This window comes from Bdellovibrio sp. HAGR004 (assembly GCF_055397015.1).
Genome location: NZ_AP029176.1, coordinates 1,986,974 through 2,042,388, shown reverse-complemented (window position 1 = coordinate 2,042,388; position 55,415 = coordinate 1,986,974). Strand labels below are relative to the sequence as shown.

Sequence of the window (55,415 nt, the reverse complement as noted above, 5' to 3'; positions counted from 1 at the left end):
AGCAATTGCCCGGTCAAATTAGGTGGGATTTACTTCCCCCAAAGCCGGTCCACTTACGTGGGATTTGCCCCCCTTGAAACCGGTCAAACTACGTGGGATTGGACAGGGTCGGGTAGCTCACAAATGACAGATACTTATAGTTATAATAGTTACGGGGAGGTTGTGGGTTATATCGCCAAAAGAGGAGCTACCACTTTGTACGAATATTCTTTGGATCGAGATGGAGTGGGGCGTGTCGTTGGCAAGAATCAAGTTATGAATTCCATCTCTGAAGAGTTCGAGTACCTATATGATGATGCGGGTCGACTCGTCGAAACGGATAAGAACTCAGTCTTGTTATCGTCGTATATATATGATTTTAATAGTAATCGAGTGGGGGGCAATATAGGAGCACAGCCAACAACTGGTGTTTACGATGATCAGGATCGTCTTATTACCTACAATACTTGGTCGTTTGTATATAATGCAAACGGAGACTTGCTTTCAAAGACCAATAATACGACAAGCCAAACCACCACCTATGCCTACGATGCTTTCGGCAATCTTAGACAAGTGACGATCCCGCCATCTACTACTATCGCCTATGATATTGATGGGCTAAATCGCCGCATAGCAAAACGGGTGAATGGAGTTGTGCAAAAACGTTGGATTTATATGGATCAGTATAGGATCGCAGCGGAATTGAATTCCGCAGGGACCATCACGAAACGTTTTGTGTATGGCTCTAAAAGCAATGTTCCGGATTATATGATTGCCTCGGGCGTAAAATATAGAATTATCTCAGACCATTTGGGATCACCGAGATTGGTCGTGAAGCAATCTGACGGTTCTATTGCTCAAAGAATGAACCACGATGAATTTGGTCGCGTTACTGAAGACACTAATCCAGGATATCTGCCTTTTGGTTTTGCTGGAGGTCTGTATGATCCCGAAACAGGGCTCGTTCGGTTCGGAGTACGCGACTACGACCCCGAAGTGGGTAGATGGACTTCAAAAGACCCCATCTTATTTAACGGGGGACAGTCAAATTTGTATGGTTACACGTTCAATGACCCCGTAAATTTCATCGACCCTTCTGGAAAGTTTGGGATTGCAGGGGTCGCCTCGGGCTTTATTTCGGGTATGGTTGGGGGGTATATTTCTGGGGGAACAATCCCTGCTGCTTTAGCTGGAGGAGCTGCTGGTGCTGTTGTTGGGTTTTTAAATCCTTTTGCCTCATCCGCTGCCGGAGCCTTTGCAGGTGGTGTTGCATCAAGCCTTGTTGGTCAAGTATTTGGAAATGTTCTGACAGACCAGCCTTATATGAATTTGAATCTTGGAGCGGCTGTCTTTTCGGGTTTTGGTTCAGCAGTTGGCGTGCAGGCAGCTGGAGCAATGGCTTGCGGAAGGACGGGAGCAGCAGTTGTTGAAGGAGGAGCTTCGGGGTTTGCGGAAGTATTTGGAGGAACTTTGGACCAGACCCGCAATTACAGTCCTTTATTTTCTCCCATGATTAGATAAAAATGAATTTTGAGGTCGTTATGCTTGAAGTAATAGCAATTAATATCGGGGCAATGGTCACCATGTTTTGTGGTTATAAATTCGCGGTGAACCATTTGCGTAAGGAATACACAGGACTATTCGATTTACTGATTAGGTTGATACTGATAATCGGAGTTCTCTCTTCGTCGCTTTTCATGCCGATACTGATACAAAAAAGCAGATTGCCTGAAATCCATATCGGAATTTTCATGATTGGGCCATATCTCGGAATTGTTCTTGCGATTCTGACTTATTGGCTAGAAAAGAAGGGCAAGTTGGTTTGGCCTAAAGATATAAAAATGAATTCAAAATAATACTGTGCCATGGCTTGTGGGCAGAATCACAAATCCCGTGCCCAAATCAACCCAGAACCTTAAAAAAGTTCTGGGTTTTTATTTTCTAAAAAACCTATGCAGAAATCACGAGTCTCAAAATTAGGCACGACCGTTTTTCAATCACTCCCTTTAAGAACATCTCTATTTTACTCTTGCGCTTTTTATTCGGATTTGTATGAGGCCACTGTCAAACTTTTGCATATTGTGGAGTGCCCTCGAAAAAAGATAAACGGAGAGCATGAGGCAATGAGAACGGAGCAATGTTGCGACCGTGATAGTCTCGGGAGGGTTACTATGAAAGAAGAGGTTGAGGTTTCAATATATAAGCTCAAGAACGGAGGCTATCAGGCATCATACACAAATCCGTTCAGCAATAAGCGCATTCGCAACAAATTTAAGATGCTGAGTGAGGCCAATGATTTCAAGAGGAAGATTCATGCTCAGTTTATTACGGACGTAATGACTGGATATTCCCATCTGCCGACTAAGCAGTTTTTGGATGCCTACTTGCAGTTGTATCCAAAAGCAAAAATGGTCACTCGCGGTCTTCCTTTTTATAATTCATTTGTAGAAACCTTTGGGCAAATGGCGGTTTTGGACCTTAATAAAACAAATTTGACCGAATGGTTTTCTAAGATTCAAAAGGAACGTGGATATGCCCAAAGAACACTACCCAATATAAAGTCAGCAATGAACCAGTTCTTTTTGTATCTTATGGACCAAAATATTATCAGGGAAAACCCCTTGGATAAGGTCAAAATCAAAAAAGGACCGGCATTGAGAGAAAGAGTTCATTTATCCGAAGAGGAAATCAGAGAACTTCTGGAAAAAATAAAATCTATCAGCCGTAACCAAGTGTATCCAGTTGTCTATTTTCTGGTTCAGACTGGGTGCCGTCTCGGAGAAGCTTTAAAGCTCAAATGGTCTCAAGTTGATTTAAACATGGGAACTGTAGAAATCCTGGAATCCAAGAATGGCGAAGGTCGCCTCATCCATGTTTCCATGCAACTCATTGAGTTTCTAAGCAATCATCCAAAAGACTCTGAGTATGTATTCGTGGACCAAAGAGACGGTTTGGGATGGGACATGGCAAAGTACCGCAAACAGTTTGCCAAGGTCCGCAATAAAATCAATTTCCCGAAATATTGGAACAACCATGGGTTCCGACACGCTTTTGCATATCACTATCTAAGACAAGGCGGAAACATCAAGCATCTCCAAGCCCTCTTAGGGCATCGCTGGCTTGAAATGACAGTCGACCTTTACGGAAAAATAGCCGCAAAGGATGTCGAGAAGACCTGTCCTTACAATTTTTAGACATCTATGATGATGAGTTTGGGCCCAAAAGGGTGAAAGACGTTTCGCCCGAAACAATCCGAAATGTGCGTACACGTTTCTATAGAAACATCCAGATACGGCATGAATGTTTCCATGGAAACATTTGGAAACACATTTTTTGTTTCCACGGGAAACATTGGGAAACTTATTTCTCTGTATCCACGTGCTGACAAAACTGGTCAAGTGCCACTTCCATCAACTCTGCTAGGCTGTAACCTTTTGTGTTTGCAATATCAGAAAGCCGTTTCTTCAAGCTCTTGGGTGCTCTTATGGAAAGAACTTCTTTAGCTCCTGCCGTGTATTTTCTGCGTGGTTGAGGTCTGGCTGGTATGTCGTATTTTGCCATACAATCAATTTCGGCAGATTTTCGTATAAAATCAAGGCAGATACTTCTAGTTACTTACAAATACTTACATATTGCGTTATATTTGAATTGATGGAAAAGACTAAAAGAGTAGCCGTCTATTTGAGGGTATCAACGCAGGACCAAAGCACGGATATGCAGAGAGACGAACTATTGCAGTTCGTGGAAAATCGCGGATGGATACTTTTTCAGGTCTATGCCGACAAGGCCACAGGAACGAATGGAAACAGAGCTGATCTTAAACAGCTTATGCAAGATGCGAGGCTTCGGCGCTTTGATGTGGTTTGTGTTTGGAAGCTTGATAGATTCTTTCGCTCGTTAAAGGATTTGTTGGTCACTATTTCAGAATTTCAAGATCTTGGGGTTGAGTTTGTTGCTCTAAGAGACCAAATAGACCTCACAACTCCTGTCGGTCGATTAACTTTACAAGTTCTTGGATGTCTTGGTGAGTTTGAGGCCTCTTTAATAAAAGCTCGTGTGGTTGCTGGCCTTGCCCAAGCAAAAAAGCGAGGGGTTCGCTTAGGAAGACCCCAGGTTGTGGATGTTTCCCGAGTCCAAAAACTAAAAGGAGAAGGCTATTCTCTATCCCAGATAGCAAAGATACTGAATGTCTCCAAAACCGCCGTTCATAATACCCTTAAAAAATCAAAGCTCCAAATAGTTGAAAAGACTGAAGACGAAGACCTGCTTTTGCCCGGTCAGAAAGCTTCAGATTTATGAACCCCTCCCGGTCAAATTTATTCTGGGCCTTGGGTCCCATCGAGGTCTCGATATGAAAATAGCGGACAAGAGCTTTTCCCAAAGTGCCTTGATTTTGGCGAGGTCAAGTTTAGCATTTCATATCAAAGATGAATCTTTGGGATTTGTGACAGTTGCCTCGCAGTTCTCTGTCTTTTTGGTAGAAGCCTTATCAAGCATGGAGCACTTTAAAACAGTTGTCGTTGATGGCTCTTGTTTGAATCTCATGGATTTTAAAACAACCCGTCTGAATTTGTTGCGGGCTCTTATTAAAAGGCATCCAGAGGTCAGATTTCTTCTGTTTTCAGACGAAGACCTTTGTGTGTATGAACTGTCTTTTCCAAATCTTGTCGTTGTTGAAGAAAAGCTCAGTAAAGAGTTATTGGCCTCATGGGTTGGAATTCATTCAGTGAACTGAATAGGTATTCGGTTAATTGAAGTTGGACTCCCCACAACCTGAATGAACATTCAAGGTAGAGGTATGAAGGTGCAGTTAAAGGAAGTCCTTAAACGACAATTAAAAAGCAGGAATGAGTCTCTGAACTCTCTGTCTCGCCGTTGCGGTATACCTCTTTCAGTTTTGCATGGTTGGGTCAATGGGGTTTTGCCGAGTGCTAAAAACCTTCACCACATTCAAACTCTTTCAAATTATTTGGAAATCCCGATTTCTATGCTCCTTTTTAATACCCGAGAAGACCAATCAAAATCCGACATTCTGTTTTCTTCAGAGTTTGCAGATGGAGAACGACGGTATCGGCTTCTGATTGAAAAGATTCAAAAGTAACGAGGTGTTTGTGAAGTCTATTCTAGCAGTTTTAGCTCTTTTAAATTTATCAGCCTGTGCTTTGGCTCCTAGAAAACCTGATAGCGAGAATACAAAGCAAATTGAAGAAATAAAAACAGCGATGCTGTCGCAGGAATTTGATAAAGCTCGGCAGATTTTACAAAGTTTGCGTGAAGATGATGGATTGGTAACTTATGAGCTATCAATGTTTGGTTGGTCTCCCGAGACAACATATTTTCCAAAATTCATTCTATTGGAATATATCGGCGAATTTGAATCATTGCCCTCAAAGCTTGAGGAAGCCTGCGGCTCAGTGACCGATGCCAAAAACTCACAAGAGATAAAGAGGTCCATTGATTGTCTCAAAGCTGTCAATACAGCCAAAGTGAGTGGAAAATGGGATTATCAGTATAATTCTAAATACAACCACAAGACATATTATCGAGGTATTGGCTCTGGTCCCTGTGGCGATAGCCCTCAAAGGCCAGCTTGTTCGCCATTAGGTACATTTGTAATCGAAGATGCAATCTCCTCGAAAAAGATAGAAAGCGTTGGAGCCGAAGGCTTCTTAAAAGCTATCAGGGAGTCTCGTCTTAAAGAGGCTCATGCAAAACTTGATATAATAAGAAAAGATGAAGAAGAACGACAGGATTTGGAGTTTTCTGAAAAACAAACGGCCAATATTGAGCTTGCTGAGTCCGCAGAAGGTCTTAGGCAAAGTGCTTGCCGCCACAATACGATAATTCAGCTTGCTGAGAAATCACTTAATGACGAGAAAGAGGCTGCCAAGATTAGCGGATTCGTTGATAAGAGCACAATGTATGAAAGTGGAAAACATCTTCAGCACTCAAGACAGCAACTTGAAAGTTTCAAGAAAAAGTACAAATCAAAATCTGGTCAAGAATGGTCTTCTTCAATGTGCGCTAAGTAATGGCACGGAGAATTTGTTGTGAAAAATGCCAGCTTGTTAAAAAGGTGCGTGTCTAAAGCGTGCCATGGAAAAATCATTTCGCTCCTAACTCTTGTTCTAGACTGGAAAGATTTTGGTCTTGGAAGTATCCTAAAATCGAAAACAGACTGAGGTGTCATCACAATAGACAGCGGAGTTTCAAGCTGTATACACAGCTTGTTCGCTTTGGAGCACGCGATTATGATCCGGAGGTTGGGAGATGGACGAGTAAGGATCCGATCCTATTTAATGGTGGGGATACTAATTTGTATGGGTATGTTGCCAATGATCCAGTGAATTTTATTGATCCGATGGGTTTGTGGTCTATCTCAATTAGTTTTTTCCCTGGAGCCGGCGGAAGTATTACGATTGGTAAAAATCCAAATGGCGGTGGTTACTTTGGATCAATTCGCGGTGGAATTGGTGTGGGCGCTGGTATTAGCTGGGACAAGAATGGAAGCAGTCCTGATGGTGGTGGAACATGCCCTCCTAAAGGAGTTTCTACGGGAACCTATGCAGAGGCATCTGCTAACTTTGGTCCGCTAGAAGGAGTCATCGGAACAAGCTCGGGATATTCTCAGTCAAATGGGCCATACTACAATCCTCCGGGTGTCTCTGGCTCGATTACACCTAGCATCGGAGTGGGTGCTGGTGTAAGTGGTGGATTTGAGGTAATTTTTCACTAGAACTTTTACGAGGTTACAGATGAACGAGAGAAAAATCGGCCTGCTTAGATTCACGAAGAAAGACATCAGATATTATGCCTTGGTCGGTATATTAGTCGCCCTTTTGATGTGGACCTGGGGTTACGTGAGTCTTTTAAATAGCGATGTTTTTGAGTTTTCCCGAAATTATGTGACTTCAAATCCTAAGCTCATCGCGGACCTTGGAGAGATAAAGGCCACTAGACTTGGCTTTTCAAATTTCCAGAGAAGATATGCTGCCGGTATCTGGACAGCAAAATTTAATATGGTAGTTGAAGGAGCTGATAAATCAGGCACTGTATATCTCTCGCTTAAGAATGCGGGAAATGGATGGACAGTTGAAGATGAAAAGTTGGAAGTGTCCGAATAGTTTTAGTCGTGCCAACGATTCATTTCCCTCCAGGGAATCCGGGCCTGGGTCGTGCCAAAAAATTCAATAAAATTTGAATCGCTGGCACGATCTGCTCAAATTTGGGTACGTGCAAAATGACCCCGTGAACTTTATCGACCCAGAAGGAAAATTCCCATTGCCATTGATTTTGGGTGTTTTGGCTGGAGTTTTCTATGCTACTGATACGGATACACCCGGAGCTGCTCAGGCTGAAATGATAGGGGTTCCTCTAGCTGTGGCGGGAGGATGGACTGCTGGGGGTGGAGTTTGCAAAGCAACTGATACCTCTATACAATATAGAAGTTATCCGAACTCGGGAGGGGGCGGTGTTGGTTTGTATCGAAATAGCCCTCTGCCGGGCCAATCTAAAAATATTATCCGGGCAGATGTTCATCCGATTAGACCAGGCGGCTCTTCAGTGCCTCATATTGATATTCCTGGGGTTGTTAAACATTGGCCGTGGGGGAAATAAATGAATGCGAGTGTAACGGTAGCGTTTCAAATGATTATTTCTCGACATTTTAATTTTAAGGATGAAAAGATTGCTTGGGAGGCTTTTGATTCTGAATGGAAAAAAGCCGAAATGCTATATCAGGATTTAATGCTTCCTGAAGAAAAAAGTCTTTTAGGCGACATTCTTAGTGAACTTAGTGACGTTATCATTCACATGCCAGGAGATGCGGGAAGGCCCAAAACAATTGATTGGGCTAAATGGATGGATGATGACGAATATTTGAAGTTTCTCATTTCTAAAGAGGCTCTTGGTCTTCCATTGAGTGGTATGGCCTATCAAACAGCATTGCAGGCAAGTATTGGGAGCGGATTTTTTAAACGACCCTACAAAGATTCGGAGTTGTTTCGTTTAGAAATTGGTCGTTTTTTAAAAGGATTCGTCTCTGGCGATGATAAAAAGAAATACCGCATATTTAAGTTTGTTCAGCTTCATCCCGAAGGTCGAGAAAAAGTGATTGTTCAGCGTGGTTTATCGCTACAAGAAGCTATGAACGCAGCTATAACTGTCTTTGACGGTGATATAATTCCTGAAGAAACTCCTTTTTTTGAGGAGGATGTCTAAAGAATGCAATCTTCAGATGTAACTTTGAATCATTTAAGGGTGGAGAAAAATATTAAGGTCAGTGACTAATGGAAGTGACCCTACTTATTTCGATTATAGCAATTTGTATTTCTGCTACGACTGCATGGTTCACTTTTTTCCATAAGGGAAAGGTGAAAATGAATCATCCAAATATATTCGCAATAATTCCACGAGAGGGATTGTCAGTTGCATGTCCCAAAATTTATATGCGTGTGCTTTTGTATTGTACTAGCAAATCTGGCAGAGCCGTAGAGAGCATGTATCTCAAAATTAGCAGAGAAGGCGATGTTCGTAAGTTTCAATATTGGGCTCATGGAGAAAGTAGAGAGCTAGTGCCTGGCTCAGGCATATTCGTCGGGCCACAAGGGTACGAAGCAAATCACCATTTTACCCCTCTGGAAGACAATGCAACTTACGATTTTCAAATAGGAAAATATTCGATTGAGGTTTATGGGAAAGTAGTCGGGGCATCTGCTCCAGTCCCCATGGCAGCTTTATCATTTAATCTCGATATTCCAGAGGCAAATGCCTTGAAAGAGTCGCAGGATGCAGCGGTTTTCTTTTGGTGGGATGCAGAAGGTGGAAACTATATTCCGAGAATTGATAGAAAGCGAAACCATACTCCACCTGTCTAAATCTTAATAGGCAACGAACAAAGTCACAAATCCCGTGCCTAAAACAAACCCAGAATTCTAAAAAGTTCTGGGTTTTTGTTTTTTTAATCGAAGGCAAAAATAATAAATCTCAAACTTAGGCAGGAGTGTTTTTCAATCACTCCTTTAAAGAACACATCTATTTTACCCTTGCGCTCTTCATTCAGATTTGTATGAGGCCACTGTCAAACTTTTGCATATTGCGGAGTCTCTTTGAAAAAAGATACACGGAGAATATGAGGCTTCAAGCACGGAGCAATGGTGCGACGGCAATGGCCTCGGGAGGGTGTTATGAAAGAGGAGGTCGAATTTCAATTTATAAACTAAAGAATGGAGGCTATCAGGCATCATATATGAATCCATTCAGTAAGAAGCGGATTCGTAATAAGTTCAAGATGCTGAACGAAGCCAACGATTTCAAAAGAAAAAATCATGCTCAGTTTATAACCCACGTGATGACGGGATACTCTTACCTGCCGTGGTGATCAGCCCTTAAATTTAATTGTTACGACTGAAGAAAAAATAAATATCCTCCGTTAGAAATCCCGATGGTTCCTATACAGCGACAAATCCAATTAAGGGAGGTCCCGCTGGGGTAAACATTGGACCCGTACCTGCCGATGGGAGTGCGAGCTACCATACGCATGGTGGATACGATCGAAGATATGACAATGGGAATTTTTCACCGGCCGACATGCTCGGTGATGCTCTCAGTGGATTGAGCGGATACCTAGGTACACCGGGCGGCTCCATACAAATGAATACTGGCGGCCGAATTAAAAAGGGACTAACATGTCCAAGATGATTTCAAATTCAGCAATTCTAATTATTATCCTTAGTTTTTGTTCTTCTGTCGCAATCGCTACTAAGTGTTTGAAGGCAAGGACAATGGCAGAATTAATAAATGATTTTCCTGTGGTCGTTCGTGGGAAAATCATAAGCCGAACGCCCATTTCAAAGGATGAGAACATTTTTGTGCTGAAGCTTCGCATTGAGCGATATGTCAAAGGCGACCTAAAGAAAACTGAATTGAACGCAACGGAAGTTCATTTTGGAAAAGGTCTGCCCCGTTATTATGAGGTCGGTAAGGTCTATACCTTTCCAGTCGTATTGAAGGACAATAAGGATTCTTACGAGGTCATTCTCCCCGTAGATGGCTGTCCTGACCTTCCTATTGAATAGGAGACTTATACCCACGTGCCCGAATTATATGAATGCCTCGGGCATAAAATATAGAAATCTCAGACCATTTGGGATCACCGAGATTGGTCGTGAAGCAATCTGACGGTTCTATTGCTCAAAGAATGAACCACGATGAATTTGGTCGCGTTACTGAAGACACTAATCCAGGATATCTGCCTTTTGGTTTTGCTGGAGGTCTGTATGATCCCGATACAGGGCTTGTTAGGTTCGGAGCGAGAGACTACGGCCCCGAAGTAGGTCGCTGGACTTCTAAAGACCCAATTCTTTTCAACGGAGGAGATACAAACCTCTTCGGGTACGTGCAAAATGACCCGGTAAACTTTATCGACCCATTTGGTCTGTACCAAATTTGCTCACGACCTTTGAATGTGGTAGGAGGTTCGAGTTTGCAAAGCATGGACCCTACATTGTCTCATCAGTATATCCAGTTTGAAGATGGTTCAACTGCTTCTTATGGTAACTCGGGAATCAATCCTATAACGGGGCCAGGAACCCAGCTGAACGAGTCTGGAGCTGGTGCAACTTGTAGTAAAAATATAAAGGTTGGCGAAACCGTCGAGAATAGAATGAAGGAATACGCGAAAAAAAGATACTCTCAGCCGTATCATCTGTTGAATAATAACTGTCAGCAGTTTGTCGGAGATGTGATTTTAAATGGGAGTGGGTTGTAATGATGGCTCTTGAGCGGAAAAGTCAATTAAAGGTACTTGGTCTATTGTGCATAGTCGCAGGACTTATAGGTTTCTCGGCATTTTGTATTGAAAAGGGTGGGTATTGCATTTTACCCATCTACGTTCTTCTTATTTCTGGTCTTGGTATTCATCCGTTGATTTTCGCCTGCGTCCTAGGCCTAATTATCTGGCTTTTGATTGGAGTCTTTTCGGCTCAAATATCTTCCAAGATGGCCATAGCCTTTAATTTGATTAGCGCTGTCACGGGATATTGGTGGTTAATAAGCTCGAGGGAAATTGCGCTCCAGTTCACTTCGTTAAATTTTTATGTCTCAAGTATTGTCGCTTTTTCCCTTGTTCAAATTTTGTGTTTCTTTTGGAGCTTACAATTGAAGTCAAATCAAGACGTTAAGTATGCTCGCTTGATATTAACATTATTTATCACATTAAACTTAAGCTGGTCATTTATGACTTCTTTTGGAATCCATTAGTGACAATTCATACGGGACTTTTCTTGAGTAACAAATCCCGTGCCTAAAACGAACCCAGAATTCTAAAAAAGTTCTGGGTTTTTGTTTTTAAAAATCGAAGGCAAAAATCACAAGTCTCAAAATTAGGCACGACCGTTTTTCAATCACTCCCTTAAAGAACATCGTTATTTTACTGATGCGCTTTTCTTTCGGATTTGTATGGGCCACTGTCGAACTTTTGCATATTGTGGTGTGCCCTCAAAAAAAGATACACGGAGTATATGAGGCAACAAAAACGGAGCAATGGGGCGACCGTAATGGTCTCGGGAGGTTTACCATGCAAGAAGAGGTTGAGGTTTCAATATACAAACTTAAGAACGGAGGCTATCAGGCATCTTACACGAACCCGTTCAGCAATAAGCGGATTGGGAATAAGTACAAGATGCTGAACGAAGCCAACGATTTCAAGCGTAAGATTCATGCGCAGTTTATTACGGATGTCATAACTGGATATTCTCATCTGCCGACGAAACAATTTTTAGACGCTTATTTGCAATTGTATCCCAAAGCTAAAATGGTCACTCGGGGCCTTCCTTTTTATAATTCATTTGTCGAAACATTCGGGCAAATGGCAGTTTCAGACTTAAATAAAATGAATCTCGCGGAATGGTTTTCAAAGGTTCAAAAGGAGCGTGGATATGCACAAAGGACTTTGCCAAACATAAAATCAGCGTTGAACCAGTTCTTCTTGTATCTAATCGACCAAAATATCATCAGGGAAAACCCTTTGGACAAGGTCAAAATAAAGAAAGGGCCTGCTCTGCGAGAAAGAGTCCATTTATCGGAGGACGAAATCAAGGAGCTTATAGCAAAGATATTGGAGATTAGTCGGCCTCAGGTGTACCCGGTGTTTATTTCTTAGTTCAAACTGGGTGTCGCCTAGGTGAGGCTCTAAAATTAAAATGGTCACAATTCGATTTAAATATGGGAACAGTGGAAATTCTTGAATCTAAAAATGGAGAAGGCCGCTTGATTCACGTTTCAGCCCACCTCATTGAGTTTTTAAAAGGGCATCCCAGAGTTTCCGAGCATGTGTTTGTAGACCAAAGAGATGGACTTGGTTGGGACATGGCAAAGTACCGCAAACAGTTCTCGAAGATTCGTAATAAAATAAACTTCCCCAAGTATTGGAACAATCATGGATTCAGACACGCATTTGCGTATCATTATTTGCGGCAAGGCGGAAACATTGTTCCGTTTCACTTAGTTTGACCGGGTTCGTTTCAGATACTTTGACCACCTGATTTTTGAGGGTTTATTGGTCTTTCTACTCGCTGTCAATATCGTTGAAAGTTATTCGTCCCTTCATGCGGTGACTGGGGCCTTCAAAAATGCAAATATGGGCATTCTCGAACATCCTGTCGATGGCAGCACTTGCCAGGATCGGATCGGTAAAAACTTGTGGCCATTCTTCAACGTCGCGGTTGCTGGTTAAGATCATAGCCGAATTGTGCTTGCGTCGATCAAATAAATCGAAGATCTCCTCACTCACGTCTCGTGGCATTGTTACGACGCCCCAGTCATCCAAGATCCATAGCTTTGATGTTAGAATTTGTTTGAATAAAACATCGAGCTTATTGTTCTCGCGCGCTTTACGGATCTTTGTCCCAAGTCTTTTTACACTCGTACAAAAAACACTGTGACCAGCCTGCGCAGCGCTCATCCCAAGAGCAATCGCAAGATGACTCTTGCCCGTGCCGGGACTTCCCAAAAACAATGCAATTTCGTTGTTCTCGATAAACTTTAAATCTTTCAGATCCTCGATTTTTTCGCGCGGGAGTTTTTTATTGAAATCCCAATTGAACTGCTCAAAGCTTCTTCGCTCTGGGAACTCCGCTTTCTTAATCCTTTTTTCTACGGCGTTATCTGCCCTTGCATCTAATTCCGTGGATAGAAGCTCACTGAGCCACTTAAGATCCTGGCTGCGTTTTCCTTTTTGAACTAAACCCTCGATCTCTGCGGATGCCGCGGGCATTCGTAACTGCTTTAACTGATCGCGTATCACATCTATTGTCATAACTGTCTTTCCTTTCAGTGGGCCTGGTTGCTATGAACCAGACGTAAATGGTTTTTATACTCACTCATGTCGCGCGCAAACTTACCTCCCACCGTCTGCGCGGATAAAACCTCCTCATGACGAGGAGCTTTGGGTTTTGGCTTTGCCATAATATTCAATAGTTGATGAACTGTTTTTAAATTTACCTGTGATAACTCCAGCGCTGAAAGGCAGGCCTTGTCGATGTCGGCATTGCTGTACTTCTTGTTCAGCGTCAGAAGACCCCATACGCTGCGTGTATCAACAAAACCTTCGCCTCGAGCCAAAATAATTCCTACAAAGCGCTCAACATTGACGCCGATAATTTTTGCTTGCTTCAGATAGTGACCATGATCTTGAAGAGTCTTCTCCCAAGACTCCTTGTAATGATCTTTACAGGCTTTACTTGTGAATTTATCTTGGATGCGCTCGTAAACTTCTAACAGTCGACCGTTGCAGTAGATACTTACTTGAACTGAATTACCAATCACCAAAGCTATTTCGCCTTTGAGTCTTGTGTCTACTCGGTAGTACTTGTTTGCAAAGCGAACATAACCATCAGACCTCACTGTTGAGCGAGTGATGGTTTCCACTTCGTAGCGTAATAAAGGAAGAGGCTTTAACAACGAGGCTTCATCGTTAAGAAACACATCCAAAGGTTTTTGTAGGTGAGTCCCGTGCTTTCTCTCATTGGCGATACTCATCTTTTTATTCATGTGTGACTGTGCGCCGCTCAGTGAATATTGGGACTTATCGTAGGATTCAAAAAGGCGACGCTTCATTGGAACCATTCGCTCCACTTTGCCTTTTTTCTCTGGAGAATAAGGCGGCAATGCCTCGACAACGAACCCGTAGTGCGAGGCCAGTCTTTCAAAGGCCGGGTTCAACGTCGGCTCGTGCTTTGATGCCTCATGAACAAAGACTTTGGGATTATCAGAAGTCACTTTACGAGGGACTCCGCCAAGTTCCTCAAACATGCTTATTAAAACTTCGGCAGTTGTTTCAAAGTCGAGTTTCTCTACAACTCGGGCCATCTCGTAACGAGAATGCCCAAGAACGCCAACGAAAATCCAAATTGTTTTTTTCTTTTTTGTGACAGGATCGACGACGTCAAAGAGCTTTCCCCAGTCCACCTGCAGACATTCCCCCGGTGAGTGAACAAGCTCCATCACATTGCGCGCAGGTGCGGATCGCATAAGTTTGTGGCGGTGAATGTAGCGGTAGAAGTTAGATCGCGGGACAGAGAGCGGAAGCTCTTCAAAAATACTTTGCGGACTCCAGCCAAGTTCAATGCGCTCCTTGATCCATTCGCGCTTGGGATCTAAGATGGCATCCGTTTCAATGGCCTTCTCGCTGCGACCATCGCGCAGCGGAAACAGCGCCTCTGGGTAAGGTGGGATTTCTTTTGAGGTTTTGCAGTAGATTTTCTTCTCTGGGTTTGCGACGGCTACATAGCCATGCTCTATCGCCTGGTCGCGGATTTTTATGACGTAACCTTTGCCTTTACCAGTTGATTTAGTCAGTGCGGTGAGTGAGTGTCCTTCGCGAAGGCCTTCGACGATTTTTCGGTCCACTGTGATTTTCTCCAAGTCCTTTTTTCTGAGTTTCCGCATGCGTATTCCTTGCTGTAGTCTGGTTGTTAAACCAGCAGCTTAGCGCATGGGATCAGATGGAGAAAATGTGCTGAAAACGTAAGCAATTGCCCGGTCAAATTAGGTGGGATTTACTTCCCCCAAAGCCGGTCCACTTACGTGGGATTTGCCCCCCTTGAAACCGGTCAAACTACGTGGGATTGGACAGAAACATCAAGCATCTCAGGCTTTGTTAGGCCATCGCTGGCTTGAGATGACTGTGGACCTTTACGGAAGGATAGCCGCTAAAGATGTCGAAAAGACCTGTCCCTATAATTTTTAAGATAATTTTCTTTTGAAGCTTCAAAAATGGGTGAAAGACGTTTCGCCCGAAATTCAAAAAAAGACACCTGCACGCTTAGTATGGATAACCTCAAAATATCATTTTCGTTTCCATGGAAACATCTGGAAACCTATTTCTCTTTATCCGCATACTGGCAAAATTGGTCAAGAGCTACTTCCATCAACTCAGCAAGGCTATAACCCTTGACCTTTGCAATATCCGAAAGTCTTTTCTTCAGACTCTTCGGTGCCCTAATTGAAAGAACTTCTTTAGCTCCTGCTGTGTATTTTCTGCGTGGTTGAGGTCTATCCGGTATATCGTATTTTGCCGTATAATCAATCTCGGTAGTTTTGTTTGGGGGTGGGGATACGAATCTGTTTGGGTACACGGCCAACGATCCAATTAACAGAATTGATCCGACTGGACTCGACAGCGAAATAGAAATTTATGATAGTGGCCATGCAGTCCTTCGAGTTGACGATCCTAGTTCATCAACCGGATCAAGCTATATTGATTTTTATCCGAACGGAACACCGTCTTGGCCGTTTACTGTAAAACCTGGAGTTCTTGATATTGATAGTTCATATGGTGGCAAAAAACGCGGATCACTAGGCAACTGCCCATCTACTCCGGCTGAAGATAAGCAAATTTTAGAAAGAGCTCAGAATATGTCAAAAAACCCGCCTAATTATCAGACCATTCCGTTGGGAAAAAATAAGAACTGTTATGGTGCTGCCTTTGCGATCCAAGGAGGTTGTAAATGATCTGGTTAAATGTCCTTCTATTGTCTAATCCGGTCATATATTTTGCTCTTTTGGTGTTGTCGATAGCAGGATTTCTGTACTTACATTTTCGTAAACAGACAAAAATATTAAAAATAGGATTTGGAATAATAGCCGGTCTTTTAATTATTCATTTGATAGTGTTTTGGATGACGATGGCACCAAAAGACCCACTTTGAATTGTAACTAAGAACGGGAAAAATGGTTGAGAACGGCCGATTGGTGGCTAAATTTATTTGAGACAGGAAAATAGTCATGTTGAGAGTTGTTTTGTGGACGGTTTTTGGACTCATATGCGGAGCAATCGTTGGATCTAAAACTATTTACGAAAATCTTACGATGGAGTTTTTTTCTTCGTGATAGGTGGGGGACTCATAGGGCTTATTTTAGGTTTGATCCTGAAAAAGTTTGCCGCGAGAAAGATTACATAAGAAATCGTGCCAGAAAAATTGGCTAAAAGCGACATCGGGTCTTTACGCGAACAATCAAAGTGCGTCTGCCCAGCATCTCTATCAGTTCAGGTAGATCGAGAGAAGCCTCTACCACAGAGATAGAGGCTTCCAATCTTAGAAAGAAGTCGGCGCTGGATTCGCGGAAGTTTGCGTTCCGTCGTTCACCACGCTGAAGTTCAGGGAATCAAATTCCTTGTAGCGTTTTCTTTCGTCTTCCAGGCGTTGAGCTTCGATTTTTTCCAGAATTGTATTTTCAGTTTGGACTTCCATTTGTTTGCGCGCGTCTCTCAGGCCTTCCATTGTGGTGGAGTGAGACGTTCTTAGTCCTGTCTGCGCAGTTGCAACAGTCGCAGCCCCTAGTACAGAAACAAGTACAAATTTTTTCATAAAAGTGCCCCTTTGTGAGTCCTCATACCGGGAAACTGTTGAGAAAGAATGGCTTGACGCGCTGCCGGAGTATATTATTCTCAGTCCCTGCCTCTTTGTCATTCCGGTGGGGATGGGGTAAAGAAAGATCCTTCAGGAGTTTCACATGTTTGAGAATTTATCAGATAAAATCATGACAAGCCTTAAGAAGGTCCGCGGTCAGCACAAGATCAGCGAGGCCAATATTGAGGAAGTGATCAAGGAAATCCGTCTGAGTCTTCTTGAAGCCGACGTGAACTTCAAGGTCGTAAAAATCTTCATCGACAAAGTAAAAGAAAAAGCTCTGGGTCAGGATGTTCTGACGAACGTCAATCCGGGGCAAATGTTCGTTAAGATCGTTCACGATGAACTGGTGAACGTTCTGGGCGGCGGCGCGGTTGAAATCAACGTGCGTGAAAACCCAAGTGTGATCTTTCTGGTGGGCTTGCAGGGGGCGGGTAAAACCACGTCGGCTGCGAAGTTGTCTCTTTATATTCGCCAGAAGCTGAACAAAAAACCGGGTCTGGTTCCGGCGGATATCTATCGTCCTGCGGCGATTGATCAGTTGCAGACTTTGGGTAAGCAAAACAACATTCCAACGTTCCCCACCCAAGTGGGCATGAAGCCGGAAGAAATTCTGGAAAAAGCCAAACAATGGGCTCGCGATAACATGGTCGAAGTGGTCATTGTCGATACCGCAGGTCGTCTGCAAATTGATGAAGACCTGATGGGTGAGCTGGGCCGTCTGAAAGAAATCTGGACGCCGCAGGAAATTCTTCTGGTGGCAGACGCGATGCTAGGTCAGCAGTCCGTGAATGTTGCTGAGGGCTTCCACAAACGTTTAAACCTGACGGGCCTTGTGTTGACCAAGGTGGACGGGGATGCGCGCGGTGGGGCGGCTTTGTCCATTCGTGAAGTGACAGGGATTCCTATTAAGTTCCTCGGTGTGGGTGAAAAAGTCTCTGCCTTGGAAGTCTTCCATCCGGATCGTCTTGCAGGACGTATTTTGGATATGGGGGATGTGCTTTCTTTGGTCGAGAAAGCGCAGGAAGTGATCGATGAAAAGGCGGCTCGTGATTCAGCCAAAAAGCTGATGAAAAACGAGTTCACCCTTGAAGACTTCCTGACTCAGATCCAGCAGCTCAAAAAAATGGGCGGCTTTGAAAGTATTTTGAAATTTTTACCGGGCATGGGGGAGTTGAGCAAACAGCTTAAAAACATGACCCCTCCGGATGCAGAAATGAAGAAAATTGAGGCGATCATTCGCTCGATGACTATCCAGGAACGGCAGAACCATAAGATTTTAAATGCGTCGCGTCGCATGAGGATCGCTCAAGGGAGCGGAACTCAGGTTCAAGACGTGAACAAGCTGATAAAGCAGTTTGAGGACGCTAAAAAGATGATGGGCGGGCTGATGAAAATGGGTATGGGTCGAGGCGGAATGAAGTTTCCATTTTAGGGCTTGATATTTAACCATGAACCAAGTACAAACTTGGACTTACTGTTTTTGATACATGAGGTTTAGAAATGGCAGTTGTAATTCGTTTGGCTCGTATGGGCGCTAAGCATGATCCTAAATACCGCGTAACTGTAGCGGATTCTCGTCGTTATGTGACTGGTAAATTCCTTGATATCCTTGGAACTTACATTCCTTCTCCAAAAGGTAACGACAAAAAGGTTGAACTTGATCTGGCTAAAGTTGAAGAGTGGATCAAAAAAGGTGCTCAACCTACAGATCGCGTAAAACACGTGATCAAATTGGCTCAAGCTAAATAAGTTGTTGGCTTCCTATTTGGTTTTGTTAAACTACCAGATAGGTACTATCTGTGGGGGTAAATATGGATAGCTTGAAAGACCTCGTTGAGTTCATGGCAAAATCCCTAGTGGACAAGCCAGAAAATGTCGAAGTTGATGAAATCCCTGGGCAGCAAACCACACTTCTTGCTTTAAAGGTTGATAAAGAAGACCTTGGTAAAGTGATTGGTAAGCAAGGTAAAACTGCTGCGGCAATGAGAACCATCATCCGCGCGGCTGGTACAAAGCTGAACAAACGTTATCACTTGGATATCGTTGAATAATTTAGCTCGATAAAATTTAGAGATAATTCTCAAGGAAGGGGTTGCCAATACGGTAACCCCTTTCTTTTTTGCGATGCCGGTGAATAAGAAGCGGCATCAGGGAAGACGGCGCGTCTTCCCAGTATGATACGGAGACGGAAAATGAAGTTAGTAGGTAAGATTCGCGAAGCTCACGGACTTAAAGGTGATCTTTATGTTTTAGTTTTTTCGGGTGATATTTCCTGGGCAAAGCGTATGAAGTCCTTCGGGTTGAAGGCAAAAGATTCTGATGAGATCAAATCCTTCACGGTCGAGCGCACCAAGCCTTTTAAAAAAGGTCTGATCGTGAAAGCCGGCGAAGTTGCAGATCGCACTATGGCAGAGGGGCTGGAGCACATGGAGTTCTATATCGACGATGAACTTTTGGTGTCCAAGCCTGGAGAAACCATTTATCTGGAAGAAATCAAAAACTTCAAATTGAAGAACCCAGAGCAGACTGTGTTGGGAGAGATCGTTGGTTTCTCCTCTAACGGCGTTCAGGATCTTTTGGTTGTTGAGACGACCACGGGCAAGCAAGCTGAAATTCCGTTCGTGGATCAGTTCATTAAGAAGATTGATTTCAAGCACCAGGCTGTGGTGATGGACCTTCCAGAAGGTCTGCTTGATCTGGAAAATGCTTAAGATAGACGTGATCACTCTTTTTCCTGAGATGATTGAAAACGCCGTGTCTCACGGTGTTTTGGGTCAGGCTTTAAAGGGTGATCTGCTCTCTGTTCATGCGCACACGCCGCGCGAATTTGCCACGGACAAGCATAAGACTGTTGATGATCGCCCTTTCGGGGGCGGTGACGGCATGATCATGCTTTCGGAAACTTTGGAAAAAAGCCTTCTTAAGGTGAAACATAATACTTCCAAAGTCATCTATCTTTCCCCTCAAGGTTCGGTGCTAACCGACGAAAAGGCCCGACAGCTGTCCCAGGCAGAGCATCTGGTTTTGATCTGTGGGCGCTATGGTGGGATCGACCAAAGAATCATCAACACCTATGTGGATGAGGAAATCTCCATCGGAGATTACGTGCTTTCCGGTGGGGAGCTGGGCGCGCTGGTCGTGATTGATGCGCTTTCCAGATTTATTCCGGGTGTATTAGGTCATGCAGACTCTGCGGATCAGGATAGCTTTTCTCAAGGACTGCTTGAACATCCCAACTACACCCGGCCTCGTCAGTATCTGGATCAGGAAGTGCCTGAGGTTTTGCTGAGTGGAAACCATAAGTTGATCGTGGAATGGAAAGAAAAGGTTTCGGCCTTGGTCACTTTAAAAAAGCGACCGGATTTATTTAAAGAATATATTAAAGTGGAGCGTGAGAAGTATCACGCCCTGAAAAAAAAGAAGACTGCCGAGCCATTGAAGGAACTCTTGAAGTTCTGGCAGCAAATGTCCCTGCAAGATCGCAAAGTTTTGGGGCTGCAGGGGTTGAATGAGGAAGACTTCCATGACTGAAGAAACACCTTACGTGCCTCGTCTGGCGATTGGTCTGGTTCACTATCCAGTCCGGGATCGTCTGCAAAAAACCGTGGCGACGAACATCACCAATTTCGATATTCACGACATCGCCAGAGCGGCCACGGTTTATGGGGTGGAAAAATATTACATCATCCATCCCATGAAAGAGCAGCTCATGTTCGTAGACCGGGTTCTGGATCACTGGCGCACGGGGCAGGGGGCGAAGTTCAACCCCATGAGAAAGACCGCTCTAGGCAACGTTATGGCGGTTGAGAGCGTAGAGCAGGCTATGGCTGATTGGAACGTCCCAGAGGCATTGACGATCGCCACCACGGCCCGTACAGAGTGGGCGAAGCATAAGTATAGTTTTGCTGATCTGCGTAATGAAATGCATGTGGCCAAAAAGCCAGTTTTTATGCTATTTGGTACGGGCTTCGGTTTGACAGAAGACCTCATCAGATCCTGTTCAGGGGTTCTGGAGAGCATTAGGGGTGCTCCCCCCAAAGATTATCGGCATCTTTCCGTAAGATCTGCCGTAAGTATCTGTCTTGACCGTGTCATGGGTCCATGGTAGACCCTTGTTTTACTTTTTGTGAAAATTGACTGCTATAAGGATTTTAAGCAATGGCTAAAGAAACAAACCTCGTTCGTCGCGTTAGTGTTAAAGCTGCTAATAAAAACATCCAATCCTTCAACTCTGGTGACACTGTTAACGTATTCGTTAAAGTAAAAGAGGGTGAGAAAGAGCGTGTTCAGCTTTACAAAGGTATCGTAACTAAGATCCAAGGATCTGGTGCAGGCAAGTCCTTCACAGTTCGTAAAATGTCTGCGGGTGTTGGTGTTGAAAGAACTTTCCCGTTTGCATCTCCAGCTATCGATAAAGTTGAGATCGTAAACATGGGTAAAGTACGTCGTTCAAGACTTTACTACCTTCGTGATCTTAAAGGTAAAGCAGCGAAAATCGAATCTGAATTGGTTACTGTAAAAGCAGACTAGTTCAGCGATTGCAAAAGCTTTAAAAATAGAAAACCTGGAGTTCAACAACTCCGGGTTTTTTAGTTTCTGACGCAGTTTAATCTCAGTGACCTTTTTGGATCTTTCTCTATATGATCTCGGCCTTACATCGAGGCACCGCTTGGCTAAAGCTAAAAAAGAAAAAATCGAATTCCCTAAAATCGAATGGCGCGAATTTTCCCCGGCTCCCATTATTGGTGTGGACGAGGTGGGTCGTGGTTGTTTGGCGGGGCCGGTTTATGCGGCGGCAGTGATCTTCAAGTCAGAGGCGCTCAGTGATCTGGTGACGGACTCGAAGCTGATATCCGAAAAACGTCGCGATGAAATGGCGGAGTTGATTTTGCAGGAACACCATGTGGGCATCGGTTTCGCAACGGTGGAGGAAATCGACGAGTTGAATATTCTTAACGCCTCACTGCTGGCGATGAAGCGAGCGGTTGAAAAGCTGGGTGTTAAGAGTGGTCATGTGCTGGTGGATGGAAATAAGAAAATTCCAAATCTGCGCGGATTCGAACAGACCACGGTTGTAAAAGGGGATCTGCGTGTGGCGCCGATTTCTGCAGCCTCCATTGTGGCTAAAGTGACTCGTGATCGATTGATGAAAGATCTGGGGGCGCAGTATCCGCACTATGGATTCGAAGTTCACAAAGGCTACTCCACGCCAATCCACAAACAAAGTATCATCACGCACGGACCGTGCGTTGTCCACCGCCGCTCCTTTGCCGGCGTCAAAGAATACGTCCGCTAAATCCTCATCGTCGCAGGTGTGTGCCCCGTATTGGGCGCATGAGCGCGGACTGCTTTCTGAAAATCACGTTGTAAAACACTATCAGCTTAAGCATTTTCATTTGCTTGGGCAGAGGGTGAAAACACCTTTTGCTGAAGTGGATCTGCTTTTTCGCGCTCCCCAGGGGCATCTTCTAATGGTCGAAGTAAAAACGACGAACCTGATGGACTTTCAGCCATTTCGAGTTTCACAAAAGCAGAAAGCGCGTCTTTTGCGGGCGATGCAGTTTTTGGCAGCCCGTTGGGATGTGTTGGTGGAGATTCACTGGGCCTTTGTCACAAAAGAAGGGGAGATCACGGTCTTTGAGGACATCAGTGGTTGACTCAAACTGCCGTGTTCAGGGGACAATGGGGTATGAAGAAAATCCTGACCGTCTTGATCCTGGTGATGATGCAAACTCAAAGTGCCGAAGCGCAGTCCTTGCGAAACTTTCTGGCAACCTGCGGTTGGGGAGTCGTCGGCGGAGCTGCTCTGGGAGTGGTCAGTTTGGCCTTTGAAGACAAGCCCAGTGGAAGCTGGAACAATGTGGCGCGCGGGGCTTCTTTGGGACTGTATGCCGGGATTGGATACGGTCTTTACACCATGAACAAGCAACCTGCATCCTATCAGCAACCGGACTTCGCGATCATGCCGACTTTTGAAAAAGGGCAGATTGATGGGGTTCGTGTCACCAAGACCCTCTTTGATTTCTAAAAAATATTAGGCCCTGAGCGAAGCGGAATTGGATTAACACAGAATTAGAAGCCGTAAGAATCCAAAGCCTCTGGTGGCAGAGCTGGTTTCGGATTTCCGTCAAACGTAAACTCAAAGTTCAGTTTGAAGTTAGTGTCACCACCTGTGACCTGATCATGGATGAAGGTGATCATCATGCAATCGCCCGGCGGTTTGAATTGGGCAATATAGGCCCAGGACTTCACCTTGTCCTGTGTGGTGGACTCGGCCCAGTTGGCGTCATAAACGAATTTCCCCATCAAGTTGATGAAGCGCGAGGTGAAGCCCGCAGAGAAAGTGTAATCTTCCTGGCGATCGCTGGTGTTGACGGCTTGACCCGGAGTGATCTTGTACTGACGGGTTAACTGCACCTGGAAGAATTGACCCATATCGTTCAGCAAGCGCACGCGTGAAGAGGCATTGGTCACGTTCTGATAGGGGAAGTAATTGAAGATGGAGTAGGTCTGGAAGCGATCCAGGCGCACGTCCAAAGTGGCCGTCACATCCGACCAGGGCTCTTTGACGCCCACTTTGTTTTCCTGGGTGCCGTCATACGATTGAGCCAGCTTTAAATAGCCCACCTGACGGTATTCAGGGCGATCACCAATCCAGCGTTTTTCCGTGATTTTGTTAATCAAAGCCAGGGTCACAAGGTTGCGGTCATAGACGCGATCATAGTAGTCAAACTGCACGCCATAATCGCTGGCAATATCCAGATCGGTGATACTGTCACGAGCCGTGTACGGCGCATCTGAAATGGATCCAGTTCCGAAGAATGGGCTGTCGTCCTGGGACACCCATGGCAGGCGCGAATAGACAACCTCTGGAATGATCTCGTGCTTGTAGCGGGTGGCCTTCGAGTTGACGGTGTCGCCATAAATGCGGCTTAGATTCGTGCGAGCTCCAAGCTCAGTGCGAACATAGCGACGGGCAAGATATTGATCTTCATCAACGTTAAATCCGTAATGGGTTTCGCGATAGCTGATCACCGGAATTACATCCAGACCATCACCAAACTTAATCGGATAATAAAGGGCCGGCATCACGTCCAGACGTTGTCCGGTGCGGATCTGATCCACGGCCGGATCGAAAGAGCCATCATAGATTCTTCTGCAAGTGGGGTCGTCCTGCCATTTGGGATCGTTACAGGTGTTTTTAGGGAAGCGAAGTTTATTCCCGCCAACCATCTGCTCGGTCATGTCGTCATAAGCCTGGCCAGAGCGCGTGAAGTTCACATAGGACACATTGACTGAATAAATAAAGTTCGTGTCACCGATGTTTTCCTGTGTCTGGGAAAAACGCAGCTCAGGAATGCGGTGAACCGCATCGTCATTGCCAGACAGGGGATTTCCCTGAAGCATGTTCACATAATAGGACGTATCCACGCTGTAGTGCTGATCCAGAGTGTTCTTCGTGAAGGAGGTGCGATTTTCCATGGCCGAGTCGCCGTGGTTCATCGTTTCGTTCGGGAAGTCCTTTGGGTATTGCAGGTCGCTGGCCAGATTCAACTGGGCACGGTGAACGATTCCATCAGGCATTTCATAATAGTGATCATAGCGCAGAAACCAGCGTTCCAGTGGATCGTTTTTTTCATCCGGCGTGCGATACAGATTCAGTCTGTCATCTTCAGCAAAGGCCTTGTCGAAGATCGTTCCAAAGTTCAAAGTGCCGCTGGAGTTTTCGCTCAGCAAATAGCGATATTCCACCAAACCTTTAAGACCCCTCTTGGTGTAATCTTTGAGTTCAATGGTGGCATCTGTGCTGCGAGAAATAGCCCAGAAGTAGGGTTGAGAGATGGCGATCCCCCCTTTGTCGGACAATTCAAAACCAGGGGTGAGCAGGCCGGACTGACGATCACTCTTCAGCGGAACGATCAGGTAAGGCAACCAGAAGAACGGAACCGGGCCAAGGCGTAGCACGGCATTCTTGATATATGCATAGCCCCCCAGCTCGGCGCGAATGGTGGATCCCGAAAAACTCCAGGTGGCGGGGCAATTCGTACAGGCGGTGTAGTCTGCTGAGCTGACAATGAATTCGGATTCTCCGGTTTTCTGCAGCAGTTCACCCGAGAAGCTGACCGGGCCGGACTGCACATAGCCGTTATAGATCAGGCCAGTGTTGTTTTCGTAATCCAGGAAGATCTGATCCCCGGCTATGGTGTTCTTGGCATCCATGATTTCCACATTGCCGTAAAGCTCCACCTGGCGGGATCTTAAAGAGACGCGGGCCTTGTCGGCCTTGATGTGCTGTCCCTGATAGACCAGTTGAATGTTGCCTTCCAGATCCACCAACTCCTTTTCGTTGTCACGGAACATGTGATCGGCATTGATCAGAATGCCATGGATCTTCGCTGCAGGCTCTGCGGCCCACAGGGGAGACTCTGTCACCAGGGACAGGAATAAGAATGAAAGCAAGACGATCCAGCGATGAAGCACCAAAGTATTCTAGGGATGGTTTAGGGCCTTTGTCGAGGTGAAACTGGCCTCTTTTTGGACTCAAAATGTCATGAATTCTGTCCGTTAAGATAAGGCACATAACTTAATCCAAGAGGTTTACACATGGAAGTCAAACTCCTGCTCGACGGTGATATCACTGTTGTGTCTTTGAGTGGTCGTATTGAGATTGAAAAAACACAATCCTTTAAGAAAGCCTGCCTGCAAAACTTTTCTGACAGAAAAGTCGTGTTTTGTATGAAAAACCTGCATTTTGTGGGGTCTTCCGGGATTCAGTCTTTCTTCGGTGTGCTGAATGATTTGAACATGGGTAAACAAATGAGCGTGAAAATCGCGGGTTTGACCCCGGATTTTCAACGCCTTTTCTCTTTTTCTGAATGTTCAAGTTTAGAAGTGCATGAAAGTATCGAAGGGGCTCTGCAAAGCTTTTAAGCAGTAGGCCCTTCCTGTTTGCGCAATTCGTTTAGTTTCTGACTGAGCTCAAGGTTCAGGCGCTCCAAAGCCGCCGCAGCAACCTTGAGCTTTTCGTTTTCCTCATTCTTGGCAGTCCACATGTAACGCAGGCTTTCGAGTTGTTCTTGGGCCTGATAATTGTCTTTCTCAAGCTTCTGAATCTTTTCCTGATCCTCCATCACACGAACCTGCAAGTCTGCATGTTCAACCCCCAACTTTTGATTTTGGCGGGACAGTTCGCTGATGCGTTCTTGCTGGCGTTCGATCTCTTTCTCCAGGCGATCCTTGATCTCCTCTTTGGTGCGGCGAAGTGTCACAACTTCGTTTTCCAATGTGTCCTGTCGCTCCAGGGCCGCGTGAAGCTTTATGGACTTCACTTCAAGTTCTTCTTGAGTTTGGTGCAGCATCGCCAGCTCTTTATTCATGCGTTCAATCTGTTCTTCATAGAACTGAACCATCTCTTGAGCTTTTTTCTCGGAGGCTTCCACTTGGTAGCGGGAGTTTTTTGTCACTTCGATGATCTGGTGACGAAGGTCACGCAGAAGAGCTTCTTTGTGAGCGTAATCGCTTTCAAGTTCCTGCAGACGCAGATCCTGAGTGCGAGAATATTCTTTCAACTGAGAGATGTAAGGCTTCACCTGTGTTTTGATGCGCTCATGGTACTTTGCATGGCGAGCCAGTTCCGTTGTCATATTACGGACTTTTTCAGTCAGGGCGCGCACTTTTTCGCCTTGAACCTCTTTTTCACGTTCGAGCTGATCAACTTTCTGGCGCCAGATATTGTCTTTTTCTTTCCACACCAGGATTTGATCTGCGACAGAAGATTGGGACAGGCGGGCTTTGTTGGCCTCTTCGCTGAAACGTTGATTTTCCGTTTCCAGCAATGAAAGGCGGCGCAACGTCACTTTTAGACGGGCCATCAGGTCTTCATTCTGAGAGATTAAGTTTTCAACGGTGGAAGATTTCAGGATCTCTTTGGGAAGATGACTGAAATCATTCTGACGAGGCATCTCGTCAGGCAAAGGAATCTGACCCACAGATTTTTGATCCCGGGTTGAGTCAAAGTCTAAATGTCCCAATTTCGCGGTCTGGAAAGAATCGGTTTCCATAGCCCTCCTCCATGAAGTCTAGGTCGCCCTTCGTCCATTTTCTCAGAATGATTCGACTTTAGTCAAACCAACCCACTAAGACTGGACCAAGGTACTAACAAAAGGGCTCAATATCGAAGCTAAACTGCCGAAAAGAAAGGATATGTCAGTACCAGCGCTTAAAGATTCTACCGCCCTTGTTGAAGAAGTGAAGAAGAAGGAAGAAGGTGCCTTCTTCGATATGAGCGTGGATAAAGCTGATCTTGGTCGGCCGGACTCATTGCGCTACAACATTCTGACCTGGGTTTTAGATGAGCGCTACGACAAGGCCATCGACGAACTTAAAGACTTCCTTGAAAAGCCTTCTGAATATCCCAATTTTAAATCCAAAATTACACGTTTCATCAATCATTCCATCGATTTAATTTACGCAATTAAAGCCAAAAGAAGCTTTCCGGGCATTAACTCACTGACTCGGGCCAAACAGCAGGAGTTGCGGGAGAAGTTTAAAGAACACTTCCGCGAATTGCAGTATGTTCTGAAGGTTGTTGAGAAAATCCAAAGTGATCTGCGAGTGCAGGATGTTCGTTCGACAATATATGTGGTGAAAGCGGCCTGGTTTGCCAGTTTGGCAGTGATCGTTCTGGCATTCTGGCTGGATATCGTCAACGGTCTGGCGAAGACCAGCGTTTTGGTCTTCGACGATGCTTTTGGTAAGTTGGCCAACTTCTTGGCCGAAACAATCGGCTTCTAGGGCACACCGGAATATTCATTTTTAGCTGCGTTACTGCGTCGGTGGCGTCCTATTAGTACGCCTTTCTCCTTGCGTCTTGTAAAAATGAATACTGCGGCGTGCTTGGGTAATCCTGGTTTATTTTTTTAGAGTTTTATAGGCGGCTTCCAGCACTGGGATCGATTGGGCGCCGTTAAGGACTTTGCCATTGATGAAGATGGCTGGGGTCCCCTGGATCTGAGCCACTTCGCCTTCTTTGGCGTTCTTTCTGACGATTTCAGGAATTTCAGTGCCTTTTACGCAAGCTTTCAAATCATCCAGTTTGATACCCGTTTTGGTGGCAATGGATTCCAGATTTTTATCCAAATTCATAGTGCGGATGATTTCATCCTGATTCTCAAAGATATGGTCGTGAGCCTCCCAGCCTTTTTGTGCCAACTTTTCAGAGCACAATGCAGCTGCTGCCAGTCCACAGGAAATACCATCACCACCACCTTTGATGGCTTCATTGCAGGTGCCATCCAGAGGGAAAGGCTTATAGATCAAGCGCACATCTGGATGATTTTTAGCGAAACTATGTAAGACCGGCGCGGCGTGTTTGCAGTGAGAGCAGCGGAAATCGGCAAACTCTACAATTGTCATCACGGGTTCGCCCGAGCCTTTTTGGAAGCTGAGGCCCGTTGTTAGGTCGAAGTTCTGCTGCGGCGCCACCTGCCAGTAGGCAACGCGTTCTTTGGCCATTTTTTCGATATCAGACAGGCCATGGCTTTCAAGGTACATAATATTTGCCAGGAAGGCGAAGGCCGGGATCGCGATCAGAAAGCCCAGAACCCACTTTTCGGTCGAGAAAACATCTTTGATGTCGTTGCTGATATTTTCAGCAGAAACATCGCGAGCTCCCATCCACGTAAAGATGAAACCCAGGATGGAAAGGATGTAAGTGGTAATGCAGAAGATGCAAAGGTTGCTCATCGCAGTGATGGAAATTATACCCATTACGATGGAGGCCAAAACTGTTCCGGCAGAAAGCAAAAGAGCATAGCGGGACGTGCGTTCTTGGTCCTCAACTAAGTTGAAGCGTGTGATCGCCAGGAAGTAGAGCAGAACCAGGTTGGTCATGACTCCCCAAAGAGCAATAGGCACACCCAACAGAGATGAGAACTTGCTGGCACTGACGGCATCACAGTTTAGAACTTCATTAATGTTGCAGAAGGATTCGCCACCAGAAAGGCCGAACTTCACGTCATAGTAATGAAGAGTCAGGTAAATGTGCACACCGACACCGATCAGGGTGACGATCATAGCTAGAAGCAGGGAAGTGTTTTTGCTGGCTGTGTTTTTCATGCTTTCATTGAATCTTAGATTCGTGTTTGAAATCAATGGAAATTATGCAAAAATCTTTGCAGCGCTATCAAGGAAGACAGCTTGAACGACCTACAAAAATGGATTCGCATTAGAAAAGACCTTTACCTGCAAATGGAAAAGCAGGTTCGCCATCGCTTGGGGCAGGACACCCCTGAGTTGATGCGTTATCATAAGGTTTACGAAAAAGAGTTCTCCAAAAAATGGACTGTTTCAACCAAAGAGGCCCTTTGGGAACAAATGGCTGCATCCCAGGTCGTTATGATTGGGGATTTCCATGCCCTTCATCAATCGCAAAAGGCCCAGGCGCGCATTTTGCGGAATATGCCTACGGACCGTAAAGTTATTTTGGCTGTAGAGTTCTTTGAAGCGGCAGATCAGGAAAGGATAGATCGCTATCTGTCTGGCAAGATGTCGGAAAAGGACTTTCTAAAGGCCACTCAGTGGCAGTCCAAGTGGGGGTTTCCTTGGGAGCACTATCGTCCCTTGTTGCGGTGGGCGCAAAAACATAAGGTGCCAGTTTGTGGTATTAACCGCAGCTACAAAAAACGCAACGCAGCCACTTTGAAATCCCGGGATGTTTTTGCGGGAAGAAAGATTGCTGATCTGGTCAAGGCGCACCCTGAGGCTTTGGTGGTTGTGATCTATGGGGATCTGCATTTGGCCGCAGAACATATTCCGGCAGAAGTGGTGAAGATTCTAGGGCCCGCCTTCGCAAAGAAGATACTGCGGGTGTTTCAAAACTCTGAAAAAATATACTTCCAGCTTCTGAATAAGGAGCTGGAGTCCTCAACCGACTTGGTCCGTCTTTCACGCAACATCTTCTGTCTTATGAGTGTGCCACCGTGGGTGAAGTGGCAGAACTATCTGATGTATCTTGAACAGACCTATGATCTGGGGTTGCACGACGACGATGATGATGAGGATGATGATCTTTTGGATTACACCGATCACGTCGGGCGTTATGTGAAGATCATTGCTGATGAGCTGGGTGTTGCCGTTTCCACCTCGGGGCTTTCTGTTTACACTGCCCGGGACAGTGCTTTTTGGAGCCAGGTGAGAGAGCACTATGATGCAAAAAAACTGCGCTGGATTGAAATGCTGATCGCAGATGAAAGTTCTTTTTATTTGCCAGAAATTGGAGCGGCTTATTTGGCGCGGGGAACTGTGAATCACGCGGCATCTTTGGCAATGCACTTTGTGCATGCTCAGATCAGTGGAGAAAAGCAACTTTATGTGGATGTCCCGTCTGATTTTCTGCGCCTGATCTGGAAAGAGGCTGTGGCGTACTTTGGCTCCAAGATGATTAATCATAAGCGCAAAGCCGATACGGTGGCAGATATCAAAGCCAGCTTGTCGGTGCGGGGGCCCTCGGATATCGGAAAAGAGGCATTGCAGCTTGCTCTAGCGCAGAAGATGCATGAGTTGATGGTGATCACCGGAGTTCCGGGGCATCGCTTGCAGGCTCGCCCTAAAAAGAAGTGGAGCTATGTTTTGGCAGCCACATTGTTGGGGGGAATGATGGGAGAGCGTTTGTTTGGTGGCTACCGAAAGAAGCTGGTAAATCCTGCCACATTGGTTAGTTTTTTGAGGAAGCCTTTGGCGAGTCCTCATTTCAATGTTGTCTATTATGAAGTGCTGGAAGTGATAGAGTCCTTACCAGCCCCCTTCCTGAGTAAAAAGGAAAAGCTATGAATAAAGACTCGTGGTTCTATAATAAAAATCTGAAACCCCAAGGCCCGGTGTCTTTGGAGGAAATGCGTCTGCGAATCTACAAAGGTGAGATCGGCCCTCACGATTTGGTCTGTCATGACAAAACAGGGGAGTGGAAGCCGGCCTGTGAGTGGGGTGTATTTGAGCAGACCTTATTTCCTGCGGCTCAGAAATTCATTCCTGGAAGCGATGTTGCCGTGGATGAAAAAGAGTGGGTTCTGCTGGTGCCCTCTGAGGATGGCAAGAGTCTGGTTCAAGAAGGGCCTTATTCGGTTCGCGACATCAAAGACTTCGTGAGGCAGCAAAGAGTGTCCCAGGAAAGTCATGTCTGGAAGTCGGGCTTAAGTGGCTGGTGTAAAATTCAGGATCGACCTGAATTCATTTAGTTCAGAGCGTCCTTAAGGTCTTTGCCCGGTTTGAATTTTGGGATGTAGGCACTGGGAATTTTTACGGTTTCGCCGGTTTTGGGATTTCTCCCCTGGCGAGCTTTGCGGGATGTTTTGGTGAAAGTGCCAAAGCCCACAAGTTTGACCTCTTCGCCGTCTTTTAAGGCCTCTTGAATGGCCTCTAATGTGGCATCAAGGATCTGTTCGGATTGAGTTTTGGTTGTCTTTGTTTTTTCAGCGACCAGTTCCACCAATTGAGCTTTATTCATTGCGTTTCAATCCTTGTCTCGAAGACCGCTAACCTAAGATTCGCTGAAAAAATGGTCAAGTGAAATGAGTGAGTCGGGTCCAGGATGTGATGCGGTAAAACGAGTTCTGTTAAGTGTCATCCTTTAAATTTGCGATGTTTCGTTGGATACTATGGACCTTCATTAAGGAGGGGCTGTGATGCTTTTGGTGGCGTTATTATTTCCGGTGTTTGGTTTTGCTCAGCAAACATTGAATGCCAATCTTTATGATTTGAAATCCAATCAACAGAAAAAACTCTTTACATTGGACATTGCGGTCACGCCCACTGACGTCGGCGCATTCAGTACGCTGGCACAGTACCGGGATCTTGAAGGGAAAGTGGCTGTGACCGAAACAGGTTACGTCAAAGAGGCCGAGATTCAAAGGTACGAAATTCAACAGAATCAGACGGGCGAAGTGGGTCGCTTCCGCGTTGAAAATGGCCGGATCTATTTTGAATATGAAGGCAAGGGTAAGAAAAAAACTTCTGATGAAAAGGTCAGTGGATTCGTTCTGAGCACCTCTAATTTCAATGCTTTTGTGGCAAAAAATTGGGAGCCGTTAAGTCAGGGGAAGGCCTTGGATGTTCGCTTTGCCGTGTGGGATCGGCTGGAGACCGTCGGGTTCACCTTGCAAAAGCGCGGTGAAATGGAAAAAGACGGAGAAAAGTGGATGGAGTTGCGCATGAAGCCCACAAGTTTTGTGATCGCGGCCCTGGTGGACCCTATTCACTTGTGGTATTCACATGCCGACAAACAACTGCGCCTGATGAAGGGGCGAGTTGCGCCGAAGCAGTTGCATAACGGGAAGTGGAAGGATCTGGACGCGGAAGTAATCTACACCAAAGCCCAGAAGACAGTCTCAAAATAATACAGTCTCAATTCTTATCGGTTTTTGCCGATAAGTGAGACATGAAAAATCAGAACTCTTTATTCATTGTTTTTTGTTTGTGTCTGACGGTGGGGATGATGGGCGGATACGCCGTCCTTGTTGGGCATTTCAATGGGCATGAAGAGTATGAAATGCGCCTGGCAAATCTGCAGAAACAGGTGGAAAAGGAAAAATTTAACAACTCTCTTTTGAGTTACCAGTTAAAGGATTTCCAGCAAACGGTGGCGCAGGTGCTGCCGGACGATAAAACACTTCAAGCAAAGTATGAACTTAAGAATCTGGCGGCCGTTGTTCGTGCGCCGGCCAGTGAGGATTCGCTGGATCTGTCCGGAGCTCTTTATGAAAAGGGCAAGCGTTACTTTAATGGTCAGGAGTATGATCGCGCCATTCGTGAATTTAATAAGCTGATCGAAACCTACCCATTGTCTCAGCACAATGTAGAGGCGCGTTTCTTTATCGCTGAAAGCTATTTCCTTAAAAAGGACTATCGCAGCAGTCTGGGGCAGATCGATGAGATGGTGACCCAGTATCCACAGCACGATCTGACAGGCTTTATTCTTCTGCGCATGGGGCAGATCAGTGAGATGAACAGTCAGACGGAAGAGGCCGCGGAGATCTATAAAACAGTCGCTAAAAACTTCAAAAACGAAAACCTCAAGAAGCAGGCGCGTAAGCTTGCGCAAAGTATTGAATAGTCATGAAAAAGATCGTCCGGGTTCTTATTTTTTTGATGGCTTTCCAGATGGAGATTCGAGTGCGTGCCGCAGGCGATGTGATGGAGCAGCCGTCGAAGTGCCTTAATGAGGCCTTAAATTGCGCCCTTCAAGTGACCGGAAATTCTTTTCATTTTGAAAAAGGTGATCAAAAACTTCATGCCTCCGGCGGGTCAACTCTGGTGATGAGCAACCCGCAACAGTGGCGCCTGATCAAAGGGGCCCTGTGGGTTGAAAATGGGCAAGGTCTGGAGGTAGAAACTTTGTTTGCCTCTTTTAAGGCGAGTTTTGGTGAGTATTGGGTGCTGCATTCAGAATCCCGGGTGTTGGTGCGAAATATGTCGGCTTCTTTGAAAGTGACTCTAAGAGACGGAAAGACGCTGGAGATTCCTGAAGGCTTTGAGGTCTGGGTGTCCTCGGTAAACTCTCAGGGGAAATCTGATTATGGAATGATTGAGCCGATCAATATGAAAGAGCACCTGCCTTTGTGGAACTCCCTTTATCGGGGAAATAAAGAGTCCTTTGTTAAAGAGGTTCGTCACTACCGCGAAAACTGGGGTGATTTGGTGCAAAAGAGCAGTCGTCTGTACCGTCAGCTGACAGAGAGGGAGATTGCCTCGGTCGCCGCGAGGGAGCAGGCTGAAGAGGCGCGTCGTCAGCGCAAGGCTGCGGAAGACCGCAGGGTTAAAGAACTCTATCGTCAGCGCGTATTTGAGCGCTAGATTAAGGTCCTGATTTTAATTTACGATCCATGTCAGTTGCAGTTTCTGCCTGGTCCTCATGTTAATCTGAGGTCTGGGAGGATAGGATGTCTTCTATTTCATCATCGGATCGTGCACGCCAGGACGAAAAGATTCGTAAGACTCGGGAAGAGTATGAGAATCGCGAAAGCGAAAATGCCAAACGAAAGAACGCCGAAGTCAAACGTTTGGAGCAGCGTCACCACGACGAAATCAAGAATATCACTGATGAATATGAAACTCGCATCGCCGAGCTCAAAGAGCGCAATCGCGAGACGCTAAATCAGCGCGACTATGAAAATAGTAAAAAAATTGATGAAGTTCGCCAAACCTACCGCGAATCGCTCCGCAATAAAATGGAGGATTCCTACAATGCCCGCGAACAGCAGAGAGCCAGCTATGAAGGGGCTCTGAAGAAGCAGAAGGAAATCAATGAGGCCCAGAAGCAGAATTTGGTGGGACAGCTGAATACTGAAATTTCAGGTCGCGATGAACGTTTTGTTGAGGCAATTCAGGAAAATCGTCAGAAGTCCCAGGAAGCAATTCACAAAAACTCACGCCGCTTGAATGAGGCGCATGAAAAAGAACGTGATGCTCTGTTGAACAGTCATGACGAGACCTTGCGCTCAAAAGATCGCAACAGTAAAGAAATGCGCAAATCCTACGAGGCTCGCTTGAAGCAGAGCGAGCGCCAGCGTGAGGCGGATAATTCCCGTTGGTCTCAGAAATACGGGGACTATGTCGTCAATAGTAAGCAGGAATATGGCGAAAATCTGGATATGAAGCAAATGATCATGAATCAGGAGCGTGAATCGATTCGTGATAAATACGAAAATGCACTGGAAAATAAGTCGGCTCAGATGGACTCGCAGAATCAGGATTTCCGTGATTCCGTCAATGGTCGCATCAACAGTCAGATCCGTTCCCGTGACAGCCAGATTCAGCGTCTGAATGGTCGACTGAACAATGAAATCTCCAAGAACGAAAGGCTGCGGGGGATTGAACGTCGCAACCTGACCCAGGCCTATGAAAAACGTTTGGCTTTGTCTGAAGATCAGCGTGAGGGTGCTGTGGATCAGATGAAGGAGATTAACAATGAGCGCATCGATCGAGTGCTGACGGAGAATCAAAAGCTTTTGAGAAATGCGGACCGCGAGAATAAATCTCAGGTCAACATCATGAACACCCGTCATCGCGAGGAACGTGAGAACCTGATCATACAGCATAAGGATCAGGTGACTCAAGTGGCGAACAATGCGGAGTCACGTGTTAACAAGGTCATTGATTTGACCAATAAGAATCAAGCCCAGTTGGAGCGTTACTATGCGGACTCTTTGGATGTGATGAAGTCCAACTATCAGGACCGTATGGATGTGGTTCGTGAAAAGAACTCAGCAGATCATGCAGCGCTGAATAAGGCTATGACGGAGCGCTTCAGAACAATGGAAGCCTCTTTTAATTCCAAGCTGGAAGAAACCATCAAGCGTTACGAGGACCGTATCGCCGCCATCCAGGATAGCCAATCCCGCGAGTTGAAGCGTCTTGAGAATCTGCATTCAACTCGTTCTGGAGAGCAGGAAAAGGCCAGCAAAATGGAAAAAGAGTCTTTGCAGATGAAGTACGAGGCCAAGATTGCCCAACTGAATCAGTCGCACCAAGATCAACTTGATAGAATGAATAGACGTCACCAGGAAGATATGCAAAACTTGTCTGTGAAGATGAGTTCATACAGCAGGAAGGCGTAGATTCAATGTTAGCAGATCGTCGTGCAAAAATTGTGGCCACTATCGGGCCGGCGACTCGTGACGAAAAAAATCTGGAAAAAGCAATCAAGGCGGGCATGAATGTGGCTCGCCTTAACTTTTCCCACGGCAGTCATGAAGATCACCTTAAAGTTATCAAATCCTTGCGTAAATTATCCCAGGAGCTTCAGGCTCCAGTGGCGATTCTTCAGGACTTGCAGGGACCTAAAATTCGCGTTGGAAAATTTGAAAACGGTTCCATTGAAATAAAACCCGGGGATCGTCTGGTTGTCACCACCGCCGCAGTGCTAGGTAAGCCGGGGCTGATTCCGTCGGACTTTAAAGAGCTTCCGTTGGCCTGTGTGCCGGGAACTCGTATCCTTTTGGATGACGGTCTGATGGAAATCAAAGTCCTTCAGGTGCGTGGTGAAGAGCTTGATGTGGAAGTCATCTATGGCGGTATTTTGAAAGACCGCAAAGGGATGAATCTGCCGGGAGTGAATCTGCCGGTGGAATGCATGACTCCGAAGGACATTGAGGACCTTGAATTCGGCCTTGAAAACAAGGTTGATTATGTGGCCCTGAGTTTTGTTCGTCATGCGCGCGACATTCGACAGTTGCGTGAAAGAATTGAAGCCAAGAACTCCAGTGCAAAGATTATTGCAAAGATTGAAATGGTTGAAGCCATTGAAAATCTGGAAGAGATCTGTCGCTTGAGTGACGCCGTTATGGTGGCGCGCGGAGATCTGGCTGTGGAAGTCGGGCAAAGTCGTTTGCCAGGATATCAAAAGCGTATCATTCAGGTCTGCAACCTTCTGGGTAAGCCGGTGATTACGGCAACGCAGATGCTGGATAGCATGGTTGAAAATCCGCGACCCACTCGTGCGGAGATCACAGACGTGGCCAATGCCGTGTTGGATGGTTCTGATGCATTGATGCTTTCGGCGGAATCCGCCAGCGGGAAGTATCCTTTCCGTTGTATCCGCACCATGCATGAAATTATCACTGAAGTTGAGCGCAACGAAGAGGAATACTATAAGATCTCTTTGGAGAATGAGTTCCTGAGCACGCCTGCGGCGATTGCTGCAAGTGCTTCTTTGAGTGCTTTGAAGCTCAATGCGACGGCGATCATCTGTCTGACGACGTCAGGTAAGACGGCCAATATTATTTCGGCCTTCCGTCCGAAGGCGCGCATTATTTCCGTGACCCAGCATCTGGATGTTCTTAATGGCATGGAGCTTGGTTGGGGTATTCAGACCCATGCGATCAAGCCCTATAAAACCATGGAGGATATTCTGCGTGAGGTGGATCAGTTGCTGGTTTCCCACGGCCTGGGTAAAACCGGTGATCGTGTGATTTTGACCCTGGGGCAGCCGATTGCCTGCGGAGCAAAAACCAACTCTATCTATGTTCACACGGTGGGTGGAGAGAGTGTGGCGAAGTTGCCAAATGAAAAGCTGCCGCTGCGTTGTCAGGAAATTCCAGATATCGAGTAGATTTTTTCTAAAGAAAAGAGAATAAAAAAAGCCAGGTTCCCTCAGGTTCCTGGCTTTTTGTTTTAGCGCAGTTTGCGTTTTAGATTATTCACGATCGTCCAGTTGCGTGCCAGTGGCTCCACGTAAGGCAGTTCCACCATGATGTAGACGCCTTTTTCATCCATAATTTTCTCAGTCAGATACTTCTTTTCAATCAAGGAATTCACGTCGTCAGCTCGGATTAGTTGTCCTAACTCTTTCATGGATTCATTTTGAACATCGGTCAGATCCACCTTGTACAGGCCTTTGTTGTTTGGCTCCACACGGCGGGCAAACAGTAAAATGCCATTCAGAATGCTGACCTCCTGATCCGACAGGGCTGGCAGACGGTCTTTGTCTTGTTTGAACAGCCACTCGTTGTACCAGTCGACGAACGAGAAAAGCTCCTGAGGTTTTAGATTGGTGACTTTCTGCGTTCCATCCCCGCGGTCTTCCTGAGTCAAGTAGCCAAGTTCGGTCAGAGCATTCACCACGCTCTGCATTTTGTTGGTGGCTTCCTGGAAGATCTGAATCGTGTAATTGCGAATCAGAACCGAAGAAAAACTTAAAGCCCCGTTGTCTTCGGGTTTACCATACTTATTGCCGACCAGATTTAAAATTGAAATATATTTGTTCACGATGTGAGGCGGGAAGCGCTCTTCATCAGGATTGGTGTTTTCCAGCAGACGGATTTTTTGATTCGCATCACGCAGTTTTTCATTCAGCGTTTTCATGATTGCGCGAACCCACACCGGCAACTGATCCATTTGTTTGTTCAAAGAGTCGTAGGGAAGTGCGATGACTTCGGAATCTTTGGTGGCCTTCACGTTGGCGCTGCGTGGTTTTTTATCAAACAACGCCATTTCGCCAACCATGGCGCCGGGTTGAATTTCCGCGATAACAACTTCAGTGTTGCCTTTGCTTTTGGTGATAGCGAATCCACCTGTTTTAACGATATACATGGCATCTGGAGCGTCCCCATCTCTGAATAGATAGGTGTCTTTTGCCACTTTCTTTGCCTCTGCCACGAAAACCCCACTCTCAAGTACGTGAATTTTTATTATCTATGGGAATCTTAGGCAGGGCAATGCAGTGCTGGACTTAGGTGGGTTGGATCGGGGTGGGTGTTTCAGACTTAAACGGCCTTCCCTGGGGAAAGCCGTTTAAAATGAAATTAGAATGTCATGGGCTTGCAGTCAGGAGCAATTTTCATTTTGCCCTCTGTGGCTGCCAGTACCTTTTCCGGAGACAGATCCGGGGCGTATTCCTTCAAAACAAATCCTTCAGGTGTGATTTCGATCACGCCGAAATCGCTGACGATTTTCTTGATGCATTTTACACCGGTCAAAGGAAGGGTGCACTTGCTGCGCAATTTGGAGTTTCCTTCTTTGTCAGTGTGTTGCATGGCTACAATCACGTTGCGAGCGCCGGCAACAAGATCCATCGCGCCCCCCATGCCTTTGACCATCTTGCCTGGAACCATCCAGTTGGCGATGCTGCCGGTTTCATCAACCTCCATCGCACCCAAAACCGTCAGGTCCACATGACCCCCGCGGATCATCGCAAAGCTGTCAGCACTGGAAAAGAAGCTTGCTCCCGGCAAAGCCGTCACAGTTTGTTTTCCGGCGTTGATCAGATCCGCATCGACATCGGCTTCTTTGGGGAAAGGACCCATGCCCAAAAGACCATTTTCGCTCTGTAACATAACGAATTTGTCTTTTGGGATGTAGTTGGCGACCAATGTAGGAATCCCGATTCCCAAATTTACGCAGTAACCATCTTCAACTTCTTGAGCGATACGTTGTGCAATTTGCTCTCTTGTTAATGGCATAAACTTTCCTAACCTTTGGCAATCGTTTTTTGTTCAATGCGCTTTTGGTAGTTCGTACCTTGGAAGATACGCTGAACATACACGCCTGGAGTGTGAATCTGATCCGGATCCAGTTCGCCAATTTCCACCAGCTCCTCGACCTCGGCCACTGTGATTTTTCCAGCGGTCGCTGCCATCGGATTGAAATTGCGTGCAGTTTTGCGGAAGATCAGATTGCCAAACTTGTCGCCTTTCCAGGCTTTCACAAGGGCAAAGTCACCGACGATGCCTCTTTCCAGAACATAGTCACGGCCATCAAAGTTTTTAATCTCTTTGCCTTCCGCCACCAGAGTTCCCACTCCAGTTGGAGTGTAGAATCCCGCGATACCCGCGCCACCGGCGCGGATTCTTTCGGCTAAGGTTCCCTGTGGGCAGAACTCAAGCTCCAGTTCGCCGCTCATGTAAAGCTTTTCGAACAAGGCGTTTTCGCCCACATAAGAGGAGATCATTTTTTTGATCTGGCGTTTTTGCAAAAGCAGACCCAGACCGAAGTCATCCACACCTGCGTTGTTGGAAACGCAGGTCAGATTTTTCACGCCCATTTCATTCAGGACCGTGATGCAGTTCTCCGGGATGCCGCAAAGACCGAAGCCGCCCAAGACCAGAGTCATGTTGTCCTTGACGTCAAAGAGCGCACTCTTGGCGTCCTTAAAAACTTTTTTGCTCATGACTAAGCCTTCTCGATGATCAAAGCCACCGCTTCGCCGCCACCGATGCACAAAGTAGCCAAGCCATAGCGCTTGTTGTGCGTGTGCAAAGCGTGAACCAAAGTTGTCAAAATGCGCGCGCCGGAAGCGCCGATCGGGTGACCGATAGCCACCGCACCACCGTGAACGTTGACTTTGGCAGCCGGGATCTCAAGCTCTTTCATTGCCACCTGAGTGACAACAGCAAAGGCTTCGTTGATCTCCCAAAGATCAATGTCGCCCACTTTTAGGTTGGCTTTGGCCAAAGCGCCTTTGATAGCACCCACAGGGGCTGTGGTGAAGTATTTTGGATCATGAGCGAAAGTGCCATGCGCCACGATTTTCGCCAAAGGTTTGATACCGCGTTTTTTTGCTTCAGATTCAGACATCAAGACGTGAGCCGCAGCACCATCATTGATTTTGGAAGCATTAGCCGCAGTGATGGTGCCAGTTTTGTCGAAGGCAGGTTTCAAGCCTGGGATTTTGTCGAAGTTCGTGTTGAACGGTTCTTCGTCCTTATCCACAGTCACAGCGCCTTTGCGACCTTCAACAGTCACAGGAGCGATTTCGTTTTTGAACAGATTCTTAGCCCAGGCATCCTGAGCTTTTTTGTAGGATTCAACTGCGAAAGCATCTTGTTCTTCACGAGTGAAGTTGTGCTCTTTCACGCAGATTTCCGCCGCATTTCCCATGTGGAAGTTATTGTATGGATCCCACAGGCCGTCTTTGATCATGGAGTCTGTCATTTGTGTTGGACCCATGCGGTAACCAGAACGGGAGTTTTCAAGCAAGTGCGGCGCCAAAGTCATGTTTTCCTGGCCGCCGGCAACAGCGATTTTTGTGTGACCCAAAGCGATGGAGTCAGCCGCCAGCATCACAGATTTCAAACCGGAGCCACAGACTTTGTTGATGGTCAAACATGGAGTGGAATTTTTAAGTCCGGCAAAAAGAGCTGCCTGACGAGCGGGAGCCTGGCCCACGCCTGCAGTCAGAACTTCACCCATGATGCATTCGTCAATTTCGTCAGCAGAAACACCTGCGCGAGTGATGGCTTCTTTGATGGCCACAGCGCCCAGTTTGGGTGCTGGTACGGAAGCAAAACCACCTTGGAAGGAGGCTACGGGAGTTCTCACACTGCTCACAATTACGACATTTTCCATTTTTTACCTCTTTAGCTTTTTGTCCAAGCTTTTCTCTTGGGCTTGGGGGCCCTTGCAAATTTATTGTAAATGCCCGCATACTTTTTTATATTTTAAAGGCAGAGTCAAATGCCAGGGTTAAGGAGTCAACGCATGTCAGCGATCAGTTTCATTCTTGTCCACCTCGTTTTTCAGCCACTGATGGCCGCCACATTTGAAGTTCCCGTCTCTGAAGGTGATCGCCTGGTCCTGAAAGGTCTGGAGGCGCAAGTTCAGATGGTGGGGCAACCCGGCACTGCGCTGCGTGTATCTGGGGTGGAGCAATCTAGTGCGGAAGGTTTGTTCACGATCGAAAAGAAAAATAATATCATCGAAGTTCGTATGAATGAATACGACGGCAAAAGAACCTGGCTGAACATCTTGCCGAAGGCCGCTTCACAAATGAAAAAAATCGAAATTATCGGCCCGGCGCTTCCCGCGGACGTTCAATTGCGCGGTGGGTCTGTGGTGGCGCAGAAATGGAACAAAGACTTGAAAGTGAGCCTGACTCAAGGGCGTGTGGCCTCCGTAAACGGCGCGGGGTCTTTGCAGGTCTATGTGCAAAAAGGGGATGTGTCCGTGGTGGATCACCTGGGGAAAGTCAGTGCAGACTCCTATTCTGGTTCCATGACTTTGAAGAGCATTCAGGGGGACGTTGAGGCGTCCCTTTTCTCGGGGCAGATGAACGTTGAAAAAGTGCGCGGCTTCCTGATTGTTTCAGCCCAGCAGTCCACGGCGAAGGTCAATCAAAGCAACGGAACCATTCAGTTTGAAAGTGGCAAGGGCAGCCTGAATATTCAGGGTTTCCAAGGACGCATCGAGGGCCAGAATCAGGACGGCGCTGTGACGATTGGTATGGCGTTGGATTCGGAGGTGGATGTGAAGTCCAAGTCGGGTCGCGTGAGTATTCAGACGCCGCCGGGTTCAGGAGCCAGTCTGAATCTGATGACGGTGGAAGGTGAAATTGTCGTTCCGCCAGAAGTTCGTGTGACGAAGTTGAGTGCAGAGAAAACGGCACGTGGTCGTTTGCGTGGCGACGCGCCGAGAGGAAGCATTTTTGTGCGCAGTCAAGAAGGCACTATTTCAGTGAAATGAGTTGACAGCTTTTCTCAAATGTCTGACAGATGGAATGATCTCTAAAGCACTATCTAGGTAGAACTATGGCAAAAATCGTAAAAAAGAAGCCCGCAGCCAAGGCTGCAGCAAAACCAGCTAAAAAAGCGCCCGCAAAAGCGGCGGCCAAGCCAGCTCCAAAAAAGCCAGCTCCTAAGGCCGTTGTGAAAAAGAAGGCTGATAAGGCCCCTGTAAAGGTGGCAAAAAAGCCTGAGGCGAAGAAAAAACCGGAAGTAAAGCCTGCGAAGGCACCGGTGAAAGCTGCCAAAGAGACCAAGGAAGTTAAAGAATCCAAGGTCGAAGCGGCAAAAAAGCTGGAAAAAAAGGTCACGCCACAGCCGGTTCCTGAAAAAGCGGCGCCTAAAAAAGAGGCAAAAGCCCCTAAAAAAGGCAAAGCTAAAAAGGAAAAGGAAGAGGACGAGCTGGAAGACGATTTTATCGCCGATGACGACCTGATGGGCGATGAGATCGGTGAATACGAAGAAGAGCTCAAAGCCGTCGAGGAATCCGAAGAGGAAATCGAAGTCGACGAAGAGTGGGTTTCTGAAGAAAAGGTCAAAAACGACGAAGAAGTGGTTTTGACTGACGCAGAGGGTCGCAGATACTGCCGCGCTCGCGATTGCGATCAGATAGCTGTCGTGGATGCTTATTGCCGTTACCACTACCTGATGTTCTGGAAGAAGATCCAAGTTCGTAAGAAGATCCTTCAAGATGGCAAGCTTGAGCGCTACGTGGAAGAACTGACGTCCCGTTATCCAGACAAGTTCCTGGAAATGATCCGCCGTGATTTGCGCACGGAAAAAGACTTCCTGGCCGCTATCCAAGAGCTGGAGATTGACGAATCAGCAGTGGATAATGAGTTTGAAGAGGATAACAGCGCGTTTATCGAAGAAGTCAGAGGGATGGGAGAGGGCTCTGGTTCCGGCGTAGAAGACGACGAATACTAGTCGGCTGGTGAAAAAGGCCCAATCGACTGCGTTGTCGGGCCTTACCCTTCACTCCGACGTACTAAAAGTACGCCTCCGTTGCGGGTAAAACCCTCCGCCTTGCGCTTGAACCTTTTTGACCAGCCTTGAAGCTGGGCTTAAAGGAGCATTTAAAAGAATTTTGAAGACCTGCCTGATGAGGGTGGGTCTTTTTTTTGGTTTTTTTGATGTGCTTAGGTGCGTTAATGGCTGTAAATTTTATTGCAAATGGGAAATCTCAACATTACTACTAACCGCGGTTACTCAAATATAAGTCAGAGATAGGGTCTGACGTTTCTACCTGCCACCGTAAAGGGCAGTCTATTTGGAGCGGATATGTTTAAGCGCGCAGCTTTATTTGTTGTGGTTTTGTTCTTTGCAACCTTGTCTCAAGCATTTGAGGCATTTCCTAAAGGGCCGGACGAAGCGTTGACACCGGGCGCCCTTTGTAACCGTCCTAGCGAATACCGATATCCTGAAAAAATCAAATACTGCGAACGTGATGTGTCCACATCTCAAAAAGCAGCTATCTTCCAAAAGTACGATCAACTTGGTTACAGAACTCGCTCTATGAAGCGTCAGGCTTTCAAGATCGATCACTACATTCCATTGTGCGCAGGTGGCAGCAATGACTCCAGAAACTTGTGGCCTCAGCATGAAAGTGTCTATGAGATCACGGACAAGTTGGAAGCTTTGATCTGTGAGAAAATGGCGGCGGGCCGCTTGTTGCAAAAAGATGCCGTGGAAATCATCATTCAGGCTAAACATCACCTGGATGAGGTTCCGACGATTGAAGCTCGTGTAAGAGCTCTCTAATTTACAAGAATATTCTCTCTGTCGAGGGGGCGCCCATGTCTGACGAAGGCATGGGCATTTTTGTTTTTAAGGTCTTTGATTTGCAGATTGAACCGCATTGAACTGCGCAGTGATCCGAGCGTAGGTTCCGTTGCTGATGATGGTTTGTAAGCCTTTTTCCAGGATGGCGGCGTACTTGCTTCCGTCTTTGTGTTTCTTTGAAAAGCTAAGGTACAGGCCTGTGCGGGAGATGACTCCCAAGGGTTTGACCTTTTTGCTTACGGCAGGGTTGTTCCGCAATAGATGGGCCGCTGTCAGGCCCCAAAGAACGGCATAGTGAACGCGTCCGCTGGCCAGCTTTTCCAGCTGGGATCTTTCAGTGGGACCGGGTGAGTGGGTGATACGTTTGTTCTGCAGAAACTCTGTAGGATAAGTGTAGCCGTTGGTGGTTCCGACAATTTTTCCTTCCAGATCATTAAAGTTCGTCGGGCGTTTGGTTTCATTCAGCGCTCCGTAAACAACCATGTCTGCTTCAAAAATAGGTGTCGAATGAAAGATGTACTTCCCTTGGGTTTCGATACTGATCACGGTGTCAAAGCAGCCCAGAGCCTTGCCTTCGTCCACCTCATGCAGACAACGGGCAAAGGGCACGGGGCGGGTGATGACTCGAACTCCCTGTGATTTAAAGGCGGCTTTTACTATATCGGGTGCAAGACCGATGACGTCTTTATAGTCTGGCGAGGCTGATGCATAGGGAGCCCAGTCGTCCTCACCATTGATGATGATAGTCTCAGATCGAGCGGCGAAGGTCGTGCAGAATAGAAGCAAAAAGAGGGCATTTTGAATCATGATAGATTCTCATTATCTCTTGTTCGTGAGAACGAACCAAGTGAAAAAGAATCTTGTTCAAGAAAGCGCAACTATTCTGTTCTGCGGAATTTTGGGAAGCTTTTTAATGCAAAGACTTCTTCCCTTTTCCTCCAAACATTTTGGGGCCTTTGTCTTCCTCAGAGTCGTCCTCGCTCTCGGTTTCTGAGTCTTCGTCGGTGAAGTCATCTTCATCGCGAGGAGGAGAAAGTTCTTCGCTGAGTTCTGCGCGGCTTAAGGCATCTTCGTCCATTTCATTTTCGTCATCATGAAGCATTTCGTCTTCACTCAAACCTAAAAGTTTGTTGGCTTCAGCCTCCAAAGATGAATTTTCAGTTGAGAAGCGCAGATAGATTTTTTTGCCTTGAAAAGGAACTTCTTTCCAAGTGTAGGGGAAGTCGACTTCGCCGTTGTTTTCCAGATACTCCATCATCATGCTGGCTGCTGCATCGACACAGTTGTGGATGCGTGTGATGGCGTCTTGCTGTTCCTGAGAATAGTTCATGGAAACTTCGAAGTTCGCCTGAGCCAAACGACCTTCTTCCAGATAACCAACGCGTAGCGCAATTTCTTCCTGGTAAATGCGGCCTTCGATAAGAAGTTCGGCGTTGCCAAGATACTGGGCGAAGTTTTCTTTGAAAACTCCCAAAATCTGATCTGAGTACTCTTTAGGGAAGGCGGTCCATTTTTTTGAGCTTTTCAGTCTTGGGTTCATGAGCAGATCTCCATCGAACTTCATTTTTTGACATTTCTAAGACGCTCCTCTATAACTCAACTTTTTTGATGACACAAGAGGTAAGAACTCGTGGATAACATCACTCAAAATCCTGAAAGCGTTGAGAAAAATACGGACATCGGCATGGGTCGAGGGGTCTATATTTCCACTTACGGTTGTCAGATGAACGTGAATGACACGGAACGAATGTACGCCCTCTTGGAGATGCAGAACTTCGTTCCTGTGCGCGATCCGAAAGAGGCGTCGCTGATCATTATCAACTCCTGCAGTGTGCGTGAAAAGCCGGTGCACAAGGTCTATTCCGAGGTCGGCACTTACAAACACATGAAGCGTAAGAATCCGAATCTGAAAATCGGAGTCGGTGGGTGCGTGGGGCAGCAGGAAAAAGAGAATTTGATCAAGACTCAGCCCATGATCGACTTTGTCTTCGGAACCGATCAGATCGACAACCTTCCACAACTGGTGGCACAGTCGTTCGCTGGCGAAAAGAAACTGGTCAACTCCCGCTTCCAGCACAGGACGCCTTATCATATTGAAACTCTGGTGCGAAATCCCGGTGTGGCGACCTATGTGAATATCACCAAAGGGTGTGACAACTTCTGCACTTTCTGTGTTGTGCCCTACACACGCGGACGTGAAAAGTCCCGCCCGGTTCAGCACATTCTGACTGACATTCGTCATCTGGTGAAGCGTGGAGTGAAAGAAGTCACGCTTCTCGGGCAGAATGTAAACTCTTACAAGGGTGAAGAGGGCGTTGATTTTGCGGATCTGCTGGCCTTGGTGGCCAAAGAAACCGATATTGAGCGTATTCGCTACACGACGTCTCATCCCAAGGACTTCAATCAGAAGTTGGTGGATGTGATGGCTGAGCATTCTGATAAGATCATGGAATATATCCATCTGCCTTTCCAGGCTGGCAGCACCAAGGTGTTGGAGCGCATGAATCGCAATTACACCCGGGAAGAGTATCTGCAGCGGATTGCCATGATTAAAAAGGGCCTGCCAAATGTCTGCTTTTCGACTGATATCATCGTGGGTTTCCCTGGCGAAACGGAAGAGGATTTCCAAGACACTTTGAATATGGTGACGGAAGTCGGATTTGAGACGATCTTTGCTTTCGCCTATTCGCCACGTCCGTTCACAAAAGCGGCGAAGTTCGAAGATCAGGTGCCTGAAGACGTCAAAAACGAACGACTGAATCGTCTTTTTGATGTTCATGAGGCTATGGCCTTTGAGGCTGTGAAAAAGTACGAGGGCACCACCATGAAAGTTCTGGTGGAAAGTGTGGATCGGGATCACGGAAAAATTCAGGGACGCAGCACCAGCAATAAGCTTGTGCACTTCCTGGGGACGGCGGATTTGATCGGTAAAACGGTCGATGTGAAAATCACCAAAGCCTTCCCTGCGGTGTTTAGAGGAGAGATGGTTTAATCATGAAAGAAGTTTTGGATTTTGAGAATTTCAAAGCGCAAATCGTCTTTGCAAATGAGACTCAGGAAGAGGAAATCTTCCATCAAAATGAGCTGGTGCAACTTTTTCCTTACGGGCTTTCCGTGACCACAGATGCGACTCGCCCTTTTTTGCTGTTAAAGGACGAAGGGCATCAGTACACGCTTCCGGTGGCGGTCAGTGCGATTGATGCCGGGGTTGCGTTGTCTCAAAGCAATCGTATGATACTGGAATCATCTCCGCACAAGTTCACAGCGATGCTTTTGAGTTCTTTGGGACTTGAAATCAAACAGGCTGTCTTTGTTGAAATTAAAGGAGCCCATCAGTATCTGCGTCTTTATATCAGCGGCCATCCGCAGATGAATTCGGTGAAGCTGCGTGCGGATGAGGCCATGTCGTTGTGTTTGTATCTGCAAGTGCCTCTATTTGCGACAAAAAGCTTTATCGGTCGTTCTCGTGTGATGAGTGCTGAGACTGAGGGCGCTGCACAAAAGTTGCAAAATTTTGGTCTGTTGGACAAAGGATCTGGATATTTGAACTAGTTTTTGTAATCATTGAGGCATGCATCATCTGCCTCATTTGATTACGGATCTTGGTTTTATCCTGATGATTGCAGCGTTGTCGACGCTGTTGTTTAAAAAGCTCGGCCAGCCTCAGGTTCTGGGCTATCTGATTGCGGGCTTTCTGGTAAGTCCCCATGTGCCATTTCTTCCGACGGTTGTAGACAAGGCGAGTATTCAAGTCTGGTCAGAGATCGGCGTTATCTTTCTTTTGTTCAGTTTGGGTCTGGAGTTCAGCTTTAAGAAGCTCTTCAAGGTCGGGGGGTCTGCAGCCTTCACGGCCGTCTTTGAAATTATCTTTATGATCGGCTTTGGTTATCTGGTCGGGCGCATGCTGGGCTGGAACAACATCGACAGTTTGTTCTTCGGAGCCATTCTGTCAATGTCCTCAACCACGATTATTGTCCGGGCATTCCATGAATTGGGAATGAAAGGGCAGAAATTTGTAGAGCTGGTGTTCGGGATTTTGGTTGTTGAAGACATTGTTGCGATATTGCTTCTGGTGCTATTGGCGGCGATTGCCGGATCCGGCGCGGTCTCCGGATCGGAGCTGGCCTTTTCAGGTCTGCGTCTTTTGTTCTATATCGCCTTGTGGTTTGTCGTCGGTATTTTCCTGATTCCGATCTTCTTAAGGAAGATTCGTCGGCTTCTGGAAGAGGAAACCCTGCTTCTGGTGTCCTTAGGTCTTTGCTTTATGATGGTGATTATTGCCGCGGGTGTGGGGTTTTCCCCGGCCCTGGGAGCTTTTGTGATGGGATCCCTGCTGGCTGAAACCCCCGAAGGCCATAAAATGGAGCATGTCCTGACACCGGTGAAAAATCTTTTTGCCGCCATCTTCTTTGTATCCGTGGGCATGATGATCGATCCCAAGGTCCTGATTGAGCGTTGGGATTTGGTGATCCTTGTGACCTTGGTGACGATTGTCGGTAAGTTCATCAGCACCTTCCTGGGGGCGATACTTTCCGGACAAAGCAGAAAGAAGTCTTTCCAGGCGGGGATGAGTCTGGCGCAAATCGGAGAATTTTCATTTATCATTGCGTCTTTGGGCGTGACGCTGAAAGTGACCAGCGACTTTCTTTATCCTTTGGCGATCGCCGTTTCGGCGGTGACCACATTCACGACACCTTACCTGACAAAAGTGGCGGAACCCGTGTATCGCTGGGTTGAGGCTCGACTTCCGGAAGGTATTAAAAATATGCTGGACCGTTATCAGGCGTCTTTCAATCGGGAAGGTTCCAACGGTGTGGGCTCTTTGATTCTGAAAACCTATGGCATCAAAATTCTGCTTAATACCGTGATGGTCATTGCCATTCTGGGGGCGTACAAAGCCTTGCTGAACGCAGAGGTTCAGCGCTACATGGAGCAAAGTCCCTGGGCCGGCAGCATTTCATTGTTCATCTGTCTGGTCTTGATGGCTCCGTTCTTCTGGGGCTTGGTGATGGGAGGACCTTCTTTAAAAGCGCAGCGCGAATTTGAAGAGCTGGAAAAGCTGCGGGGTCTTCAATTTGGAATCTTTGTTGGGCGTATTGTTCTGGCCTTGTTGCTTTTAAATGCTGTTGTCATTCAGTTTGTGACTTTGAAGATGGCTTTGGGGCTGATCGTGGCGGTGATTGCGATTGCCGCGCTGGCCGGACAGTTCTGGGTTCGCCGTTTGTATCAGTTTATTGAAAAAAACTTCCTCAAGAATCTGACCGAAAAAGAGCGGAAAGAGCTGATTACTTCAGATGTGGCGAAACATTTTCTTCCTTGGGATGCGAGCTTGGGAAGTTACGATCTTTCAGCAGAGTCGGTGTTGGTGGGGCAGAATCTGCGCAGTCTTTCATTTAAAGAAAAGTACGGCGTGAATGTGGCAGCAGTGTATCGTGGCTCCAAGCGTTATTTTGCGCCAGATGGAGAGTTTGTCCTGTGGCCCTATGATAAGTTGATTTGTTTTGGCAGTGAAGAAGAGCTGCAAAGCTTCCATACGTTCCTTGAGCAGGAAAAGGCGGCGCAGATTCTGAATCCTGAAGCAGTCACGCGGCAAGAAGATTATCGTTTGTCGTCCTTTGTGGTGAATGAGTCCTCCAAGTGCAAAGATAAAACTATTCGCGACAGCGGGATTCGAGAGGCCTACCACGGCATGGTCGTGGGGATTGAGCGAGGTCCGCAGCGGATTTTGGGCCCGCGGGCCAGTTTTGTTCTGCAAGAGGGGGATCTGATATGGCTGGTCTCTGACAAAAAGCAAAGTTAGGTGACAGTTTAAAACTCTTTTCATTGCTTCAGGCCTCTTCCGCTACCTAAAATTTTAGCAGGAGGGGCTATGCCGACCCTGGGCCTTGTTTTATCTGGTGGTGGTGCCCGTGGGGCTTATCAGGCCGGTGTTATTGCGGCGATAGCCCATATCTGCTCGCGCCAGAAAATTGAAAATCCTTTTCAAATTTATTCCGGAGTCAGTGCCGGGGCTATCAACGTGGCCTTGCTAGCGGCACAAGCTTCCAACTTTGTTCCCAGCAGTAAAAATTTGGTCAACCTCTGGAGTAAAATCGACAGTGACAATGTTTTCTACGCCGACTTGATGGCACTGTCCCGTGGGGGCTTGCAGTGGATGACCGAACTTTCCCTGGGAAGTCGGGGTAAAGATGGCATGGCCTTGAGGTCGCTGCTGAGCACTCATCCGCTGAATACCTTTCTGACGGAGGCCTGCAAGTTTCAGGAAATTCAGAAAAAGATCAATGCGGGACAACTGCAAGCGGTGTCAGTGTCAGCATTGGATTATGAGAGTATCGCCACGGTGACATTTTTTCAGGGGCAATCTGATTTGCCGACTTGGGAGCGTGGAATGCATCGAAGTGAAAAGGCGATTTTGGGGGTGGAGCATGTCATGGCCTCCTCGGCTATTCCACTGCTGTTTCCTCCTATTCAGATTCAGGGGCGTTACTATGGCGACGGCTGTATTCGCAATCAGTCGCCTTGTGGTCCGGCCATTTATCTTGGGGCCGAGCGGGTGATTGCCATCGGTGTGCGTCGTCGGCAGGACACGTTCTACAGTTATCACAATAAAGGCGACTCGGAGGTTCCTACGGTGGCTCGCGTGGCTAATGTTTTAATGAACGCGGTGATGATGGATGGGCTGGAGTCCGATATTCAAAGAATCAATCAGGTCAATGACAGCTTGAGTGCGTTGTCGACGGAGGAAAGATCGCGGGTTGCCATGCGTAAAGTCGATGCTTTGTGGATTGCGCCTTCGGTTGATTTTTCGGAATTGGCAAAAAAAAGGGAAGGCGATCTTCCGCGAATCATTCGCTATATTTTGCGTGGACCGGGGTCATTGGATGAATCCAGTGAGATGTTCAGTTATCTGATGTTTACTCCCCATTACTGCCGTCAACTGATCGATATCGGTTTTTCGGATGGGATGAAAGAACAAGATCGTATCGCAGAGTTCCTGACGCAGAATAACCAGGAATCTGTCAGGAAAACGTCAAGATCCGCATAGTACAGGTTGCCTCCTGAGACTTAAGACTTTAGCCTTAAAGTTGAGGTGTTTATGAGTGAATTAGTGCGTGCCCGTGGCAAATCCCCGGTTATTGCTGAAAGAGTCTTTATTGCTGATAACGCCCGAATCATCAGTGATGTGGAAATTGGTGAAGGGTCCTCCATTTGGTACAATGTGGTGGTTCGTGGCGACGTGATGCCTATCCGTATTGGCAAAGAGGTCAATGTTCAGGATGGCAGCGTCTTGCATGGTACCTATGGAAAATGGGGAACCACGCTTCATGATCGTGTGACGATTGGACATCTGGTGATGTTGCATGGTTGTGAGATTGGTCGAGGCACCCTGGTGGGAATGGGTTCCATTGTGATGGATGGCTGTAAAGTCGGCGAACATTGTTTGATCGGTGCCGGCACGTTGTTGGTCGAAGGCACAGAAATTCCGCCGCGCAGTCTGGTCGTGGGGCGACCCGGAAAAGTGAAAAGGTCATTGACGGATGAAGAAGTGGCGCTGCTGGAAAAATCCGCCGATAACTATCTTCTCTACAAGACCTGGTACGAATAAATTATTGTCCCGGTTTTGCTTGAACTGAAGGGGATTTCCGCACAAAATAACAAAAACCTGCCTCTAGGAGCTTTGTTATGGATCGTGAAGTCCCTTACGCATTGACGTTCGACGATATTCTTCTTCTTCCCCGATATTCTGAGATCACCCCCACGGATGTGGTGCCTCGCTCGCTGTTTGCTCGCGGAAAGTACCTGAATACGCCCATTATTTCTGCGGCAATGGATACGGTGACAGAAAACCGCATTGCACGTGTGATGGCTCAGCACGGTGGCCTGGGGATTATTCATAAAAATATGGACATCGAAAAACAGGCCTTGGAAGTCGAGAAGGTTAAAAAGTACGAAAGTGGAATGATCATGGATCCGATCACACTGGGGCCTGATCACCTTGTCGAAGAAGCCGTAACGTTGATGGAGAAGTATTCCATCAGCGGTGTGCCAGTGACGGTGAACGGCGAGCTGGTGGGGATTTTGACCAATCGCGATCTGCGCTTTGAGGAAAACTTTAATCAACCCATTCGTAATCTGATGACTAAAGAAAATCTGGTCACGGCGAAAATGGGAACCACGTTGGATGAAGCAAAAAAGATCCTGCAAAAACACCGCATCGAAAAATTGCCGGTGGTGGACTCCAAAGGAAAGCTCAAAGGACTGATTACGATCAAGGATATCGAAAAAGCCAAGAACTATCCACAGGCGACCAAGGACGAGCACGGACGTTTGTTTGTCGGTGCTGCGGTGGGTGTGGGGGCGGACTCCCGCGACCGCGTGGAGGCTTTGGTGGCCGCCGACGTGGATGTGTTGTGTGTGGATACGGCTCACGGGCATTCCAAAAACGTAATCGAAATGGTGAAGTATATTTCTCAGAAGCACAAAGATGTGATTGTGGTGGCTGGTAACGTGGTGACCGCCGAAGGGACTCTGGCCCTGCTGGACGCCGGTGCGGAGGTTGTGAAGGTCGGTGTTGGCCCGGGAAGTATCTGTACAACCCGCGTGGTGGCCGGAGTCGGTATGCCGCAGATCTCTGCGGTGATCGAGTGCGCCAAGGTGGCGCGCGCTCGTGGAAAAACCATTATCGCAGATGGAGGCATCAAGTTCTCGGGTGATATCACCAAAGCCCTGGCCTTGGGGGCTAATTCAGTGATGATCGGAAATCTTCTGGCCGGGGCTGAGGAATCTCCGGGAGAGACCATCTTGTTCCAGGGGAGAACTTATAAGGTTTATCGCGGCATGGGCAGTTTGGGTGCCATGTCCAAAGGCTCTAAAGATCGTTATGGTCAGATGGATGTGGAAGAAAATGACAAGCTTGTCCCGGAAGGCATTGAGGGCAAAGTGGCTTACAAGGGTTCCGCTTCCGGTGTGATCCATCAGCTTGTTGGTGGTTTGAAGTCCGGTATGGGATATGTGGGCGCACGCAATATCGATGAACTGCAAAGCAAGGCGAAGTTTGTGCAGATCTCTGCCATGGGGCTGCGCGAGTCTCACGTTCACGATGTCAGTATCACCAAAGAAGCTCCTAACTACAGAAGTGAGTCGTAAGTTATGCGTGGTTTTGTTATTCTTGATTTCGGTTCCCAGTTCACCCAGCTCATCGCCCGCCGCTTGCGCGAACTGGGTTTTTATTCAGAAATTCATTCTTTCGAATATCCTACGGCAGAGATTCGCAAAAAAAATCCCTATGGAATCATCTTGAGCGGTGGTCCGAACTCGGTTTATGAAAAAGGTTCTCCGCAAAGAGACGTCGCCGAGCTTCGTAACATAAGTCCTGTGATGGGTGTTTGTTATGGGATGCAGCTTTTGACTCATCAGTTGGGTGGAAAGGTCACGAAGGCGGATCATCGTGAGTACGGCTTGAATTATGTAACATGGTCCAGTCCAGTTCCAGGGGTTCCGCAAAAACAGAAAGTTTGGATGAGCCACGGCGACGTGGTTGAGAAGGTTCCGGAAGGTTTTTCGATCATCGGTATGTCAGACGGTCATCATCCTGCGGCGATGCAGGGGCCAGGCGTTCTGGCCGTGCAATTCCATCCTGAAGTGGCGCACACCGATCATGGTTTAGATCTTCTAAAGTATTTTGCCTCTGGCATGTGTCAGGCTCCGGCAGACTGGGATGCGCCTCATATCAAAGATATATTGATCAAGGAAGTTCAGGAAAAAGTGGGCCCGACAGATCATGTTCTGGTGGGCTTAAGTGGTGGTGTGGATTCCACCGTGGTGGCGACACTGCTGACTAAGGCTTTGGGGGCAGAGCGGGTTCATTGTGTGTTCGTTGATAATGGATTGCTTCGAAAAAATGAATTTGAAGGTGTCTTGGAATCCTACCGCCGCATCGGTTTGAATGTGAAGGGCGTGGACGCCTCGGAAGAGTTTTTGTCTGAGTTAAAAGGCAAGGAGGATCCGGAGGACAAACGCAAGACCATCGGTCGTGTTTTTATCGAGGTTTTTGATAAGAGCTACGATCACAGTTTGCCGATCAAGTGGCTGGCCCAGGGGACGCTGTATCCGGACGTGATTGAAAGTGTGTCTTCGATCGGCGGCAGTGTGACCATTAAATCGCATCACAACGTAGGTGGTCTGCCAGAGAAGATGAAGCTTGGTTTGGTCGAGCCGGTGCGTGAACTGTTTAAGGATGAAGTGCGTGCGCTGGGGGCGCAGTTGGGTTTGCCTCAGGAAATGTTGTGGCGTCACCCCTTCCCGGGACCTGGCTTGGCCATTCGAGTGTTGGGTGAGGTCACGAAAGAGAAATTGAAAATTCTTAAAGAGGCGGATGAAGTTTATATTTCAGAGCTTCGCCGGCGCGGTCTTTATGAGAAAATTTGGCAGGCTTTCTGTGTGCTCTTGCCGGTAAAGACCGTGGGTGTTCAAGGGGACTCCAGAACCTATGATCACGTGCTGGCGTTGCGTGCTGTGACCTCCAGCGATGGTATGACCGCCGACTGGTATCCCTTTGAATTCCAGTTTTTGCGTGAGGTGTCCAATCTGATCACCAACAAAGTCAAAGGTGTCAACCGCGTCGTCTACGACATCACCAGTAAACCCCCCGGCACCATCGAGTGGGAATAATCCAAGGTACCTGCTTACTTTTGCAGAAGCAGCGCATTGATCGCAGCGCTTCTGCAAAACGGTGGTGAACCCTCCTAGGGAGGGTGCTGCAACAGGTATCTTTTATGTTTTTAATGATGTTTCTGTAACTGCTTTTGTTGGTGGGGCTTTGTTAGCCTCGATGAAATGAAAACAAAAGCACTTCAGAAATTTTCTAAAGGTATTACATTATTGATCGTTCTTTCCTGTGTGGCGGCCTTGGCTGCTGCCGGACAGATTCTTTTTGAGAGTTCGGGGATTTCTAGTTTTAAGTTAAAACAGACCGAAGAAGGAATGCGGGTTATTCAGCGAGCCTCGCAGGACTATCAGACCTACCGTCGTTATACGGAAGAGGGCGGGGATGAACTGTTCCTTGTTTCCAGTGCAAAGACTTCAGAACAGTACCTGGACGCAGAGGGCATTTCGGGCAGTATTTCCTGGAGCGTGCGCAAGGGGGATCGCTTGCAGCAGGTGCTGTGGGGAAAAACAGAAACTGTGACGGAACTCACCGTGCATGACAGTTATCCTGTGTTGGTGTCAGGGCAGGTGGGATGTTGTGCGGAAATGACGGGGTATCGACTGTTTAATCTGGAAACAGGTCGTTTGCTTATGTCGTTCAATGATTTCAACTATCGCCAGAAAGTGACTCAACCTTTCTCTTTGGAAGTCCCAAACTCGCCTCTGGCGATTCGATTTATCGGTGTGATTTCTCAAGACAGCACGCGCGATCGTGACTTTGTTGATCCTGTGGCAGGTAAACAAGCCACGTTGTTGATCAAATATGCCAACGAAATGCTTCGTCAGAAAATCCAGGTGGATATGGAAGTTCAAGAAGGTTATGCGCCCAGTGTTTTAGAGGTTCGCTTGGAAAAAGATCCGACAGCTCCTAACAGTGATAAGATCGAATTCCGTGAAGATCAGGCGACCTTGTGGAATGTCGACGGAACGACCCTTCCCAGTCATATTTCCGGAGTGCTTCTTAAAGTCGTCTTGGATGCGGGTCTAGGTCAGAAAGTCATCAAAATTCCAGTAAAAAACGACAGATTGGATCTGAATTCGGCCC

The 55,415-nt window shown here is 46.8% G+C and carries 62 protein-coding genes, 2 pseudogenes and 1 riboswitch (1 of these 65 cut by a window edge); of the genes and pseudogenes, 50 read left to right on the top strand and 14 right to left on the bottom strand.

Going from position 1 to position 55,415, the window contains the following annotated elements; genetic code table 11:
* The first annotated feature begins 57 nt into the window (after positions 1-57).
* The 3 genes from ACZ5ZV_RS10320 (at position 58) to ACZ5ZV_RS10310 (ending at position 3,173) form a co-directional block, all read left to right on the top strand.
* A complete protein-coding gene (locus ACZ5ZV_RS10320; RefSeq protein ID WP_464121354.1) occupies positions 58-1,500 on the top strand; it encodes an RHS repeat domain-containing protein in 1,443 nt (480 codons plus the stop codon).
* A gap of 20 nt (positions 1,501-1,520) precedes the next feature.
* Positions 1,521-1,835, top strand: a complete 315-nt coding sequence (locus ACZ5ZV_RS10315; RefSeq protein WP_464121353.1) for a hypothetical protein — start codon at positions 1,521-1,523, stop codon at positions 1,833-1,835.
* A 315-nt stretch (positions 1,836-2,150) separates the two neighbouring features.
* Positions 2,151-3,173: a tyrosine-type recombinase/integrase gene (locus ACZ5ZV_RS10310; protein ID WP_464121352.1), complete on the top strand. Its 1,023-nt coding sequence runs from the start codon at positions 2,151-2,153 to the stop codon at positions 3,171-3,173.
* A 166-nt stretch (positions 3,174-3,339) separates the two neighbouring features.
* Here ACZ5ZV_RS10310 and ACZ5ZV_RS10305 read toward each other — a convergent pair whose 3' ends face one another.
* Complete coding sequence (locus ACZ5ZV_RS10305) at positions 3,340-3,540, bottom strand: hypothetical protein (protein WP_464121351.1); 201 nt, start codon at positions 3,538-3,540, stop codon at positions 3,340-3,342.
* Positions 3,541-3,630: 90 nt separating this feature from the next.
* On the opposite strand from ACZ5ZV_RS10305, the gene ACZ5ZV_RS10300 reads away from it, so the two are divergent.
* The 16 genes and pseudogenes from ACZ5ZV_RS10300 to ACZ5ZV_RS10225 form a co-directional block, all read left to right on the top strand.
* Positions 3,631-4,278, top strand: coding sequence for a recombinase family protein (locus ACZ5ZV_RS10300; protein WP_464121350.1), 648 nt, complete (start codon positions 3,631-3,633; stop codon positions 4,276-4,278).
* 52 nt (positions 4,279-4,330) lie between these two features.
* Entirely contained in the window at positions 4,331-4,714 is a 384-nt protein-coding gene (locus ACZ5ZV_RS10295; protein ID WP_464121349.1) for a hypothetical protein, read from the top strand.
* A 63-nt stretch (positions 4,715-4,777) separates the two neighbouring features.
* Positions 4,778-5,080, top strand: coding sequence for a helix-turn-helix domain-containing protein (locus ACZ5ZV_RS10290; protein ID WP_464121348.1), 303 nt, complete (start codon positions 4,778-4,780; stop codon positions 5,078-5,080).
* Between the two features lie 10 nt (positions 5,081-5,090).
* Positions 5,091-6,011 carry a hypothetical protein gene (locus tag ACZ5ZV_RS10285; protein ID WP_464121347.1) on the top strand — a complete coding sequence of 307 codons (921 nt, stop codon included), beginning with the start codon at positions 5,091-5,093 and terminating at the stop codon, positions 6,009-6,011.
* 59 nt (positions 6,012-6,070) lie between these two features.
* Positions 6,071-6,289: pseudogene (locus ACZ5ZV_RS10280) on the top strand (hypothetical protein); the annotation flags it as partial.
* A gap of 6 nt (positions 6,290-6,295) precedes the next feature.
* The gene (locus ACZ5ZV_RS10275; protein WP_464121443.1) at positions 6,296-6,715 is read left to right on the top strand and encodes a hypothetical protein; all 420 of its coding nucleotides are present in this window, start codon (positions 6,296-6,298) and stop codon (positions 6,713-6,715) included.
* Positions 6,716-6,734: 19 nt separating this feature from the next.
* Positions 6,735-7,103: a hypothetical protein gene (locus ACZ5ZV_RS10270; protein WP_464121346.1), complete on the top strand. Its 369-nt coding sequence runs from the start codon at positions 6,735-6,737 to the stop codon at positions 7,101-7,103.
* Between the two features lie 124 nt (positions 7,104-7,227).
* Entirely contained in the window at positions 7,228-7,596 is a 369-nt protein-coding gene (locus tag ACZ5ZV_RS10265; protein WP_464121345.1) for a hypothetical protein, read from the top strand.
* Positions 7,597-8,199: a hypothetical protein gene (locus ACZ5ZV_RS10260; RefSeq protein WP_464121344.1), complete on the top strand. Its 603-nt coding sequence runs from the start codon at positions 7,597-7,599 to the stop codon at positions 8,197-8,199.
* A gap of 152 nt (positions 8,200-8,351) precedes the next feature.
* On the top strand, positions 8,352-8,855 hold the full coding sequence (locus ACZ5ZV_RS10255) for a hypothetical protein (RefSeq protein WP_464121343.1): 504 nt from the start codon (positions 8,352-8,354) through the stop codon (positions 8,853-8,855).
* A gap of 371 nt (positions 8,856-9,226) precedes the next feature.
* Complete coding sequence (locus ACZ5ZV_RS10250; RefSeq protein ID WP_464121342.1) at positions 9,227-9,358, top strand: hypothetical protein; 132 nt, start codon at positions 9,227-9,229, stop codon at positions 9,356-9,358.
* Positions 9,359-9,399: 41 nt separating this feature from the next.
* The gene (locus ACZ5ZV_RS10245) at positions 9,400-9,678 is read left to right on the top strand and encodes a DUF4329 domain-containing protein (RefSeq protein ID WP_464121410.1); all 279 of its coding nucleotides are present in this window, start codon (positions 9,400-9,402) and stop codon (positions 9,676-9,678) included.
* Positions 9,666-10,055 (top strand): hypothetical protein, encoded by a 390-nt coding sequence (locus ACZ5ZV_RS10240; RefSeq protein ID WP_464121341.1) that lies wholly within the window; start codon positions 9,666-9,668, stop codon positions 10,053-10,055. Before ACZ5ZV_RS10245 ends, ACZ5ZV_RS10240 begins: the two co-directional genes overlap by 13 nt.
* Before the next feature lie 89 nt (positions 10,056-10,144).
* On the top strand, positions 10,145-10,747 hold the full coding sequence (locus ACZ5ZV_RS10235) for an RHS repeat-associated core domain-containing protein (RefSeq protein ID WP_464121340.1): 603 nt from the start codon (positions 10,145-10,147) through the stop codon (positions 10,745-10,747).
* Positions 10,748-11,554: 807 nt separating this feature from the next.
* The gene (locus ACZ5ZV_RS10230; protein ID WP_464121339.1) at positions 11,555-12,139 is read left to right on the top strand and encodes a hypothetical protein; all 585 of its coding nucleotides are present in this window, start codon (positions 11,555-11,557) and stop codon (positions 12,137-12,139) included.
* A gap of 53 nt (positions 12,140-12,192) precedes the next feature.
* Positions 12,193-12,489 (top strand): annotated as a pseudogene (locus ACZ5ZV_RS10225) (tyrosine-type recombinase/integrase); the annotation flags it as partial.
* Positions 12,490-12,544: 55 nt separating this feature from the next.
* Here the strand turns inward: ACZ5ZV_RS10225 and istB are convergent.
* Complete coding sequence (istB, locus tag ACZ5ZV_RS10220; RefSeq protein WP_464117240.1) at positions 12,545-13,294, bottom strand: IS21-like element helper ATPase IstB; 750 nt, start codon at positions 13,292-13,294, stop codon at positions 12,545-12,547.
* Between the two features lie 14 nt (positions 13,295-13,308).
* The gene (gene istA / locus ACZ5ZV_RS10215; protein WP_464117241.1) at positions 13,309-14,925 is read right to left on the bottom strand and encodes an IS21 family transposase; all 1,617 of its coding nucleotides are present in this window, start codon (positions 14,923-14,925) and stop codon (positions 13,309-13,311) included.
* A gap of 651 nt (positions 14,926-15,576) precedes the next feature.
* Here istA and ACZ5ZV_RS10210 point away from each other — a divergent pair.
* A complete protein-coding gene (locus ACZ5ZV_RS10210) occupies positions 15,577-15,990 on the top strand; it encodes a hypothetical protein (protein ID WP_464121338.1) in 414 nt (137 codons plus the stop codon).
* A 584-nt stretch (positions 15,991-16,574) separates the two neighbouring features.
* Here ACZ5ZV_RS10210 and ACZ5ZV_RS10205 read toward each other — a convergent pair.
* Entirely contained in the window at positions 16,575-16,847 is a 273-nt protein-coding gene (locus ACZ5ZV_RS10205) for a hypothetical protein (RefSeq protein ID WP_464121337.1), read from the bottom strand.
* A gap of 145 nt (positions 16,848-16,992) precedes the next feature.
* On the opposite strand from ACZ5ZV_RS10205, the gene ffh reads away from it, so the two are divergent.
* The 10 genes from ffh to ACZ5ZV_RS10155 all read left to right on the top strand — a co-directional run bounded on the left by ffh (position 16,993) and on the right by ACZ5ZV_RS10155 (position 22,920).
* Positions 16,993-18,324, top strand: coding sequence for a signal recognition particle protein (gene ffh / locus ACZ5ZV_RS10200; protein WP_464121336.1), 1,332 nt, complete (start codon positions 16,993-16,995; stop codon positions 18,322-18,324).
* Between the two features lie 68 nt (positions 18,325-18,392).
* Positions 18,393-18,641, top strand: a complete 249-nt coding sequence (rpsP, locus tag ACZ5ZV_RS10195; protein ID WP_262551976.1) for a 30S ribosomal protein S16 — start codon at positions 18,393-18,395, stop codon at positions 18,639-18,641.
* A gap of 62 nt (positions 18,642-18,703) precedes the next feature.
* Positions 18,704-18,943, top strand: a complete 240-nt coding sequence (locus ACZ5ZV_RS10190; protein WP_038446499.1) for a KH domain-containing protein — start codon at positions 18,704-18,706, stop codon at positions 18,941-18,943.
* 141 nt (positions 18,944-19,084) lie between these two features.
* The gene (rimM, locus tag ACZ5ZV_RS10185) at positions 19,085-19,603 is read left to right on the top strand and encodes a ribosome maturation factor RimM (protein WP_464121335.1); all 519 of its coding nucleotides are present in this window, start codon (positions 19,085-19,087) and stop codon (positions 19,601-19,603) included.
* On the top strand, positions 19,596-20,423 hold the full coding sequence (gene trmD / locus ACZ5ZV_RS10180) for a tRNA (guanosine(37)-N1)-methyltransferase TrmD (RefSeq protein WP_464121334.1): 828 nt from the start codon (positions 19,596-19,598) through the stop codon (positions 20,421-20,423). Before rimM ends, trmD begins: the two co-directional genes overlap by 8 nt.
* Positions 20,416-21,000, top strand: a complete 585-nt coding sequence (locus ACZ5ZV_RS10175; RefSeq protein WP_464121333.1) for an RNA methyltransferase — start codon at positions 20,416-20,418, stop codon at positions 20,998-21,000. Before trmD ends, ACZ5ZV_RS10175 begins: the two co-directional genes overlap by 8 nt.
* Positions 21,001-21,050: 50 nt before the next feature.
* Positions 21,051-21,422, top strand: coding sequence for a 50S ribosomal protein L19 (gene rplS / locus ACZ5ZV_RS10170; protein ID WP_464121332.1), 372 nt, complete (start codon positions 21,051-21,053; stop codon positions 21,420-21,422).
* A 139-nt stretch (positions 21,423-21,561) separates the two neighbouring features.
* On the top strand, positions 21,562-22,188 hold the full coding sequence (locus ACZ5ZV_RS10165) for a ribonuclease HII (protein ID WP_464121331.1): 627 nt from the start codon (positions 21,562-21,564) through the stop codon (positions 22,186-22,188).
* Positions 22,189-22,204: 16 nt separating this feature from the next.
* The gene (locus ACZ5ZV_RS10160) at positions 22,205-22,549 is read left to right on the top strand and encodes a YraN family protein (RefSeq protein ID WP_464121330.1); all 345 of its coding nucleotides are present in this window, start codon (positions 22,205-22,207) and stop codon (positions 22,547-22,549) included.
* Positions 22,550-22,581: 32 nt separating this feature from the next.
* Positions 22,582-22,920 carry a hypothetical protein gene (locus tag ACZ5ZV_RS10155; protein ID WP_464121329.1) on the top strand — a complete coding sequence of 113 codons (339 nt, stop codon included), beginning with the start codon at positions 22,582-22,584 and terminating at the stop codon, positions 22,918-22,920.
* A gap of 44 nt (positions 22,921-22,964) precedes the next feature.
* On the opposite strand, the gene ACZ5ZV_RS10150 is transcribed toward ACZ5ZV_RS10155, so the two are convergent.
* Positions 22,965-25,373, bottom strand: a complete 2,409-nt coding sequence (locus ACZ5ZV_RS10150) for an LPS-assembly protein LptD (RefSeq protein WP_464121328.1) — start codon at positions 25,371-25,373, stop codon at positions 22,965-22,967.
* Between the two features lie 123 nt (positions 25,374-25,496).
* Here ACZ5ZV_RS10150 and ACZ5ZV_RS10145 point away from each other — a divergent pair, with 123 nt between their 5' ends.
* Positions 25,497-25,823, top strand: coding sequence for an STAS domain-containing protein (locus ACZ5ZV_RS10145; RefSeq protein ID WP_464121327.1), 327 nt, complete (start codon positions 25,497-25,499; stop codon positions 25,821-25,823).
* Here the strand turns inward: ACZ5ZV_RS10145 and ACZ5ZV_RS10140 are convergent.
* Positions 25,820-26,953, bottom strand: a complete 1,134-nt coding sequence (locus tag ACZ5ZV_RS10140) for a hypothetical protein (RefSeq protein ID WP_464121326.1) — start codon at positions 26,951-26,953, stop codon at positions 25,820-25,822. The two genes, ACZ5ZV_RS10145 and ACZ5ZV_RS10140, sit on opposite strands and share 4 nt — an antisense overlap.
* Before the next feature lie 142 nt (positions 26,954-27,095).
* Between ACZ5ZV_RS10140 and ACZ5ZV_RS10135 the strand changes: the two genes are divergently transcribed.
* Positions 27,096-27,686 (top strand): hypothetical protein, encoded by a 591-nt coding sequence (locus ACZ5ZV_RS10135; RefSeq protein ID WP_464121325.1) that lies wholly within the window; start codon positions 27,096-27,098, stop codon positions 27,684-27,686.
* A 117-nt stretch (positions 27,687-27,803) separates the two neighbouring features.
* On the opposite strand, the gene ACZ5ZV_RS10130 is transcribed toward ACZ5ZV_RS10135, so the two are convergent.
* On the bottom strand, positions 27,804-29,009 hold the full coding sequence (locus ACZ5ZV_RS10130; protein ID WP_464121324.1) for a vitamin K epoxide reductase/DsbA family protein: 1,206 nt from the start codon (positions 29,007-29,009) through the stop codon (positions 27,804-27,806).
* A gap of 81 nt (positions 29,010-29,090) precedes the next feature.
* On the opposite strand from ACZ5ZV_RS10130, the gene ACZ5ZV_RS10125 reads away from it, so the two are divergent.
* Positions 29,091-30,722, top strand: coding sequence for a ChaN family lipoprotein (locus tag ACZ5ZV_RS10125; RefSeq protein ID WP_464121323.1), 1,632 nt, complete (start codon positions 29,091-29,093; stop codon positions 30,720-30,722).
* Complete coding sequence (locus ACZ5ZV_RS10120) at positions 30,719-31,126, top strand: DUF4339 domain-containing protein (RefSeq protein ID WP_464121322.1); 408 nt, start codon at positions 30,719-30,721, stop codon at positions 31,124-31,126. Before ACZ5ZV_RS10125 ends, ACZ5ZV_RS10120 begins: the two co-directional genes overlap by 4 nt.
* Here the strand turns inward: ACZ5ZV_RS10120 and ACZ5ZV_RS10115 are convergent.
* A complete protein-coding gene (locus ACZ5ZV_RS10115) occupies positions 31,123-31,395 on the bottom strand; it encodes an HU family DNA-binding protein (RefSeq protein ID WP_464121321.1) in 273 nt (90 codons plus the stop codon). The genes ACZ5ZV_RS10120 and ACZ5ZV_RS10115 overlap by 4 nt on opposite strands.
* Positions 31,396-31,573: 178 nt before the next feature.
* Between ACZ5ZV_RS10115 and ACZ5ZV_RS10110 the strand changes: the two genes are divergently transcribed.
* The 5 genes from ACZ5ZV_RS10110 to pyk all read left to right on the top strand — a co-directional run bounded on the left by ACZ5ZV_RS10110 (position 31,574) and on the right by pyk (position 36,996).
* Complete coding sequence (locus ACZ5ZV_RS10110) at positions 31,574-32,284, top strand: hypothetical protein (protein ID WP_464121409.1); 711 nt, start codon at positions 31,574-31,576, stop codon at positions 32,282-32,284.
* A 41-nt stretch (positions 32,285-32,325) separates the two neighbouring features.
* Positions 32,326-33,000, top strand: coding sequence for a tetratricopeptide repeat protein (locus ACZ5ZV_RS10105; RefSeq protein ID WP_464121320.1), 675 nt, complete (start codon positions 32,326-32,328; stop codon positions 32,998-33,000).
* A gap of 2 nt (positions 33,001-33,002) precedes the next feature.
* Complete coding sequence (locus ACZ5ZV_RS10100; RefSeq protein ID WP_464121318.1) at positions 33,003-33,740, top strand: hypothetical protein; 738 nt, start codon at positions 33,003-33,005, stop codon at positions 33,738-33,740.
* 86 nt (positions 33,741-33,826) lie between these two features.
* On the top strand, positions 33,827-35,503 hold the full coding sequence (locus ACZ5ZV_RS10095; protein ID WP_464121317.1) for a hypothetical protein: 1,677 nt from the start codon (positions 33,827-33,829) through the stop codon (positions 35,501-35,503).
* 5 nt (positions 35,504-35,508) lie between these two features.
* A complete protein-coding gene (pyk, locus tag ACZ5ZV_RS10090) occupies positions 35,509-36,996 on the top strand; it encodes a pyruvate kinase (protein WP_464121316.1) in 1,488 nt (495 codons plus the stop codon).
* Between the two features lie 62 nt (positions 36,997-37,058).
* On the opposite strand, the gene ACZ5ZV_RS10085 is transcribed toward pyk, so the two are convergent.
* From ACZ5ZV_RS10085 to ACZ5ZV_RS10070, 4 genes are all read right to left on the bottom strand, one after another.
* Positions 37,059-38,042, bottom strand: coding sequence for a cyclic nucleotide-binding domain-containing protein (locus tag ACZ5ZV_RS10085; protein ID WP_464121315.1), 984 nt, complete (start codon positions 38,040-38,042; stop codon positions 37,059-37,061).
* Positions 38,043-38,188: 146 nt separating this feature from the next.
* Positions 38,189-38,845 carry a CoA transferase subunit B gene (locus ACZ5ZV_RS10080; protein WP_464121314.1) on the bottom strand — a complete coding sequence of 219 codons (657 nt, stop codon included), beginning with the start codon at positions 38,843-38,845 and terminating at the stop codon, positions 38,189-38,191.
* A gap of 8 nt (positions 38,846-38,853) precedes the next feature.
* Positions 38,854-39,552 (bottom strand): CoA transferase subunit A, encoded by a 699-nt coding sequence (locus ACZ5ZV_RS10075; RefSeq protein ID WP_464121313.1) that lies wholly within the window; start codon positions 39,550-39,552, stop codon positions 38,854-38,856.
* Positions 39,553-39,554: 2 nt separating this feature from the next.
* Positions 39,555-40,730 carry a thiolase family protein gene (locus ACZ5ZV_RS10070; RefSeq protein WP_464121312.1) on the bottom strand — a complete coding sequence of 392 codons (1,176 nt, stop codon included), beginning with the start codon at positions 40,728-40,730 and terminating at the stop codon, positions 39,555-39,557.
* 132 nt (positions 40,731-40,862) lie between these two features.
* Between ACZ5ZV_RS10070 and ACZ5ZV_RS10065 the strand changes: the two genes are divergently transcribed.
* The 3 genes from ACZ5ZV_RS10065 to ACZ5ZV_RS10055 all read left to right on the top strand — a co-directional run bounded on the left by ACZ5ZV_RS10065 (position 40,863) and on the right by ACZ5ZV_RS10055 (position 43,642).
* Positions 40,863-41,843 (top strand): DUF4097 family beta strand repeat-containing protein, encoded by a 981-nt coding sequence (locus ACZ5ZV_RS10065; RefSeq protein ID WP_464121311.1) that lies wholly within the window; start codon positions 40,863-40,865, stop codon positions 41,841-41,843.
* A gap of 65 nt (positions 41,844-41,908) precedes the next feature.
* On the top strand, positions 41,909-42,808 hold the full coding sequence (locus ACZ5ZV_RS10060) for a hypothetical protein (RefSeq protein WP_464121310.1): 900 nt from the start codon (positions 41,909-41,911) through the stop codon (positions 42,806-42,808).
* Between the two features lie 264 nt (positions 42,809-43,072).
* Positions 43,073-43,170: riboswitch (purine riboswitch) on the top strand.
* Entirely contained in the window at positions 43,163-43,642 is a 480-nt protein-coding gene (locus tag ACZ5ZV_RS10055; RefSeq protein ID WP_464121309.1) for a hypothetical protein, read from the top strand. It overlaps the preceding riboswitch by 8 nt.
* 66 nt (positions 43,643-43,708) lie before the next feature.
* Here ACZ5ZV_RS10055 and ACZ5ZV_RS10050 read toward each other — a convergent pair whose 3' ends face one another.
* Entirely contained in the window at positions 43,709-44,470 is a 762-nt protein-coding gene (locus ACZ5ZV_RS10050) for a substrate-binding periplasmic protein (protein ID WP_464121308.1), read from the bottom strand.
* A gap of 103 nt (positions 44,471-44,573) precedes the next feature.
* Complete coding sequence (locus ACZ5ZV_RS10045; RefSeq protein ID WP_464121307.1) at positions 44,574-45,227, bottom strand: hypothetical protein; 654 nt, start codon at positions 45,225-45,227, stop codon at positions 44,574-44,576.
* Positions 45,228-45,293: 66 nt separating this feature from the next.
* Between ACZ5ZV_RS10045 and miaB the strand changes: the two genes are divergently transcribed.
* The 8 genes from miaB to ACZ5ZV_RS10005 all read left to right on the top strand — a co-directional run.
* Positions 45,294-46,655: a tRNA (N6-isopentenyl adenosine(37)-C2)-methylthiotransferase MiaB gene (gene miaB, locus ACZ5ZV_RS10040; protein ID WP_464121306.1), complete on the top strand. Its 1,362-nt coding sequence runs from the start codon at positions 45,294-45,296 to the stop codon at positions 46,653-46,655.
* A gap of 2 nt (positions 46,656-46,657) precedes the next feature.
* Positions 46,658-47,215 carry a bifunctional nuclease family protein gene (locus tag ACZ5ZV_RS10035; RefSeq protein ID WP_464121305.1) on the top strand — a complete coding sequence of 186 codons (558 nt, stop codon included), beginning with the start codon at positions 46,658-46,660 and terminating at the stop codon, positions 47,213-47,215.
* 19 nt (positions 47,216-47,234) lie between these two features.
* Positions 47,235-49,463, top strand: coding sequence for a cation:proton antiporter domain-containing protein (locus ACZ5ZV_RS10030; RefSeq protein WP_464121304.1), 2,229 nt, complete (start codon positions 47,235-47,237; stop codon positions 49,461-49,463).
* Positions 49,464-49,532: 69 nt separating this feature from the next.
* Positions 49,533-50,708, top strand: coding sequence for a patatin-like phospholipase family protein (locus ACZ5ZV_RS10025; protein WP_464121303.1), 1,176 nt, complete (start codon positions 49,533-49,535; stop codon positions 50,706-50,708).
* Positions 50,709-50,759: 51 nt separating this feature from the next.
* On the top strand, positions 50,760-51,269 hold the full coding sequence (locus ACZ5ZV_RS10020) for a gamma carbonic anhydrase family protein (protein ID WP_464121301.1): 510 nt from the start codon (positions 50,760-50,762) through the stop codon (positions 51,267-51,269).
* A 77-nt stretch (positions 51,270-51,346) separates the two neighbouring features.
* On the top strand, positions 51,347-52,810 hold the full coding sequence (gene guaB / locus ACZ5ZV_RS10015; protein WP_464121300.1) for an IMP dehydrogenase: 1,464 nt from the start codon (positions 51,347-51,349) through the stop codon (positions 52,808-52,810).
* A 3-nt stretch (positions 52,811-52,813) separates the two neighbouring features.
* The gene (gene guaA, locus ACZ5ZV_RS10010) at positions 52,814-54,334 is read left to right on the top strand and encodes a glutamine-hydrolyzing GMP synthase (RefSeq protein ID WP_464121299.1); all 1,521 of its coding nucleotides are present in this window, start codon (positions 52,814-52,816) and stop codon (positions 54,332-54,334) included.
* 165 nt (positions 54,335-54,499) lie between these two features.
* On the top strand, positions 54,500-55,415 hold the 5' portion of the coding sequence (locus ACZ5ZV_RS10005) for a hypothetical protein (protein ID WP_464121298.1). The gene runs 53 nt beyond the window's last position; only the first 916 of its 969 coding nucleotides appear in the window; it begins with the start codon at positions 54,500-54,502; its stop codon lies off the right edge, out of view.

Excerpts from the sequence above, each read along its gene's own strand:
- ACZ5ZV_RS10315 (WP_464121353.1), top strand. The coding sequence starts at position 1,521 with ATGCTTGAAGTAATAGCAATTAATATCGGGGCAATGGTCACCATGTTT.
- ACZ5ZV_RS10310 (WP_464121352.1), top strand. The coding sequence starts at position 2,151 with ATGAAAGAAGAGGTTGAGGTTTCAATATATAAGCTCAAGAACGGAGGC.
- ACZ5ZV_RS10305 (WP_464121351.1), bottom strand. The coding sequence starts at position 3,540 with ATGGCAAAATACGACATACCAGCCAGACCTCAACCACGCAGAAAATAC.
- ACZ5ZV_RS10300 (WP_464121350.1), top strand. The coding sequence starts at position 3,631 with ATGGAAAAGACTAAAAGAGTAGCCGTCTATTTGAGGGTATCAACGCAG.
- ACZ5ZV_RS10295 (WP_464121349.1), top strand. The coding sequence starts at position 4,331 with ATGAAAATAGCGGACAAGAGCTTTTCCCAAAGTGCCTTGATTTTGGCG.
- ACZ5ZV_RS10290 (WP_464121348.1), top strand. The coding sequence starts at position 4,778 with ATGAAGGTGCAGTTAAAGGAAGTCCTTAAACGACAATTAAAAAGCAGG.
- ACZ5ZV_RS10270 (WP_464121346.1), top strand. The coding sequence starts at position 6,735 with ATGAACGAGAGAAAAATCGGCCTGCTTAGATTCACGAAGAAAGACATC.
- ACZ5ZV_RS10260 (WP_464121344.1), top strand. The coding sequence starts at position 7,597 with ATGAATGCGAGTGTAACGGTAGCGTTTCAAATGATTATTTCTCGACAT.
- ACZ5ZV_RS10250 (WP_464121342.1), top strand. The coding sequence starts at position 9,227 with ATGAATCCATTCAGTAAGAAGCGGATTCGTAATAAGTTCAAGATGCTG.
- ACZ5ZV_RS10240 (WP_464121341.1), top strand. The coding sequence starts at position 9,666 with ATGTCCAAGATGATTTCAAATTCAGCAATTCTAATTATTATCCTTAGT.
- ACZ5ZV_RS10230 (WP_464121339.1), top strand. The coding sequence starts at position 11,555 with ATGCAAGAAGAGGTTGAGGTTTCAATATACAAACTTAAGAACGGAGGC.
- istB (WP_464117240.1), bottom strand. The coding sequence starts at position 13,294 with ATGACAATAGATGTGATACGCGATCAGTTAAAGCAGTTACGAATGCCC.
- istA (WP_464117241.1), bottom strand. The coding sequence starts at position 14,925 with ATGCGGAAACTCAGAAAAAAGGACTTGGAGAAAATCACAGTGGACCGA.
- ACZ5ZV_RS10205 (WP_464121337.1), bottom strand. The coding sequence starts at position 16,847 with ATGAAAAAATTTGTACTTGTTTCTGTACTAGGGGCTGCGACTGTTGCA.
- ffh (WP_464121336.1), top strand. The coding sequence starts at position 16,993 with ATGTTTGAGAATTTATCAGATAAAATCATGACAAGCCTTAAGAAGGTC.
- rpsP (WP_262551976.1), top strand. The coding sequence starts at position 18,393 with ATGGCAGTTGTAATTCGTTTGGCTCGTATGGGCGCTAAGCATGATCCT.
- ACZ5ZV_RS10190 (WP_038446499.1), top strand. The coding sequence starts at position 18,704 with ATGGATAGCTTGAAAGACCTCGTTGAGTTCATGGCAAAATCCCTAGTG.
- rimM (WP_464121335.1), top strand. The coding sequence starts at position 19,085 with ATGAAGTTAGTAGGTAAGATTCGCGAAGCTCACGGACTTAAAGGTGAT.
- trmD (WP_464121334.1), top strand. The coding sequence starts at position 19,596 with ATGCTTAAGATAGACGTGATCACTCTTTTTCCTGAGATGATTGAAAAC.
- ACZ5ZV_RS10175 (WP_464121333.1), top strand. The coding sequence starts at position 20,416 with ATGACTGAAGAAACACCTTACGTGCCTCGTCTGGCGATTGGTCTGGTT.
- rplS (WP_464121332.1), top strand. The coding sequence starts at position 21,051 with ATGGCTAAAGAAACAAACCTCGTTCGTCGCGTTAGTGTTAAAGCTGCT.
- ACZ5ZV_RS10155 (WP_464121329.1), top strand. The coding sequence starts at position 22,582 with ATGAAGAAAATCCTGACCGTCTTGATCCTGGTGATGATGCAAACTCAA.
- ACZ5ZV_RS10145 (WP_464121327.1), top strand. The coding sequence starts at position 25,497 with ATGGAAGTCAAACTCCTGCTCGACGGTGATATCACTGTTGTGTCTTTG.
- ACZ5ZV_RS10140 (WP_464121326.1), bottom strand. The coding sequence starts at position 26,953 with ATGGAAACCGATTCTTTCCAGACCGCGAAATTGGGACATTTAGACTTT.
- ACZ5ZV_RS10135 (WP_464121325.1), top strand. The coding sequence starts at position 27,096 with ATGTCAGTACCAGCGCTTAAAGATTCTACCGCCCTTGTTGAAGAAGTG.
- ACZ5ZV_RS10130 (WP_464121324.1), bottom strand. The coding sequence starts at position 29,009 with ATGAAAAACACAGCCAGCAAAAACACTTCCCTGCTTCTAGCTATGATC.
- ACZ5ZV_RS10120 (WP_464121322.1), top strand. The coding sequence starts at position 30,719 with ATGAATAAAGACTCGTGGTTCTATAATAAAAATCTGAAACCCCAAGGC.
- ACZ5ZV_RS10115 (WP_464121321.1), bottom strand. The coding sequence starts at position 31,395 with ATGAATAAAGCTCAATTGGTGGAACTGGTCGCTGAAAAAACAAAGACA.
- ACZ5ZV_RS10110 (WP_464121409.1), top strand. The coding sequence starts at position 31,574 with ATGCTTTTGGTGGCGTTATTATTTCCGGTGTTTGGTTTTGCTCAGCAA.
- ACZ5ZV_RS10105 (WP_464121320.1), top strand. The coding sequence starts at position 32,326 with ATGAAAAATCAGAACTCTTTATTCATTGTTTTTTGTTTGTGTCTGACG.
- ACZ5ZV_RS10100 (WP_464121318.1), top strand. The coding sequence starts at position 33,003 with ATGAAAAAGATCGTCCGGGTTCTTATTTTTTTGATGGCTTTCCAGATG.
- ACZ5ZV_RS10095 (WP_464121317.1), top strand. The coding sequence starts at position 33,827 with ATGTCTTCTATTTCATCATCGGATCGTGCACGCCAGGACGAAAAGATT.
- pyk (WP_464121316.1), top strand. The coding sequence starts at position 35,509 with ATGTTAGCAGATCGTCGTGCAAAAATTGTGGCCACTATCGGGCCGGCG.
- ACZ5ZV_RS10080 (WP_464121314.1), bottom strand. The coding sequence starts at position 38,845 with ATGCCATTAACAAGAGAGCAAATTGCACAACGTATCGCTCAAGAAGTT.
- ACZ5ZV_RS10075 (WP_464121313.1), bottom strand. The coding sequence starts at position 39,552 with ATGAGCAAAAAAGTTTTTAAGGACGCCAAGAGTGCGCTCTTTGACGTC.
- ACZ5ZV_RS10070 (WP_464121312.1), bottom strand. The coding sequence starts at position 40,730 with ATGGAAAATGTCGTAATTGTGAGCAGTGTGAGAACTCCCGTAGCCTCC.
- ACZ5ZV_RS10065 (WP_464121311.1), top strand. The coding sequence starts at position 40,863 with ATGTCAGCGATCAGTTTCATTCTTGTCCACCTCGTTTTTCAGCCACTG.
- ACZ5ZV_RS10060 (WP_464121310.1), top strand. The coding sequence starts at position 41,909 with ATGGCAAAAATCGTAAAAAAGAAGCCCGCAGCCAAGGCTGCAGCAAAA.
- ACZ5ZV_RS10055 (WP_464121309.1), top strand. The coding sequence starts at position 43,163 with ATGTTTAAGCGCGCAGCTTTATTTGTTGTGGTTTTGTTCTTTGCAACC.
- ACZ5ZV_RS10050 (WP_464121308.1), bottom strand. The coding sequence starts at position 44,470 with ATGATTCAAAATGCCCTCTTTTTGCTTCTATTCTGCACGACCTTCGCC.
- ACZ5ZV_RS10045 (WP_464121307.1), bottom strand. The coding sequence starts at position 45,227 with ATGAAGTTCGATGGAGATCTGCTCATGAACCCAAGACTGAAAAGCTCA.
- ACZ5ZV_RS10035 (WP_464121305.1), top strand. The coding sequence starts at position 46,658 with ATGAAAGAAGTTTTGGATTTTGAGAATTTCAAAGCGCAAATCGTCTTT.
- ACZ5ZV_RS10030 (WP_464121304.1), top strand. The coding sequence starts at position 47,235 with ATGCATCATCTGCCTCATTTGATTACGGATCTTGGTTTTATCCTGATG.
- ACZ5ZV_RS10025 (WP_464121303.1), top strand. The coding sequence starts at position 49,533 with ATGCCGACCCTGGGCCTTGTTTTATCTGGTGGTGGTGCCCGTGGGGCT.
- ACZ5ZV_RS10020 (WP_464121301.1), top strand. The coding sequence starts at position 50,760 with ATGAGTGAATTAGTGCGTGCCCGTGGCAAATCCCCGGTTATTGCTGAA.
- guaB (WP_464121300.1), top strand. The coding sequence starts at position 51,347 with ATGGATCGTGAAGTCCCTTACGCATTGACGTTCGACGATATTCTTCTT.
- guaA (WP_464121299.1), top strand. The coding sequence starts at position 52,814 with ATGCGTGGTTTTGTTATTCTTGATTTCGGTTCCCAGTTCACCCAGCTC.